At 61.1% G+C, this 56,774-nt stretch carries 52 protein-coding genes, 3 tRNA genes and 3 rRNA genes (1 of these 58 cut by a window edge); 30 read left to right on the forward strand and 28 right to left on the reverse strand.

Annotation, left to right across the window (positions count from 1 at the left end; genetic code table 11):
* Together METLI_RS02715 and nifB are read right to left on the reverse strand one after the other, a co-directional pair.
* Positions 1–672 carry the 5' portion of a DNA-3-methyladenine glycosylase family protein gene (locus METLI_RS02715; RefSeq protein ID WP_004037799.1) on the reverse strand. 177 nt of this gene lie to the left of the window's left edge, so 672 of the gene's 849 nt are visible here — the first part of the coding sequence; it begins with the start codon at positions 670–672; its stop codon lies off the left edge, out of view.
* Between the two features lie 17 nt (positions 673–689).
* On the reverse strand, positions 690–1,595 hold the full coding sequence (gene nifB / locus METLI_RS02720) for a nitrogenase cofactor biosynthesis protein NifB (RefSeq protein ID WP_004037800.1): 906 nt from the start codon (positions 1,593–1,595) through the stop codon (positions 690–692).
* A 102-nt stretch (positions 1,596–1,697) separates the two neighbouring features.
* Between nifB and METLI_RS02725 the strand changes: the two genes are divergently transcribed.
* The gene (locus tag METLI_RS02725) at positions 1,698–2,210 is read left to right on the forward strand and encodes a YajG family lipoprotein (protein ID WP_004037801.1); all 513 of its coding nucleotides are present in this window, start codon (positions 1,698–1,700) and stop codon (positions 2,208–2,210) included.
* Positions 2,211–2,217: 7 nt separating this feature from the next.
* Here the strand turns inward: METLI_RS02725 and METLI_RS02730 are convergent, their stop codons facing one another.
* On the reverse strand, positions 2,218–2,484 hold the full coding sequence (locus METLI_RS02730; protein ID WP_004037802.1) for a hypothetical protein: 267 nt from the start codon (positions 2,482–2,484) through the stop codon (positions 2,218–2,220).
* A 173-nt stretch (positions 2,485–2,657) separates the two neighbouring features.
* Between METLI_RS02730 and METLI_RS02735 the strand changes: the two genes are divergently transcribed.
* Genes METLI_RS02735 through METLI_RS02745 form a run of 3 tightly spaced genes read left to right on the forward strand, consistent with a single transcriptional unit; the run spans position 2,658 to position 5,425 of the window.
* Positions 2,658–3,593, forward strand: a complete 936-nt coding sequence (locus METLI_RS02735; RefSeq protein ID WP_245529393.1) for a substrate-binding domain-containing protein — start codon at positions 2,658–2,660, stop codon at positions 3,591–3,593.
* A 50-nt stretch (positions 3,594–3,643) separates the two neighbouring features.
* Positions 3,644–4,339 (forward strand): ABC transporter permease, encoded by a 696-nt coding sequence (locus tag METLI_RS02740; protein ID WP_004037804.1) that lies wholly within the window; start codon positions 3,644–3,646, stop codon positions 4,337–4,339.
* Between the two features lie 3 nt (positions 4,340–4,342).
* A complete protein-coding gene (locus METLI_RS02745) occupies positions 4,343–5,425 on the forward strand; it encodes an ABC transporter ATP-binding protein (RefSeq protein WP_004037805.1) in 1,083 nt (360 codons plus the stop codon).
* A gap of 20 nt (positions 5,426–5,445) precedes the next feature.
* Here METLI_RS02745 and METLI_RS02750 read toward each other — a convergent pair whose 3' ends face one another.
* Entirely contained in the window at positions 5,446–6,588 is a 1,143-nt protein-coding gene (locus METLI_RS02750; RefSeq protein ID WP_004037807.1) for a putative sulfate/molybdate transporter, read from the reverse strand.
* Positions 6,589–6,701: 113 nt separating this feature from the next.
* Between METLI_RS02750 and modA the strand changes: the two genes are divergently transcribed.
* From modA to wtpC, 4 genes are read left to right on the forward strand one after another with little or no spacing between them, the layout of a single operon-like run.
* Positions 6,702–7,505: a molybdate ABC transporter substrate-binding protein gene (gene modA, locus METLI_RS02755; protein ID WP_004037809.1), complete on the forward strand. Its 804-nt coding sequence runs from the start codon at positions 6,702–6,704 to the stop codon at positions 7,503–7,505.
* A gap of 45 nt (positions 7,506–7,550) precedes the next feature.
* Positions 7,551–8,087, forward strand: coding sequence for a tRNA (N6-threonylcarbamoyladenosine(37)-N6)-methyltransferase TrmO (gene tsaA / locus METLI_RS02760; RefSeq protein WP_004037811.1), 537 nt, complete (start codon positions 7,551–7,553; stop codon positions 8,085–8,087).
* Positions 8,036–8,872 carry an ABC transporter permease gene (locus tag METLI_RS02765; protein WP_004037813.1) on the forward strand — a complete coding sequence of 279 codons (837 nt, stop codon included), beginning with the start codon at positions 8,036–8,038 and terminating at the stop codon, positions 8,870–8,872. The genes tsaA and METLI_RS02765 overlap by 52 nt, the downstream gene beginning before the upstream one ends.
* Before the next feature lie 11 nt (positions 8,873–8,883).
* Complete coding sequence (wtpC, locus tag METLI_RS02770) at positions 8,884–9,930, forward strand: tungstate ABC transporter ATP-binding protein WtpC (protein ID WP_004037816.1); 1,047 nt, start codon at positions 8,884–8,886, stop codon at positions 9,928–9,930.
* On the opposite strand, the gene METLI_RS02775 is transcribed toward wtpC, so the two are convergent.
* Positions 9,910–10,275 carry a hypothetical protein gene (locus METLI_RS02775; RefSeq protein ID WP_004037817.1) on the reverse strand — a complete coding sequence of 122 codons (366 nt, stop codon included), beginning with the start codon at positions 10,273–10,275 and terminating at the stop codon, positions 9,910–9,912. The genes wtpC and METLI_RS02775 overlap by 21 nt on opposite strands.
* 40 nt (positions 10,276–10,315) lie before the next feature.
* Positions 10,316–10,546, reverse strand: a complete 231-nt coding sequence (locus METLI_RS02780) for a hypothetical protein (RefSeq protein ID WP_004037819.1) — start codon at positions 10,544–10,546, stop codon at positions 10,316–10,318.
* Positions 10,547–10,638: 92 nt separating this feature from the next.
* Between METLI_RS02780 and METLI_RS02785 the strand changes: the two genes are divergently transcribed.
* Positions 10,639–11,451 (forward strand): amino acid kinase family protein, encoded by an 813-nt coding sequence (locus METLI_RS02785; protein ID WP_004037821.1) that lies wholly within the window; start codon positions 10,639–10,641, stop codon positions 11,449–11,451.
* A 41-nt stretch (positions 11,452–11,492) separates the two neighbouring features.
* On the opposite strand, the gene METLI_RS02790 is transcribed toward METLI_RS02785, so the two are convergent.
* Positions 11,493–11,723 carry a hypothetical protein gene (locus tag METLI_RS02790; protein WP_004037823.1) on the reverse strand — a complete coding sequence of 77 codons (231 nt, stop codon included), beginning with the start codon at positions 11,721–11,723 and terminating at the stop codon, positions 11,493–11,495.
* Between the two features lie 78 nt (positions 11,724–11,801).
* Here METLI_RS02790 and METLI_RS02795 point away from each other — a divergent pair, with 78 nt between their 5' ends.
* Positions 11,802–12,614 (forward strand): amino acid kinase family protein, encoded by an 813-nt coding sequence (locus METLI_RS02795; RefSeq protein ID WP_004037824.1) that lies wholly within the window; start codon positions 11,802–11,804, stop codon positions 12,612–12,614.
* 95 nt (positions 12,615–12,709) lie between these two features.
* Here the strand turns inward: METLI_RS02795 and METLI_RS02800 are convergent, their stop codons facing one another.
* The gene (locus METLI_RS02800) at positions 12,710–14,146 is read right to left on the reverse strand and encodes a P-loop domain-containing protein (RefSeq protein ID WP_157203193.1); all 1,437 of its coding nucleotides are present in this window, start codon (positions 14,144–14,146) and stop codon (positions 12,710–12,712) included.
* Positions 14,147–14,176: 30 nt separating this feature from the next.
* Between METLI_RS02800 and METLI_RS02805 the strand changes: the two genes are divergently transcribed.
* Together METLI_RS02805 and METLI_RS02810 are read left to right on the forward strand one after the other, a co-directional pair.
* Positions 14,177–14,950 (forward strand): MBL fold metallo-hydrolase, encoded by a 774-nt coding sequence (locus METLI_RS02805; protein WP_004037826.1) that lies wholly within the window; start codon positions 14,177–14,179, stop codon positions 14,948–14,950.
* A 1-nt stretch (position 14,951) separates the two neighbouring features.
* The gene (locus METLI_RS02810) at positions 14,952–16,589 is read left to right on the forward strand and encodes an ATP-dependent DNA ligase (protein ID WP_004037827.1); all 1,638 of its coding nucleotides are present in this window, start codon (positions 14,952–14,954) and stop codon (positions 16,587–16,589) included.
* On the opposite strand, the gene METLI_RS02815 is transcribed toward METLI_RS02810, so the two are convergent.
* The 11 genes from METLI_RS02815 to serA all read right to left on the reverse strand — a co-directional run bounded on the left by METLI_RS02815 (position 16,576) and on the right by serA (position 28,178).
* The gene (locus METLI_RS02815) at positions 16,576–17,364 is read right to left on the reverse strand and encodes a hypothetical protein (RefSeq protein ID WP_004037828.1); all 789 of its coding nucleotides are present in this window, start codon (positions 17,362–17,364) and stop codon (positions 16,576–16,578) included. The genes METLI_RS02810 and METLI_RS02815 overlap by 14 nt on opposite strands.
* Before the next feature lie 53 nt (positions 17,365–17,417).
* Complete coding sequence (locus METLI_RS02820) at positions 17,418–18,566, reverse strand: Nre family DNA repair protein (RefSeq protein WP_004037829.1); 1,149 nt, start codon at positions 18,564–18,566, stop codon at positions 17,418–17,420.
* 6 nt (positions 18,567–18,572) lie between these two features.
* Entirely contained in the window at positions 18,573–19,601 is a 1,029-nt protein-coding gene (locus METLI_RS02825) for a DUF2117 domain-containing protein (protein WP_004037830.1), read from the reverse strand.
* Positions 19,588–20,469, reverse strand: a complete 882-nt coding sequence (locus tag METLI_RS02830; RefSeq protein ID WP_004037831.1) for a hypothetical protein — start codon at positions 20,467–20,469, stop codon at positions 19,588–19,590. The genes METLI_RS02825 and METLI_RS02830 overlap by 14 nt, the downstream gene beginning before the upstream one ends.
* Positions 20,470–20,521: 52 nt before the next feature.
* Positions 20,522–22,339 carry a YgiQ family radical SAM protein gene (locus METLI_RS02835; RefSeq protein WP_004037836.1) on the reverse strand — a complete coding sequence of 606 codons (1,818 nt, stop codon included), beginning with the start codon at positions 22,337–22,339 and terminating at the stop codon, positions 20,522–20,524.
* A 36-nt stretch (positions 22,340–22,375) separates the two neighbouring features.
* The gene (locus METLI_RS02840) at positions 22,376–22,876 is read right to left on the reverse strand and encodes a hypothetical protein (RefSeq protein ID WP_004037842.1); all 501 of its coding nucleotides are present in this window, start codon (positions 22,874–22,876) and stop codon (positions 22,376–22,378) included.
* A gap of 104 nt (positions 22,877–22,980) precedes the next feature.
* Positions 22,981–23,736, reverse strand: a complete 756-nt coding sequence (locus METLI_RS02845) for an energy-coupling factor transporter transmembrane component T family protein (protein ID WP_004037843.1) — start codon at positions 23,734–23,736, stop codon at positions 22,981–22,983.
* On the reverse strand, positions 23,685–25,100 hold the full coding sequence (locus METLI_RS13045) for an ABC transporter ATP-binding protein (RefSeq protein WP_004037844.1): 1,416 nt from the start codon (positions 25,098–25,100) through the stop codon (positions 23,685–23,687). Before METLI_RS13045 ends, METLI_RS02845 begins: the two co-directional genes overlap by 52 nt.
* Entirely contained in the window at positions 25,097–25,621 is a 525-nt protein-coding gene (locus tag METLI_RS13505) for a hypothetical protein (RefSeq protein ID WP_004037845.1), read from the reverse strand. The genes METLI_RS13045 and METLI_RS13505 overlap by 4 nt, the downstream gene beginning before the upstream one ends.
* Positions 25,622–26,387: 766 nt before the next feature.
* Positions 26,388–26,461, reverse strand: a tRNA-Val gene (locus METLI_RS02860).
* A gap of 121 nt (positions 26,462–26,582) precedes the next feature.
* Entirely contained in the window at positions 26,583–28,178 is a 1,596-nt protein-coding gene (gene serA / locus METLI_RS02865) for a phosphoglycerate dehydrogenase (protein ID WP_004037846.1), read from the reverse strand.
* A 225-nt stretch (positions 28,179–28,403) separates the two neighbouring features.
* Here serA and ppsA point away from each other — a divergent pair, with 225 nt between their 5' ends.
* Genes ppsA through METLI_RS02900 form a run of 7 tightly spaced genes read left to right on the forward strand, consistent with a single transcriptional unit; the run spans position 28,404 to position 35,544 of the window.
* On the forward strand, positions 28,404–30,695 hold the full coding sequence (ppsA, locus tag METLI_RS02870; RefSeq protein WP_004037847.1) for a phosphoenolpyruvate synthase: 2,292 nt from the start codon (positions 28,404–28,406) through the stop codon (positions 30,693–30,695).
* Positions 30,688–31,785 (forward strand): tyrosine decarboxylase MfnA, encoded by a 1,098-nt coding sequence (mfnA, locus tag METLI_RS02875; protein WP_004037849.1) that lies wholly within the window; start codon positions 30,688–30,690, stop codon positions 31,783–31,785. The genes ppsA and mfnA overlap by 8 nt, the downstream gene beginning before the upstream one ends.
* The gene (gene hpt, locus METLI_RS02880; RefSeq protein ID WP_004037850.1) at positions 31,778–32,329 is read left to right on the forward strand and encodes a hypoxanthine/guanine phosphoribosyltransferase; all 552 of its coding nucleotides are present in this window, start codon (positions 31,778–31,780) and stop codon (positions 32,327–32,329) included. Before mfnA ends, hpt begins: the two co-directional genes overlap by 8 nt.
* Positions 32,298–33,260 carry a diphthamide biosynthesis enzyme Dph2 gene (dph2, locus tag METLI_RS02885; protein ID WP_004037851.1) on the forward strand — a complete coding sequence of 321 codons (963 nt, stop codon included), beginning with the start codon at positions 32,298–32,300 and terminating at the stop codon, positions 33,258–33,260. The genes hpt and dph2 overlap by 32 nt, the downstream gene beginning before the upstream one ends.
* 39 nt (positions 33,261–33,299) lie before the next feature.
* Complete coding sequence (locus METLI_RS02890) at positions 33,300–33,707, forward strand: hypothetical protein (protein ID WP_004037852.1); 408 nt, start codon at positions 33,300–33,302, stop codon at positions 33,705–33,707.
* 47 nt (positions 33,708–33,754) lie between these two features.
* On the forward strand, positions 33,755–34,372 hold the full coding sequence (locus METLI_RS02895) for an METTL5 family protein (RefSeq protein ID WP_004037853.1): 618 nt from the start codon (positions 33,755–33,757) through the stop codon (positions 34,370–34,372).
* Complete coding sequence (locus METLI_RS02900; RefSeq protein ID WP_004037854.1) at positions 34,366–35,544, forward strand: MFS transporter; 1,179 nt, start codon at positions 34,366–34,368, stop codon at positions 35,542–35,544. Before METLI_RS02895 ends, METLI_RS02900 begins: the two co-directional genes overlap by 7 nt.
* 129 nt (positions 35,545–35,673) lie before the next feature.
* On the opposite strand, the gene METLI_RS02905 is transcribed toward METLI_RS02900, so the two are convergent.
* From METLI_RS02905 to cofG, 5 genes are read right to left on the reverse strand one after another with little or no spacing between them, the layout of a single operon-like run.
* Positions 35,674–35,979, reverse strand: a complete 306-nt coding sequence (locus METLI_RS02905) for a ferredoxin-thioredoxin reductase catalytic domain-containing protein (protein ID WP_004037855.1) — start codon at positions 35,977–35,979, stop codon at positions 35,674–35,676.
* Positions 35,980–36,011: 32 nt separating this feature from the next.
* Positions 36,012–36,722, reverse strand: coding sequence for a phosphoribosylformylglycinamidine synthase I (gene purQ / locus METLI_RS02910; RefSeq protein ID WP_004037856.1), 711 nt, complete (start codon positions 36,720–36,722; stop codon positions 36,012–36,014).
* Positions 36,719–36,964, reverse strand: coding sequence for a phosphoribosylformylglycinamidine synthase subunit PurS (purS, locus tag METLI_RS02915; RefSeq protein ID WP_004037860.1), 246 nt, complete (start codon positions 36,962–36,964; stop codon positions 36,719–36,721). The genes purQ and purS overlap by 4 nt, the downstream gene beginning before the upstream one ends.
* A 4-nt stretch (positions 36,965–36,968) precedes the next feature.
* Positions 36,969–37,676 carry a phosphoribosylaminoimidazolesuccinocarboxamide synthase gene (purC, locus tag METLI_RS02920; protein ID WP_004037861.1) on the reverse strand — a complete coding sequence of 236 codons (708 nt, stop codon included), beginning with the start codon at positions 37,674–37,676 and terminating at the stop codon, positions 36,969–36,971.
* Positions 37,673–38,656, reverse strand: coding sequence for a 7,8-didemethyl-8-hydroxy-5-deazariboflavin synthase subunit CofG (gene cofG, locus METLI_RS02925; protein ID WP_004037862.1), 984 nt, complete (start codon positions 38,654–38,656; stop codon positions 37,673–37,675). The genes purC and cofG overlap by 4 nt, the downstream gene beginning before the upstream one ends.
* A 148-nt stretch (positions 38,657–38,804) precedes the next feature.
* Here cofG and cofC point away from each other — a divergent pair, with 148 nt between their 5' ends.
* Positions 38,805–39,446, forward strand: coding sequence for a 2-phospho-L-lactate guanylyltransferase (gene cofC, locus METLI_RS02930; RefSeq protein ID WP_004037863.1), 642 nt, complete (start codon positions 38,805–38,807; stop codon positions 39,444–39,446).
* Here the strand turns inward: cofC and cofE are convergent.
* The 4 genes from cofE to glyA are packed head-to-tail and all read right to left on the reverse strand — an operon-like array spanning position 39,372 to position 43,049.
* Positions 39,372–40,175, reverse strand: a complete 804-nt coding sequence (gene cofE / locus METLI_RS02935; RefSeq protein WP_004037865.1) for a coenzyme F420-0:L-glutamate ligase — start codon at positions 40,173–40,175, stop codon at positions 39,372–39,374. The two genes, cofC and cofE, sit on opposite strands and share 75 nt — an antisense overlap.
* A complete protein-coding gene (gene folP / locus METLI_RS02940) occupies positions 40,172–40,981 on the reverse strand; it encodes a dihydropteroate synthase (protein ID WP_004037867.1) in 810 nt (269 codons plus the stop codon). The genes cofE and folP overlap by 4 nt, the downstream gene beginning before the upstream one ends.
* Entirely contained in the window at positions 40,963–41,808 is an 846-nt protein-coding gene (folD, locus tag METLI_RS02945) for a bifunctional methylenetetrahydrofolate dehydrogenase/methenyltetrahydrofolate cyclohydrolase FolD (protein ID WP_004037870.1), read from the reverse strand. Before folD ends, folP begins: the two co-directional genes overlap by 19 nt.
* Entirely contained in the window at positions 41,805–43,049 is a 1,245-nt protein-coding gene (glyA, locus tag METLI_RS02950) for a serine hydroxymethyltransferase (protein ID WP_004037872.1), read from the reverse strand. Before glyA ends, folD begins: the two co-directional genes overlap by 4 nt.
* A 545-nt stretch (positions 43,050–43,594) precedes the next feature.
* On the opposite strand from glyA, the gene METLI_RS02960 reads away from it, so the two are divergent.
* The 10 genes from METLI_RS02960 to ppcA all read left to right on the forward strand — a co-directional run bounded on the left by METLI_RS02960 (position 43,595) and on the right by ppcA (position 56,211).
* Complete coding sequence (locus METLI_RS02960) at positions 43,595–44,104, forward strand: hypothetical protein (RefSeq protein ID WP_157203194.1); 510 nt, start codon at positions 43,595–43,597, stop codon at positions 44,102–44,104.
* Between the two features lie 11 nt (positions 44,105–44,115).
* Positions 44,116–47,556, forward strand: coding sequence for a chromosome segregation protein SMC (gene smc / locus METLI_RS02965; RefSeq protein WP_004037874.1), 3,441 nt, complete (start codon positions 44,116–44,118; stop codon positions 47,554–47,556).
* Entirely contained in the window at positions 47,549–48,259 is a 711-nt protein-coding gene (locus METLI_RS02970; protein WP_004037876.1) for a segregation/condensation protein A, read from the forward strand. Before smc ends, METLI_RS02970 begins: the two co-directional genes overlap by 8 nt.
* Positions 48,234–48,719 carry an SMC-Scp complex subunit ScpB gene (gene scpB, locus METLI_RS02975; protein WP_004037878.1) on the forward strand — a complete coding sequence of 162 codons (486 nt, stop codon included), beginning with the start codon at positions 48,234–48,236 and terminating at the stop codon, positions 48,717–48,719. Before METLI_RS02970 ends, scpB begins: the two co-directional genes overlap by 26 nt.
* Before the next feature lie 945 nt (positions 48,720–49,664).
* Positions 49,665–51,132: ribosomal RNA gene (locus METLI_RS02980) — 16S ribosomal RNA — on the forward strand.
* A gap of 70 nt (positions 51,133–51,202) precedes the next feature.
* A tRNA-Ala gene (locus METLI_RS02985) sits at positions 51,203–51,274 on the forward strand.
* 109 nt (positions 51,275–51,383) lie between these two features.
* A 23S ribosomal RNA gene (locus tag METLI_RS02990) occupies positions 51,384–54,309 on the forward strand.
* A gap of 74 nt (positions 54,310–54,383) precedes the next feature.
* Positions 54,384–54,455: transfer RNA gene (locus METLI_RS02995), tRNA-Cys, on the forward strand.
* A gap of 6 nt (positions 54,456–54,461) precedes the next feature.
* A 5S ribosomal RNA gene (gene rrf / locus METLI_RS03000) occupies positions 54,462–54,583 on the forward strand.
* Together the 16S, 23S and 5S rRNA genes with 2 tRNA genes alongside form the textbook arrangement of a ribosomal RNA operon.
* Before the next feature lie 161 nt (positions 54,584–54,744).
* Positions 54,745–56,211: a phosphoenolpyruvate carboxylase gene (gene ppcA / locus METLI_RS03005; protein WP_004037880.1), complete on the forward strand. Its 1,467-nt coding sequence runs from the start codon at positions 54,745–54,747 to the stop codon at positions 56,209–56,211.
* Positions 56,212–56,774: the final 563 nt, after the last annotated feature.

Genomic DNA, 56,774 nt, shown 5'->3' on the forward strand with positions numbered 1-56,774 from the left:
CACCGGAAAGGCCTCGTATTTCTCGAAGGCGAAGAGGAGAATGCAGTCGGCGGCCTTCGGGCCGACGCCCGGGAACCTGAGGAGTTCACGCCTCGCCTCCCCGTAGGGAAGGGCAGCGACCCTCTCCGCCCATCCCGGATCCTCTGCGCAGAGCGCCGCCGTGGCGCAGGCGTATGGCGCCCGATAGCCGAGCACGCACCCCCGCATCTCGCCCTCGCTACAGGGGGCGAGGGCTGCAGCGTCGGGAAAGGCGCTGACACCGCCCGGCAGGCGCCTGCCGTAGCGTTCGGCAATCAGGGCGATGCGCTTTTTTATCGTCGGAATATTGGTGTTTGTGGCGCAGATATACGAGATCAGGGTCTCGAAGGGCTCTTGCCGCAGGATGCGCAGTCCCGGGCAGCGCCCGATCGCCGCGTGGATCCGGGGGTCGCGGTCGACCGAAGAGAGGATCGCCGGGAGATCGAGGTCGAGGGCGAAGTAGCGGCGGATGAATGGTTCGTCGGCACCGGAAAAGAGAAGTCTCTCCCCGTCCTGCCTGATCCCGATCGCATGATCGCCGGCGACGCCGTACCAGGTTCCGTCAACCTTCTCCCACCGGAACGCCTGCCCGCAGCCAAGGGTGGCGTCAAGGTTGAACGGATTGCCCGGGCCGAGCCTGAGTGCTTTTTCCATTAAAAAAGAGGATTGTTTTATTTCCTGCTGCAGCCTGAGTAGACGTTGGCCTGGACGTCCTGCCCCAGTTTGCCGATCGCGTCCGAACGGCAGCGGGCGCAGTGGCGCATCTGCTTGATATAAGGGGCGCACCGATCCTGCATCGCTTTTTTCTCCGCAGCAGTCGGCGGCACGACCTCGGCGAACTTGTACTGCGGGATCAGCGGGATGAGGTTGAAGGAGAACGCGCCCATTTCACCTACTTTCTTTGCGATATCGACGATATGGTCATCGTTGACCCCGGGAATATAGACGCAGTTCACCTTCACGAACATCTTTCTCTCGACGGCCATCCTGATCCCCTCGAGCTGATTTTTCAGGAGGATCTCGGCAGCTTCCCGGCCGGTGTAATGCTTGCCATGGTAGTTCACGAACGAGTAGATCTTCTCGCCGACGGCCGGATCGACGGCATTGAGCGTGACGGTCACGTTGCCGACGCCGTATTTCTGGAGTTCATCGATCTTCTCAGGGAGCAGGAGGCCGTTCGTTGAGATGCACATGATCAGGTGGGGGAACTCCTCGTGGACCAGCCTCAGGGTCTCGAAAGTTTCCGGGTTTGCGAGGGGTTCGCCGGGCCCGGCGATCCCGATCACCTTCACGTAGGGGTAGTCCTGGATCACCTTTCTGACCAGTTCTATCGTTTCCTGCGGGGAGAGGACCTTTGAGGTGACGCCCGGTCGGCTCTCGTTCACGCAGTCGAAGTCCCGCACGCAGTAGTTGCACTGGATGTTGCAGTGCGGGGCCACCGGCAGGTGGCAGCGCCCGAAGGTGTGGCAGGCTGTCTCCGAATAGCAGGGGTGCTCCTGGATCTTGCGCAGCTGTTCAGGGTCGTAGGGCACCTCCCGATCCCCGACCGTTGCCGTCCTGTACTCATTTTCCGCCATGGCAAACAACACACTATACTCTCCCCCGCTCTTATATTACAGTTCGGTTGGTGCACCGGCGGCGAAGGAACCCTAATAAGGCAGGGCGGTGCATTCGCGTTCATGTATCCATCCAGGACGGCATCTCTGGTGATCCTGATCTTCCTGACCGCCCTTGCTGCGGGCTGCGCATCCTCACCTGGCGGCGGGGAGACCGTGACTCCTGAGGCCACCATCCCGCCGTCGCCCACACCAGAGCCCGTGGACAGTCCGGTGATCGTCTCCGATCCCCGCCTCTCCCCTATGGCAATCACTCTGACGGCATCCGAAATGAGCGACGGCACCGGTGTCTATCTCACGCTCATCATCGATCCGAAGGGTGCGGCGATCGCCCGGAACGGCGTTCCTGTGATCGCCACCTTCTTCGCCTACAACACCGTCGAGGAGGCCGGGGGCTTCGTGCCTGAATCGGTTGACGAGGTCCGTTCGGTGGGTCTGCCGTACCGGAGCGTCTCCGATACCATCTATGATGCCCCGGTCAGTTTCAGGGCCTCGCTCCCGGCCGAATCCGAGCACAAAAATCTGGATATCGGAAAAGAATATGTATATGGAGTTTTCGTGAACATAAGAGATTGAGAGATTTTCAGGTGTCGCACCCGGGCATCTTCGTCTCCTGGAAGATCACTCTGCCCTTTGCCGTGAGGGCGACCGAAGTGAAGAGGTAGGGTTCTGACGAGGCGCGGATGTGGAGGTCCACCGCTCCCATTCTTTCCAGCTCCCTGACCGCCGTGTTCACCTCATTTGGTGGGAGGGCGGTCATGGCACTGAGTTCTTTTCCTGTGTACTGACGCATTATACCGCCGACAAGGGCGTACATGATTTTTTCAGCGTTTTTTCCCATTTTTTCCATGATTATCCTCGGGGGTGATCAGATGCACTCGATATTGCCCCGAAATTAATAAACCTTCGTATCATGGGTCGGGGAGACCATGTTAAATGGATCCATTGAACTTGCTCAAGGCGCCGAGCAAATTATTTAATAGTTGGTATTGTGACATTTACGATACCATGAAAAAAAGTATTTTGATACTGATCGCAGTTGTCATGGTCGCCGCGGCCATGGCTGCAGGCTGCACCGGTTCTCCGGGTGGAGAGGCGACGCCGACCCCGACGACCTCCGCTCCGGCCGAGACGCAGACGCTGCTGATTGCCACGACGACGAGCCTTTACGACACCGGACTCCTCGACGCCCTGAAGGCGCCGTTCGAGAAGGAGTATAATGCAAAGGTCGATATCATCTCTGCCGGCACGGGCACGGCGCTCGGCTACGGAGAGAACGGCGACGTCGACGTGATGATGGTCCACGACCGCGTGCGCGAGGACGCCTTCCTCGCGAACGGCCACGGCATCGACCGCCGCGTCATCGCCTACAACTACTTCGTGATCGTCGGCCCGGAGTCGGACCCGGCAGCTATCAAGGGTATGACCCCTGAAGAGGCGTTCACCACCATCCGCGAGAAGGGTCTTGCAGACCCTGAGAACGTGAAGTTCGTCTCCCGCGGCGACAACTCCGGCACCCATGCAAAGGAGAAGGTGATCTGGGCGAAGGACGGATTCAACTACACGACCGATATCACGAACTCGGGCGAGTGGTACATCGAGGCCGGCACCGGCATGGGTGCCACCCTGGTGATGGCAGACGAGAAGGCCGCCTACACCCTCTCCGACATCGGCACCTACCTCACCTACAAGGACAAGACCGCCCTTGTGCCGGCGGTCTCTGAGGGCGACATCCTGCTCAACGTCTACTCGGTGATGCGGATCAACCCCGAGAAGCACCCGGGCGTGAACTCGACCCTTGCAAAGGACTGGATCAACTATCTGACCTCTTCGTCGACCCAGAAGACGATCGAGGAGTTCGGCGTCGTTCAGTACGGTGAACCTCTCTTCTTCCCGGCCGCAGGCAACTGGGAAGTGATGGGTGTGAACCAGTCCGAGGTGGAAGACCCGGTGGTCTGAAGCCGCTGGTTTTTTCCCTTATCCCTTCTTTTTCTGTATCGATTACCGGGGTGGTGAAGTTGGGCTATATTATCGATGGGCTGATGGAGGCGATCCAGCTGATCGTCTCGATGGATCCGGACGTCATGGAAATTACAGTTCTTTCGCTCGTTGTATCCCTGACGGCGACATGCGCCGCCACCGCGGTTGCTCTCCCGGTGGGGTCGGCGATCAAGTTCACTGAGTTCCCCGGGAAAAAGGTGCTCATCAACCTGATCCAGACGCTCTACTCCCTCCCGACGGTCATCGTCGGTCTGCTCATCTTCCTGCTCATCACCCGCCACGGCCCGCTCGGGTTCACCGGCATTCTCTTCACGCCGCAGGCGATGATCCTGGCCCAGACCGTCCTGATCCTCCCCATCATGGTTGGACTGACGATCTCGGCCCTGTCCGGCGTGGAAGAGACGATCAGGGATACGATCATCTCCCTTGGCGCCACCCGCCTCCAGTTCCTCACCTCGATCGTCAGGGAGGCGCGGTTTGCGATCTTTGCGGCGGTCGTCGTCGGTTTCGGCCGGGCGATCTCCGAGGTCGGGGCCGCCATTCTCATCGGCGGGAACATCGCCCACCGCACCCGCGTGCTGACGACGGCGATCTCCCTGAATACCTCGCAGTGGGAGATCGGCACCTCCATCGCCCTCGGGATCATTCTCCTTGCGATCGCCCTCATCGTGAACACCGGCGTGACCCTCTTCCAGCAGCGGTGAACCATGATCGAAATAGAGCACGTATCAAAGAATTTCGGGGAGAAGGTCGTCCTGAGAGATGTAAGCGCAACGATCCAGGACGGCGAGATCTTCGCGATCATCGGCCCCTCGGGCTCGGGGAAGTCCACCCTCCTGCGTATGATCAACCTGCTCGAAATCCCTGACGGGGGGCGCATCATCGTCGACGGCACCGATATCCATGCCGATCGATGGCGTACCCTCGAAATCAGGCGTATGATGGCGATGGTCTTCCAGAAGCCCGCCGCCTTCAACGAGAGCGTCTACGACAACATCGCCATCGGTCTGCGGATGCGCCATGTGCCAGAACGCGAGATCCAGAAGAAGATCGCCGATGCGCTCGAGGTGATCGGGCTCTCCGGCTATGAAAAGCGGCGGGCGAAGACACTCTCGGGCGGGGAGATGCAGCGGGTCGCCCTTGCGCGGGCGCTGGTGACCGATCCTGCCGTACTCCTGATGGACGAACCGACGGCGAACCTCGACCCCCTGGCCACGGCGGTAATCGAGGACCTGGTGCTGCGGATCAACCGCGACTTCGGGCAGACCGTGGTGATCTCCACGCACGATATGCTCCAGGGCCAGCGCCTCGCCCACCGGATAGGCGTGTTGATGGACGGCGTCTTCTCGCAGGTCGGCACTCCGAGAGAGGTCTTCGCCCTGCCGAAGAACAAGCATGTCGCCAGGTTCGTCGGGATCGAGAACATCGTCTCCGGCAGGATCGCCAGGACGTCGGAGGGCGTCGCCGAGATCGAATCCGCCGGTGTGATCATCAGGGCCGTCACGCCCCTCTCTGCAGGGAGGAACGTCTGCGCCTGCATAAAGCCTGAGGACATCACCCTCCACCTCGTCGATGGGTCGCAGATCTCCGCGCGCAACGTCCTCGACGGCACGATCGCCAGAATGACCGCTTTTGGGCCGCTGACGCGCCTTACAGTAGAGTGTGGCATTCCCTTTTCAGTTCTCATCACCTGGAAGTCTGCCGGGGAGATGGGGATCGCCGAGGGGAGCCGGGTGCGGATCTCTTTCAAGGCGAGCGCCGTCCACGTCGTCGAGGACGCTGAGGCGTAACCCCTTCAAACACTCTCGCTCTATTTTTTCGGCCTATCGAGCTGCTCCTTCCGCCACCGGAGCGCGTAGGCCAGGGCGAGCCCGACCACAAACGCGACGGTGATGTTCGCCAGGATGGTGAGTGCGGCGATCGCGCCGGTGACAAGATAGGAATCGGTCTTTACGCTGTGTTTTGCGAGTTCTACGGCGGCAAAAATGAGCAGTCCGCCGAAGACGCCGAGTGGGATGAGGGCGAGGCTCTGCGGGGAGGCGAAGAAGAAGGCGAAACCCAGGAAGATGATCCCGGCGATCACGTTCGCCCCCCCGGTGCGGGCGCCGAAGCGGTGCTGTGCGGCAAGGCCGCCGGCGCCGTGGCACATCGGAAACCCACCGAAGGGCACCGAGACCAGGTTCATGATCCCGATCGTGCGCGAGAGGCGGTCTGGAGGGACATCTCTCTTGAAGAGATCGAGGGTGAGGAGCGAAGTCGCCAGGATGGCGTTGGTGAGGGTGAGGGGAAACTGCGGGGGGACGAGGTAGAGCCCTGCATAGACGAGGTCTTCGATCCCGGGTATGACGAGGGTGGGGATGGGGATCATCGCGAAATGGGGGAGGCCGGCCGTCAGGATTCCTGCGCCAATGCCGATGGCGAGGACGATGAGGGCGGAAACATCGTTGATCTTCCAGCGGATGGCGGCGATGAAGAACAGGATAACGATCGCAACGGATATCCCTGCGTAGAGCGGGTCGGATTGGAGAAAGCCAAACGATGTCCTGAGCAGGATGAGGGCGAGGCCGGCCTGCACGCCCCTGATCACGCTCACCGGGATCCGGTTCTGCAGCCAGGTCATGCTCCCGCAACAGCCGAGGGCGAGGAAGATCACGCCGATGAGCATGCCGGCGCCGGCGATCTCCCCTGCAGTCAGCCCTTCGGCGATGGCGATCGCTCCGACCGCTTTTAAGGGTTCGATCGGGATCGGGAGGCGGTAGACGATGCCTGCGATCGCGTACCAGAGGGCGAAGAAGAGGAAGATGTGCGCGAGGTTCACCTCGCAGACCAGGGCGACGCCGAGCACGATGGGAAGGATCGTCCCGAAGTCCCCGACCGATCCGGCGGCCTCACCAAGGGAGAATTTGAGCGGGAGTTGCCCCTTTTCTTCTTCTGCCTGCATTACATCTGCCATCTCTATGCATCCTGTGGCGCCACGATCGTTTCTGTTCTGATCCCGGAGAAAGGTTTCTCCCTACCGAGTTAAATCATATGTTTTTATTAACTATGTTAATTAATGATTTTATTATGAGAATACTCTCTCTTGTTCTGGCACTTATGTTTGTTGTTGGTGCTGCCTGCGCCATCTGCGGGTGTACCACCCAGACGTCGACGACACCGCAGGTTTCTGAACAATCGACGCTCATGGTCTACTGCGGCGCCGGTATCCGTGAACCGATGGAGGAGATCGCCGCCATGTATGAAAACGAAACCGGCACGATGATCGAGTTCACCTTCGGCGGTTCGGCCCAACTCCTCAGCCAGATGGAACTGGTGAAGCAGGGCGATCTCTACATGCCCGGCGCCACCGCCTATATCGAGTCGGCCGCGAAGAAGGGATTCATCAACACCTCGGAAAAACTCGTCTACCACATCCCGATCATCGCCGTCGCGAAGGGCAACCCGAAGAACGTGACCGGCATCGCCGACCTCGCCCGCCCTGACCTCCGCGTGGTCATTGGTGACCCGACCGGTCCCGCCATCGGCGCGACCACGAAGAAACTCCTGAACAAGAGCGGCCTCTGGGAGACAGTTTCGGCCAATGCAGTTGCGAAACGTGCGACTGTGAACGAACTGATAGTCGACGTCAGTATGGGAACGGCGGACGCAAGCGTCATCTGGTACGACCTCTATGTGCCCGATAAAATGGAACGCATCGAGATCCCGAAGGCAGAGAACGATATCAAGGTGATCCCCATCGGTACCCTGACCTTCTCTGAGAATCCGGCTCAAGCACAGGCTTTTGCCGACTTCGTCGCCTCGGATAAGGGTCTGGCGGTCTTTGAGAAATTCGGGTATGTCATCTACCCTGACCCGAAGTACGAGAGCTGACGTCTTCGCTCTCACATCCTTTTTCTTTTATGGAGATGTCTTACCATGCACCAGGAATCCACCGATCCGACACGACAACCGGTCACCTACCGGCCCATCGGCGTCATCAGGACGCCCTTTACCGAGCAGGAGAACACCCCCATCCAGGGGATATTCAACACAGCATGCGGCACCGTCGAGGTCTTCCCTGAGTATGAGGAGGGGCTGCTGGATCTCGAGTCGTTCTCGCACCTGATCCTCATCTACCACTTCGACCGGGCAAACGCCGCCATGCTCCGGCAGAAACCGTTCCTTGATGTCCAGAAGGAGCGCGGGATCTTCGCAATCCGCCATTTCAACCGCCCGAACCCGATCGGGATCTCGATCGTGGAACTGAAGGGCGTGCGCGGCAACCTCCTCGACATCTGCGGTGTGGACGTTCTGGACGGCACGCCGCTCCTCGACATCAAGCCCTATGTCCGCCAGTTCGACCACCGCGATGAGGTCAGGAGCGGGTGGGTGGACGAGCAGCATGTGGACGATATCAAGGAATGGAACAGCACCCCGGAGGCCCTCAGGCAGCGCGGCCGGGTGAACCTGTGAGGTTTTCTGAGCCTCTGAAGGCGGTGACGATCGGTGTTGCCGCCCTGCTCACCCTCTTCATCGTCGTCCTGATGCTCCTTGTCGTCACCCATCCTCCTCCCGCCGCCATCCTCGCCTCTCTTGCCTCACGGGAGATCCAGTTTGCCATCTACCTCTCGCTCGTCACCTCGCTGGTCTCCACCGCGATCTGTATCCTGATCGCCGTACCGTCGGCGTATGCCCTTGCGAGATACGATTTTTTCGGCAAACATGCGGTGAACACGGTCATCGACCTGCCGCTCGCCCTTCCGCCCCTTGTCGCCGGTGTCGCCCTTCTCCTCTTCTTCGGGACCACGCCGGTGGGAAAAGCGCTGGCTGAAGCCGGTCTCGTCTTCGTCTTCACCCCCCTCGGGATCATTGTGGCACAGGTGTTCGTGAACTTCCCGTTCATGCTCAGGATCATGCGCTCCACCTTCGAGGGGATCAGCCCCCGCTACGAGTACGTGGCAAAGACCCTCGGGTGCACCGATGTTCAGGCCCTCTGGCGCGTCACCCTGCCGATGGCGACGAGCGGTCTGATCGCCGGCGGCGTGATCACCTGGGCAAAGGGGATCGGCGAGTTCGGAGCGGCGCTCATGCTCGCCGGTGCGACGCGGATGAAGACCGAGACGCTGCCGATCTCCCTGTTCCTGAATATGTCCTGCGGAGAACTGGAGATGGCGATCTCGGCGGCGACGATCCTGATCGTCATCTCGATCGCATCGCTCTATGTTTTTGAACGGTATGGCGGGAGCGCCCGCCTGTAGGAGGGGGAAGAATGCTGGAGATTGAAAACGTATCCAAGGATATGGGGGAGTTTGTCCTGAAGGACGCCTCCCTCACGGTGAACGACGGCGAATACCTGGTGATCATCGGGCCGACCGGTGCCGGAAAGACGATCCTCCTCGAGACGCTGGCCGGGATCTATCCCCCTGACTCCGGCCGCGTGGTCCTGAACGGCCGGGACATCACCAATGCGCTGCCGCGGGAGCGGAACATCTGCATGGTCTATCAGGACTACATGCTCTTCCCCCACCTCACGGTGGCGGAGAACATCGGGTTCGGGCTGCGGAACCGGAAGATGGACCCGGCGGAGATCGAGCGGAAAGTGAACGATGCCGCCCGATTCCTCTGCATCGACCACCTCCTCCACCGCCACCCGGAGACGCTCTCCGGCGGCGAGCAGCAGCGGGCGGCGATCGCCCGTGCAGTCGTGATGGAGCCCGCACTCCTGCTCCTCGACGAACCGCTGAGCGCCCTGGACGGACAGACGCGCGAGAAACTCAGGAAGGAGTTGCGGCGCCTCCATGACCTCTACAGGATCACGGTGATCCATGTCACCCACAACTTCGAGGAGGTCTTCTCCCTCGCCGACCGCGTGGTCGTGATCAGGGGCGGCGAGATCGTGCAGGTCGGTGAACCGCATGAGGTCTTCAGGAAACCGAACTGCGAGTTTGTGGCAAATTTTGTGGGTGTGGAGAACCTCTTCCGCGGTGCATGCGTGTGCAGGGGAGGGCTATGTGAGATCGATGCCGAAGGCGTCAGGATCGTCTCTGCCACCTGTTCGGAGAACGGTACGGCCACGGCGACCGTCAGGCCCGAGGATATCCTGGTCTCACGCGCCCCCCTGGATTCGAGCGCTCAAAATTCACTGAAGGGGAGGATAGAGACGATCGCGGACAACGGCACGGTCGTCCGGATCACGGTGGATGCAGGCATCCCCTTTGTGGTGGTGCTCACCCGGCGCGGTGTGGTCGACCTGGGTCTCGCCGAGGGTGATGAGGTCTGGATCACCTTCAAGGCCTCATCGGTTCATGTCTTTTGACCTGACAGTGCTGAGCAGTTCGGAGAAGATCCTGCTCCCGAGCACCCTCTCTGCTTCGGCGGTATAGCGGGATGCCATCAGGGAGACGAGCACTGCGGTGCCTGCCGGCGTGGTCGAGATCCCGACCCGCTCCACCCGTCTGATAAGGCCGTTCTCTTCCATTTCTGCAAAATAGGGCAGCACATAATAGTGCGGAACCTTCAGGTGCTCGGCGAGGCGGCGCGTGGTCGGGAACTGAATGCTCACCCCCTCCTCACCCCTGAAGTGGACGGTGACGCAGCGGTCCTGCATGAGCATGACCCTGACGGCGGCGTCGAAAATCTCGTTTCTGCCAAGCGATGCCATAATAGAATGATATGTGTGTGAAAAGAGAGAAATGGCGCGGTCAGTCCTCGCGCCTCTTCCCGCTCCTCTCTTCTTCCGGAATCGGCTCAAGATATATGATCTCGGCGCCGACATCCTTCGCCACCTGTTCGAGTTCGGCCTTTCTGAAGTGGGTCGCCTCGATCTTCAGGTGATTGCCGTCCTCTTTCCCGCCGGTGACGGCGACCACCCTGAACTTGGGCTGCTTGACACCGCTGCCGACTTTCTGTCTTCCCCTGACGTAGATCTTCATCTGTATCACCTGGTTTTTCAGTTGATATACCAATTGGTACGATCCTCCTTATATGCAAGCCACTATATATATTTTGTCAGCCAGGTGATATCATCAAAGAGAAACGCTTTGAACTCCAGTCCGGTCTCCGGGGAGAAACATTGGTCCGAAAGGGCTTGATGCGTCGTATCGACGAGATCCCGCAGATCAGGATTATGCCTGACCTGAACGTGGTGAAGATCGGCGGCCACGGCACGATGGACTTCGGCCGCGAGGTGGTTTTTCCTCTTGTAGAGGAGATCGGCGCCCTGAAGAATGCCGGCGAGAAACTCCTCGTCGTGACCGGCGGCGGCGTGCGGGTCCGTCATATCATGGATATCGGGATCAACCTGGGCATGCCCACCGGTGTGCTTGCAGAACTCGCCGGCAAGATCAGCGAGCAGAACGCCCTGATGATGTCTCTTCTCCTCTCCCGGTATGGCGGCACGCAGGTGAAGTCCGGGGATCTCCTCGAGCTTCCCACCCTCACCTCCCTCGGCCTCCTCCCGGTGACCCATGGCACCCCGCCGTACGGGCTCTACGAGCAGCCCGCCGAGATCGGGTCGATCCCGCCGAACCGGACCGACACCGGCGCCGTCCTCATGGCCGAAGTGATGGGTGCGAAGAACTGCATCCTCGCAAAAAACGTCGACGGTCTCTTCACCGCAGACCCGTTCGCCAATCCTGATGCAGACTTCATCCCGGAGATCGCTGCGAAGGATCTCCTGGCGATGGATATGGAGGACATGGTGCTGGAGAAGAAGGCCGTCGAACTCCTCATCCACACCAAGCATATCACCGAGATCAGGGTGGTCAACGGGCATGTGCCCGGAAATATCACAAAGGCCGTCCGCGGCGATGCGGTCGGCACCCTGATCCACCGGTAACAAGGAAAAAGCAGGGGATGTGTTTCATCCCTTTTTTTTGTTCAGTCTTCTTCTTTCATCTTCCCGCGCTCTTCTTCAGGCATCGGCTCGAGCCAGACAATCTGCGCCCCGACATCGGCGGCGATCTGCTCGATCTCGGTCTTCCTGAAGTGCGTCGCCTCGACCTTCAGGTGGGCCTCGTCTCCCTTGCCGCCGGTGACGGCCACCACCCTGAACTTGGGCTGTTTGACGCCGGCCCCGACCTTCTGCCTCTCCCGTACGTATATTTTCATACTTCCCCCCCTACCGGGCCGCTCCCGGCAGATGCACACTACTATATATCTTCATATATATTGGTTGTCTGTGGACTCATGACGAAGGAACGCTTTGAACTGGACTCAGGTCTGCGGGGTGAGACCCTGGTTCGCAAGGGGCTGATGCGGCGGATCGACGATATTCCGCAGATCAGGATCATGCCCTACCTGAACGTGATCAAGTTCGGCGGTCACGGCACCATTGACTATGGAAAGGATGTGGTCTTTCCCATAGTCGAGGAGATCGGCGCCCTGAAAGGGGCGGGAGAGAAGATCCTTGTGGTGACCGGCGGCGGGGGGCGGGTGCGGCATATCATGGACATCGGGATCAACCTGGGCATGCCCACCGGCGTCCTCGCTGAACTCGCCGGCAAGATCAGCGAACAGAATGCGATCATGATGGCCGTCCTCCTCTCGAAGTACAACGGGGTCCGGATCAAGACCGATGATCTGCTCGAACTCCCCACCCTGACGGCGCTGGGGCTTCTGCCGGTGACCCATGGCACCCCCCCGTACGGGCTCTACGAGCAGCCCGCTGAGATCGGGTCGATCCCCCCGAACCGGACCGACACCGGCGCCGTCCTCATCGCCGAAGTGATGGGAGCGAAGAACTGCATCCTCGCAAAGAATGTCGACGGCCAGTTCACCGCAGACCCGAGGACGAATCCCGAGGCCGACCTGATCCCGGAGATCACGGCAAAAGAACTCCTTCAAATGGACATGGAGGATATGGTGCTTGAGAGAAAGGCGGTCGAACTCCTCCTCCATACCCGGCATATCAAAGAGATAAAGGTGGTCAACGGGCATGTGCCCGGCAATATCACGCGGGCCGTCCGCGGGGAGGCGGTCGGAACCGTGATCCGGGCATAATCTTTCCTGTATCTTTTTGCCGGGTGTGAATGTCCGGCAGAATCCGCCCCTCTGGCTGTCCCGTATTCGGCTGCGTGGCGATGCGATCCCGGGCTTCACCACTCCTGATCTTTTTTCGCCATCCGTGCGCACTGTTCGAGATACTCCAGGTATGCCGCCCTGAAGGCCGCAGGAGTGATCGCCCCGGCGCCGTGCCCCCGCAGCACCATGATCCGGTCGGCGCGGGCGATCAGGGGGTCCAGCGAGGAGGTGGCGACGATGCAGGCGGTGCTTCCAAGCGCTTCCGGCCGTTCGGCCAGGATCTCCGCCAGAGGTGTTACATCCTCCTCCTGGAGGGTGCTCCTGACCAGCAGGTTTGCCGCCGCCCGGTCCTCGTCGATGAGCAGGAGCGGCGCCTCCTCCCGCACGGCCGTCCCCACCTGCACGGCCATCGTCATCGAACCGCTCCCCTGCCCGAAGGCCGCCTTCGGCGTCCCGGTCATGCCCGGCGGGAGGCTTCCAAAAAAGAGGCTCACGTCCGCGCCGTTGAGGTGCTGCCCGCCCGCCTCGGCCGTGCGTGCGCCCCTGACCGTGACGATCAGCTCGCGGCCGTCGCCTGCGGCATGGTCGTCCTCGCCGGCGCGGATGGCGTTGAGGAGGGTGGTCTTTCCCTGCGCGTTCGAGCCCGCGACGGCGAACACCTCGCGCCGCCTGATCCCGAGGCCCGTGACCGCCCTGTCGCTTGCCGGGAGCTCGACCTCGGTCGGCCCGATCTCTTCAGGGCAGTGAAAGGGGATGTGCACGCCCTCTTTCGGCCCGGCCACGCGGTGGTGCTGGCGGAAGCGGGTGTACGATCGTGCCGGGAGCGTGCCGTCGCCGATAAAGCAGACGAGCCCCATCGAGGGCAGGCGTGCTCTGAGGAGTTTCTGGTCGAGGGAGAGTGTTGCGGCGGCGGCAAGGTCGCGTGCGGGAAGGCGGCGCATCACCTCCTCGATCCCTTCGGCGAGGGCCGCCACCTTTTCCCCGACAGTTCGAGGCGCCCCGCCCCCGGGCGGGCCAGGATAGGGGACGGCGCCCCTGACGGTGCAGTGCAGGCCGTCGGACAGGAAGATGTTCTCCTCGTCCGGCTTCCAGAGGTCAGACCCGACGGCGGCGTCCGAGTGTACCAGGGTGACCGGCTCGATCCCGGCCGCATAGCGCGCCGGCCGTTCGGTGTCGAGGCCGCCGAGGGGGCGCAGGCGCGTATCGGCCCCGGCCGCCCGCTTCACCGCCTCGATGATCGCCCAGACTGCACCGTCCGCGCCCCCGGGTTCGATCCCGCCGGGCAGGGGGCGCGGGACGAGGAGGGGCATGGCGAACTGGAGGGAGGTGCCGTCAGGGGAGCGGACACAGTAGGCGTTTGTGCCCTCCCTGATGCGCCGGCGGTCCACGGCCTCGCCCGCGCCTTCCACGACCAGCCCGGTCGCCCCCATCCAGCCCTCGCCGCCCATCAATGATCTCTTCCTGCCCTGCCGACTAATTTCTATCGATCTCGCCGGTGCGACACGAACCATGAATACCGGGTAACCCCAAACCTCTCTGCAATGAAGATCACCAGCCTTGCGAGCGGGAGCAAGGGCAACTGCATCTATGTCGAAGGGGATGAGGGGGCGCTCCTCATCGACGCCGGACTCACGGCAAAGGAGATAAAAAAACGCCTCTCGGACGCCGGTTGCGACGAAGGCCGCATCAGGGGGATCCTGGTCACCCACGAGCACATCGACCACATCAGGGGCGTCGACGTCCTGGCCCGCCGTCTCGGCGTCCCGGTCGTCGGGACCGCCGGGACACTGGGGGCGTTTTCTTCGGCCCGCACCTCTTCAAAGCCGGTGGACCTGATCCGCGCCTTTCCCGGGGATGCGCTGGACCTCGGCGGCTTCTCGATCACGCCCTTCCTGACCGCCCACGACGCCGCCGAGCCCTGCGGCTACCGGCTCGCGGACGGAGACGTCAGCCTCGGGTGCTGCCTGGACACCGGCATCGTCACCCCGGGAATCGAGCGGGTGCTCGCCCGCTGCGACGCCGTCGTCCTCGAGAGCAACCACTGCCCGCAGATGCTGGAGGAGGGGCCCTATCCGGAGTTTCTCAAAAAACGGATCCGCTCGAAGCACGGCCACCTCTCCAACGCCGCCGCCGCCACCTGCCTGAAGGACATCGGCGGGGGCCTCACGGCCGTCATCCTCGCCCACCTCTCCGAGGTGAACAACACCCGGGATAAGGCGCTTCACTCTGCAGAGGACGGCCTCGGCCTCTTCCTCGACGGCATCGACCTCGTCGTCGGCGTCCAGGACCGGATCTCGGCAACGGTGAGGATCTGATATGGATTTTGCTGAGTTTTCCCTGATCTGCGAGCGTATCGAGGGGATCAGCGGGCGGCTCGAGATGATCGAGATCGTCGCCTCCGTCCTTCCCCACCTCTTAGAAGACGAGCTTCCGGTCTTCGTCAGGTTCGTGATGGGTAGGGTCTTCCCTGACTGGAGCCCGTTGAAACTCGGGATCGGGCCGAACCTGCTGTACGAGGCGGTCGGGTATGTTGCCGGCAGGAAGAAGGCGGCGGTGGTCGCCGCCGTCAACGAGACCGGGGACGTAGGCCTCGCCGTCGAGCGTCTGCTGGCGACGAAATCCCAGACCTCTTTCTTCTCTGAAGCGCTGACGCTCACCGGCGTCTACGCGGACTGTACGCGGATCGCCACGACCGACGGCAGCCGTTCGCAGCGGGAGAAACTCAGGGTCATCGAGGGGCTGCTCGGGAACGCCGGGGCGCTCGAAGGGCGCTACCTCTCCCGTCTCCTCCTTGAAGAGCTGCGCATCGGCGTCGGAGAAGGGAATGTCAGGGACGCCGTCGCCCGCGCCTTTGCCGTGGACGCATCCCTGGTCGCCCACGCCCACCAGGCCTTGAACGACCTCGGCGAGGTCGCCCTCCTTGCCCGGCAGGGAGAAGAGGCGTTGCGTGCGGTGCGGATCGAGCCCTTCCGCCCGGTGAAGATGATGCTCGCCCAGCAGGGGACGATCGGCGAGATGGTGGCCGATCACGGGGCCGTGGCCGTCGAGTACAAGTACGACGGCACCCGCTTCCAGTTCCACAAGGTCGGAAAGGAGTGCAGGATGTACTCCAGAAAACTCGAGGACGTGACCGGGGCGGTCCCCGACGTCATCGAGGCCCTGGACCGGGCGATCCCGCACGACGTGATCGTTGACGGCGAGGTGATCGCCGTGAAAGACGGCCGCCCGCGCCCGTTCCAGTTCGTTCTCCAGCGTTTTCGGCGGAAACACGAGGTCGAAGAGGCGATCGGAAGGGTCGACCTCGTCCCGCATCTCTTCGACATCCTGTACCTCGACGGCGATACCATCATCGACCGGCCCTTCTTCGAGCGCCGGAAGATCCTTGAAGGCACGGCATCGGCATACCTCGCCCCGCAGTGGGTGAGCGACGACGTCTCCCGCCTGGAGGAGATCTATGCCGACGCCCTGGACGCCGGGCATGAGGGCGTGATGCTCAAGACGCTCGACGCCGCCTATACGCCTGGCGTGCGGGGAAAGAACTGGATCAAGATCAAGCCGGCCGTCGACACCCTTGACCTGGCCGTCATCGGGGCCGAGTGGGGTGAGGGCCGCCGCGCCCGCCTCTTCGGCTCGTTCCTGCTCGCATGCCAGCAGGAGGGAGAACTCCTCCCGGTCGGCAAGGTGGCGACCGGCCTTTCAGACGAAGACCTGGCGGCGATATACGACCTCCTCAAAGACCTTGTCATCGCCGAGAAGGGCAAGGAGGTTGTCCTCGAACCAGTGGTCGTCTTTGAGGTCGGGTATGCCGAGGTCCAGAAGAGCCCGACCTATGCGAGCGGCTATGCCCTCAGGTTCCCGCGGTTTGTCAGGGTCAGGGAGGACAAGGGTGTGGACGAAGTGGAGACGGTGGACGGGATGCTGGAGCGCTACGAGCGCCAGCTCAAATTCGTATGACCCGGTAGTGCTGTCTGCTGATGTCCCCGTCCACGTATGCGTAATATTCCGAGCCGAAGCCCTCCACGTTGGTGAAGGTGACCTCGCCGTTGAAATTGGTGTATTTTGTGTGGAACCGCACGCCGTCCCTGTGCTTGAGGACCACCTTTACATCGGCTGATGGTTCCCTGCTCTGCCTGTCCTCTACCCTGAATGAGAGGACCGGGTTTAATGGTTCGTCCGGTCTGTCGGCGGCGTTCTTCTTGACAGAGCCGCTCCCGGTCGGCATCGCCACCTCGGACTGTCTGACGTAGCCCCCGAAATTCACCAGGAGAATGGACCCGAGAAGGAAAAATGCAGTCCCTGCCGCCCCGAAAAGAAGGATCCCGGTGGTCATCGAGAGGCGCAGCGCCGGAAGGTACAGCGGGATCGTATCGGTGATGAGGTACAGGAAAAAGCCCTCTGTCCATGCAAAGAGCGTCAGACCCATAAATTGGGTGAGGAGCACCATGACGATGAAGATCAGGCACAGGCTTCCCAGCGCGACCGATCCGATGCCGGCGAGCATGCCGGCGATCCGTACGATCGGCGACCTTCCGATGAATTTTTTCTCCCTTTTGACGACATGGTACAGGACGACGGCGAAGATGTTGAAGTAGAGGATCCCGCCGATAAAGAGGAGGAAGAGGTCGATGGTGGAGACGCTCTGCCCTGTCGGCATGGCCGTGGAATTTGCTGCGGAGACCGCGGGCATGAGCAGGCTGAATATGAGGAGTGCAATCCCCGCAATGCGCATATTTTTTCTTCACCCTGAAAACTGATATTTTTTATCTTTTCGACTCCAGCCGGTTAAAAATCAAAAAGCGTTTTCTGGGTGATCATTTCTGGAATCAGTCTGCTCTTCTGCCGCCATCCGCGCTGCCCGATGGCGGCGTCGGTCAGGGCCATTGCTGCATCCAGGTTTTCGCACCGCACCGGTCCGTTCTGCATTGCCGTCCTGGTGGCCTCCCTGATCACCCATGAACCGAGCGGAGCCCAGTAGTCGCTGCCCGCGTACCGAACGACCACAGCGCGCCCCGACCTCCCGGTCCTTGAAAGGTATTCGGCGACGGCCAGACGCGCCGCATAATACGCCCCTGCGATCGGGGAGTAGCCCTGCTTTTTGAGCCCCTCCCCGTCGGCGACGATGCTCTCCTCCTCCCCTGCCCAGAGGGACCGGCGCCCCCAGATCTCGATCATCTCGAACCGCCAGTCGCCCGGCACCAGGATCACCGCCATCGTGTTCCCGTAGAGCGTGGCGGTGAAGAACTCCACCTCGCCGAGGGGAGAAAAGCGGCGGATCTGGTCTTTCAGCCCATTGCCGACGGTATCGTCCACTGCCGTGATCGCCCACCTGGTCGGGACGATCCGCCGTTTTTTTCCGAGGAGCCCGGCGCTCATCAGCTGCGAGATCTGGTAGACGTCGACCCCCTCGGTGCCGAGGGCCGTGCAGGCGGCGGTCGCGGGAAGGTCGGTGTCAGAGGTGATCCGGTCGACGCTCCGACTGACGCGGGCGTTGTCGATCAGGTCGAGTTTCTTGATGCTGCCGGAGAGCCCGACCGGCGTGATGGTGCCGTCGAACCTGAGGTCGAAACTTACCGGACGCTCGAAGGCCGCTTCGACGTCGAGGGGCGTGGACGAGAGGGCGATCTCCTGGATCTCTCCTCTGACCACCTCGACACCGGCCGAACCCCTGATCGTCTGCGCCCTGATCCCGACGATATCCTCGATTGAGAGCCCCTGTGCCACCCAGACCCGTGGGGCGTCCGGGTCGGCGGTCATCAGGGGGCCGGCCGAGACGGCAGGGTAACCGTAACTCCCCACGAAGACGGAGGGGGCCCTGCCCATGTAACTGGCGCCCCGGGCGGCGGTGCGCACCTGGGCGTGGAACCTGTTCATGATCGGGCATTTCGGGAGCCCGCAGAGGAGTTTTCCCTTGCATTCGGCACACTGCATCATGGTTCTTCACCTGAGATCGAGGGCAGGACGGACCGAATTTCCCATCGTCTCCAGTACGTTATCGACCCAGCAGGACCAATCCGTCTCCCGGTCTGGAATCATCCCCGCGATCGTGAGGCCGATCTCGTCGTCTCGCCCGGCGATCGCCTCCAGGACGAGTGATCCCGGGGGAAAGGTCCCGCCAACCACACCGTCGGGGTCTCCGTCGGTGACGCCCAGGACCGGGATGCCGAGGTGGCCGGCGATATGCCCGGCGACGGTGGTGGTGTCGTCGCCGATCGCCAGGACGCCGCAGGTGGCCGGTGTCACCAGGTCATAGAAGCGGTGGGCGCAGTGGTCGAGGAGGACGACCCTGCCGCTCTTTCCCGGGACGGTCACCTGCGCCGGGGCCTTCTGCCTGATATGGCCGCTCTTGCACCATGCGGCGGCGAGATCGATCCGGCCGGTCCGGTGGAGTTTTTCGAGGCCGTGGGGCTTGACGTCGAGCCCTGATACTGCCTCGACCTCTCCTCCGGCATCGCGGAGGAGGACCTCTGCCGCCGTCGCCCTGCCGATCACGATCCCGTTCACGCAGACCGGTTCGCCGGGCAGGCACCCGCGGATCGTCCGGACAGCCTCGCGGGGCCGGGCTGCCGCCGTGGCCGTGACCCTGTCGTAGCCGAGCGCCCGGGCCAGGTCTCCGGCAAGCGCCCGATCGCCGCCGTTCCAGCAGAAAACCGTTTCAGAGGAGCATTCGACATGGACCGGGCCACCCTTTAGCCTCCCGGCCACGATCTCGCCGAAGACCATTCCCGACTCGGGCGTCTTCCCCCGGTTGAGGAGGAAGGCGGGCCCGGTGAGGTGGGCGAAGACCATGCTCGGGGGGACGCCGCAATATTCGCAGGCGACCCCCGACTCTTCGGCTGCGGTCCGTCCCATCACTCCCGAGACAAGGACCCGGCACGGTCCGAGAGCATCCAGCAGGCGACCTACGTCTCCCCTGTCGAAGGGTTCGGGGCCGTGGACGACCATGACGGGCCTGTCACCTGATATCATTCTGATCCTTTCCGCTCTGAAGGGAGAAAAAGCGTGGCGATGGGGATGGGTCCCCGTGGAAATACCTCCCTTCGCCGGTGGAGAGCGTCCCCCTGACCCTTCGCCATCCATTTTCCCCCTGGATCTCCGCCAGGATCAGGTCGGTGTAGGCATTCGAGGACCACCCGAGCAGCCACCACTCGTTCGACCCCGAGAACCTGATGGATAGGGTGAGGTTTGCCGTTGCGGGGGCGTCGCAGGAGAGATACAGCGGACAGTCATAGGTGTACCTCCTCCCGTCCGCCGCCGGCGTGAGGTTCCCCTTCGGGGCGAGCACCGGTTCGGTATCGAGGGGGTGCTTCGTGTCGATCGGCCCTGCGTCCAGGTCGGCTGTATAATACGTGCTGCCTCCATCCACCGTCGCCCCGAACGAATAGGGGAGGAGGATAGGTGTGGCGTCTGAATATGCGGACGAATACGTGACCTTCACCGCCCCGGCGGGCTCCTCCCCGGCGGTGACGGCGATCGGGAGGGGTGCATAGATGGGGGTAATATTAGCTGCGGCGACCACCAGCATCGGCGTGCCGTTCTGGCGGCGCACCGAGAGGTTCCAGTCGTCAGGGACGCCATAGCCCCCGCTCTCGCTCAGGATCTCGCCGATGGCCGAGGTGTCGTTATGCACCGGCAGGGGAATGATCAGGGTGACGTTTCTGAGGACGGCGTCGGTGGTGAGGGAGACATCGTAGCGATAGGTGCCGGCGATCTCGGTGTTTCCCTCCTGCGGCGTCGCCGCCTGATAGAAGAGCACCGCACCGGCGAGGAGCAGTACGAGGACGATAGCCGCAAGCCCTCCGAGGGCATATGCGATGATCTTCGTCCACCTCTTCATCGGCCTGCTCCTGGTCTATGCACCATTCCCGGGAACGCCGCTGGCGTCCTCCTCACCTCTTTCTTCCGGTCAGTTCTCCCCGGACGCCGCCTGCTCTCTGCACCAGGCAATGCCATGTTGTCCCGATCAGGTCCTCGCGCCCGGCCGCCTTCAGCCCCTCGATGACGAGGCTGCGGTTTTTCGGATCGCGATACTGGAGGAGCGCCCGCTGTATCTGCTTTTCCCTCCCCTTCGGGACATGGACCGGTTCCATGGTGGCGGGGTCGATGCCGGTGGCGTACATGCAGGTGGACCGCGTCATCGGCGTCGGGGTGAAGTCCTGCACCTGCTCGGTGTACAGGCGGTTGTCCCTGATGTATTCGGCGAGTTCGACGGCGTCGGCAAGGGTGCAGCCCGGGTGGCCGGAGATGAAGTACGGGAGGATGTACTGCTCTTTTCCGGCGGTGCGGGTCGTTTCTGCATACCGCTCCCTGAACCGGTCGAATATCTCCCTGCCGGGCTTGTTCATCAGCCTGGTCACCCCGGCGGCGACGTGCTCAGGGGCGACCTTGAGGTGGCCTGAGACATGATGGGCGCAGACCTCCTCGAGGTAGCCGGCGTCGTCGACCAGCGCCAGGTCGAAACGGATCCCGGAGGCGATGAAGACCCGCTTTACCCGCGGGATCTCCCTGAGCTCCCTGAGCAGCCTGACCTGACGGGCGTGCGAGGTCTGCAGGTTCGGACAGTCAGGGCTGCAGCGGCGGTCCGGACAGGCGCCTTTCGTCTCCCACTGCGGACAGGAGAGGCCGTACATGTCCGCGGTCGGGCCGCCGACGTCTTGGATCACCCCGTTAAAGCCGCGCATCCGTGCGAGGCGCCGGGCTTCGGCAATGATTGAGGCCTCGCTCCGGCTCTGGATGATCCGCCCCTGGTGGTGGGTGAGGGCGCAGAACGAGCAGGCGCCGAAACAGCCGCGGTGGGTGGTGATCGAGAAGCGCACCGGTTCGAGGGCTGGAATAGGCTCGCGGTACGAAGGGTGGGCGGCGCGGGCGTACGGGAGTTCGTAGACCCGGTCAAGTTCGGCAGGGGAGAGCGGCAGGGCCGGGGGGTACTGGACGATCACCGTCTTGGGGTGGGGCTGGACGACGGTCTTCCCCCGCACCGGGTCCTGCTCTGCCGCATGGAGGGCGAAGGCCCGCGCATACGCCTTCGGGCTCTCTCTGACCCCGGGAAAGCCTGGGATGACGGTGTAGCCGCTCTGGTCGATCTCGCGCCATTCGGCAGGAGGGATCCCGACCGCCGTCCCTCTGATCCCCCTGAGGCTCTGCCCGGCCGCGCACCGTGCCGCAATCTCCTCCATCTGCCGCTCGCCCATACCGTAGACCAGGACGTCAGCAGGGGCGTCGGCCAGGATCGATCCCCGCACGGTCTCTGACCAGTAATCGTAGTGGGCGAACCGGCGGAGGCTTGCCTCAATACCGCCGATCACGATCGGCGTGCCGGGAAAGAGGGACCTGACCTTATTGGCGTAGACGATCACCGCCCTCTCCGGCCGTTTCTGTTTTCCTCCAGGAGAATAGGCGTCGGTGCTTCGCCGTTTCTTGTTCGGGGTGAAGGCGTTGACCATGGAGTCGACGTTCCCCGACGAGATCCCGAAGAAGAGACGCGGCCGGCCGAGGCGCAGGAAGTCGTCAGGGTGCGTCCAGTCGGGCTGGGCGATGATCCCGACGGTGTAACCCGCCTCCCAGAGCATTCTTCCAATGACGGCCGTCCCGAAGGAAGGGTGGTCGACATAGGCGTCGCCCGAGATGAGAATCACGTCGAACTCTGAGATGCCGAGGGCTTTCGCCTCTTCAGGCGTCATGGGGAGGAAGGCGGGCTGCGGGATCATCTAAGTTATCTCCCCTCCGGGCGGGAAAAATATGTGTTATGGTGCACGGGCATAGGTGAGAACGACGCCCTGACCGTTCATGGTCAGGGTGCCTGCCTCCTCGTCGAGGTAGAGGACATAATCCCCTTCAGCCGGGACGGTAAGGCGGTAGGCGCGCAAGTGCCCGACCCTGACCTCCGGGTCGTACGCCCAGGCGACCACTCTGGCAGACTCCGCCTCGTCGATGATCGTCGTCATCTCGCCGGTTCCCCCGGCGGTCAGCAGGAGACGCCCGGCGGACGAGCCCTGTACTATCCAGATGCCCTCGACCGGGTCGGCAGATGCCGGTTCTGGTGCCGGGGTCAGAATAACGGTCTGTTCTGGCGATGGCTCCGGGATCGGCGTTGTCTTTACCGTCGGTATGAAAGCCGGCGTCTCCGCGGTCGGAGCGTGCATCGTTTCCACACCGCCGCCGACCCCTCCTGCGGCGATCATGAAGACGAGTATGAAGACAAAGGCTGTTACTGTAATGATCCTGAGCGCCGTCTCACCGTTCATGGTTTGATATCATTTGATTGAAAATATAAATATTCCGCTTCTCTATTTGTCGATTTATGCTTGAATTTTGTCAAAAAATGATTTTATCTCCGGTGTTGTCCGTATCACCCGATCAGGGTGAGGGCGCAGAAGCACACGGCGAGGCCAGAGATGCCGGCGACGAGCAGGAGGTCGGGCCGGCCGAAGGTGCGGGTGCCTGATGCGGAGAGCCGCGTGCGCAGCCCCCGCAGATCGATGGTCAGGCCGATCACCTCGGCTTTTCCGAGCGCATTTGCGATGAGCGGGACGAGCACCGGGACCAGGCCGCGCACCTTCCCGCCGATGCCCCCGCCCGGGGAGAAGCCCCGCGCCGCCTGGGCCTCCTGGATCTTCTTTCCCTCGATCTGGAGGTGCGGGATGAACCGCAGGGCGATCAGGGCCATCAGTGCATAGTCGGCCGGGAATTTCAGCGTCCTGAGGGCGCCCACGAGTGCGGTCGGCATGGTCGTCGCCACCAGCACCTGGAATGCGAAGATCATGGCGCAGAACCGCAGGGCAAGGGCAAGGCCGAACGAGACGGCGCCTGCGGTGACGACGACCGGCCCGTCCAGGATCACGTCCCCGATCTGGAGGGTGAGGACGGTGATCAGGATGAGGAAACCCCCCAGGAAGGCGAGAAGGGGGACCTGCCGCAGCAGATCCCGCCCGACGCTGCCGGCGATGCCGAGGACGAGTATGGCCGCGGTCATGGCCGCGAGGAAGACCGGGTCTGCAGAGAGTACTGCGAGCACGACGACCGCCGTTACACCTGCGATCTTGGTGATCGGGTTCATCCGGTGGAGGATGCCGTTGCCGTTCCTGTACTGGAAGATCTCCTGCATGTCGCCTCACCTCCTGCCGCTCTGTCCGTCATGATTGCTCCTCCTTCCATCGTGATGATCCGGTCGGCGTAGCGCCGCGCGAGGGCATGGTCGTGGGTGACCATGATCACGGTCACCCCCGTCTTCTGCAGGCGCCGCAGGTGGTCCATGACGATCCCGGCCTCGTCCGGCGAGAGCCCGGTGGTCGGTTCGTCCAGCACGATCACCTCCGGACCCATGGCGAGCACGCAGGCGACGGCAAGGCGCTGCCGTTCCCCCCGCGAGAGGTGGCGGGGGTAGGTGTCTTTCCGGTCGAGGAGATCGACGGCCATGAGGGCCGACCTGACCGAGCCTTCCGGGTCTGACACGCCGGCGTTGCGCGCCCCGAAGGCGACCTCGCGCTCTGCCGTCTCCTCGAAGAGCATGGTGTCCGGGTTCTGGAAGACGAGCCCCACCTTTCGGGCGAGGGCGTGGACCGGGTGGCGCCGGGTGTCCATGCCGCAGACCTCGACCGAACCGCCGTCAGGTTTCAACAGCCCGTTGAGGTGGCGGATCAGGGTGGTCTTGCCCGAACCGTTCTCGCCGGTGACGGCGACGAACTCGCCCGCCCTGATGGTGAGGTCGATCCCCCTGAGGGCGAAGCCCGCGCCGTAGCGGTGGACGAGCCCCGAGATCCTGACGACCGGATCGCCGGTGGCCGGGGCGATGGCCGCCCTCGCTTCCTCCGGCGCCCGGGAGGCCGGTGCGGCGATGCGCCCGGCCTCGAGCCTGATTACCCGATCGGCGATCTCGCAGAAGGCGTCGGGCGTGTTCTCGACCAGGAGGATCGCCCGGCCCTCGCCTTTCAGGTCTGCAAGGATCGCCGCGATGCGCCCGGCGCTGGCCGGGTCGAGTTCGGCTGCGGGTTCGTCGAGGATCAGGGTCGGGCGGCCCCCTGCGACCGCCGCCGCAAGGACGGTCCGCTGCTTTTCGCCGCCCGAGAGGGTGTGGGGCGCCTGTTCGCTGTGTCGGCTGAGGCAGAAGCGCTCCAGGATCTCCTTGATGTCGGCCCCCTCTGCGCAGGCCGACCTGATCTCCTCCCCCACCGTGGAGAAGATGAGCTGGGCGTCGGCGTCGTCGAAGACCATGCCGATCGCCCTGGCAACCTCCTCCATGCCGCGGTAGTCTCCTGCAGCCCTGCCGGCGATCCTGATCGAGCCCTCGATCCGGCCGCCGTACTCGTGGGTGAGGATGCCGGCCACCGCCCGGCAGAGGGTGGTCTTGCCGGCACCGGTCGGTCCGGTGACGAGCACCAGTTCGCCCGGTCTGACGGTGAGGTCGATCCCCTTCAGGGCAGGGGCCGGCGCTCCCGGATAGGTGAAGGTGAGGTCTCTGACCTCGATCATTCCTGCCCCCGGGTGAGCGCCCGCGAGGCCGGGATGTAGAGGGCCTGGGCGATGACGGCGTTCACGACGGCGGTGCCGATGACGATCGGGATGGTGACTGCGGCGAATGCTCCGATGGAGGCATACTTCGTCAGGATCACCGGTGCGACGCCGAGGATGGCGATGATCACGAACATCGATCCCGAGGCGGCGGTGGCGATGAAGGTGGCGAGACCTGGTGCAATGGCGATCCGCCCTCTGAGCGCGAGGAAGGCGCCGAGGCAGACGAGTGCGCCTACCGGTTCGCTGATCAGGTTTGCGGGCGGGAAGACCGAATGGCTGATCAGGGCGCAGATGATCCCGGCGACGATGCCGATGCCGAGGGCCTCGCCCAGGGCCGGGACGATAAGGATGATCGCAAGGCAGTAGAAGGCGATCACCAGGTTCGAGACGATCGGACCCGGGATCACCAGGGAGAGGTAGCGCACGATGGCGCCTGATGCGAGCAGGATTCCTGCAATGGCAATGTGCTGTGACTTCATGATATCATTCTTGTATGGGGGGTATTCATCGGGCGGTGCGGACAGGGATGGGCGGCGGTCACCAGCGCCAGTGAGCGGGGGTGGATGTGGTGATGCCCTGCCAGCGGCGCCGAGGGTCGGATTTATTTTGCTGCATATTCTGCATGATTGTATATTGTTATACATCGATGTATATTAAATGTGCGGGTTCCTTGCGTGCACCTCATCTGTCGAAAAAAGAGCGAACGCTCTATGGGGCGTGCCGGGTACGGCTGGATGAAATCGGCGTTTGGATATCGCGCACGCGGCCCCGGCGACCGGGGGCGCGCAAAAAAAGATCAGAGGGATCCGGTTCGGGGACCGGGAAGGGCAGGTGCCTTTTTCTTTGTGGATGTTCCGGACTCACCGCTTTCTGCGTCTTTTATCCATGAAGTCGTCGAAATCGATTTCATCATCGAAATCGTTATAAGATGACTGCTTTCGTCCGCTGCCCGATTCCCAGTCTTTCATCTGGTTTTTGATATTTTTTGTCCCAGATCTGGACATATTTTGAGGTTATGTGTACGGATTTATAAATTTGATCGTTGGGTGGTATGGATGGGATATCTGGATCCGGGGGTGGTGTGGATAGGGATTGTGGTGGTCATCTGGTCCGGGTGGGGTGGCGATGGTTTCGGGGGGTGAGGTCGGCATCGATCGAAGATTCGCGGCCGCGATGAATTATAATAACACTTGTTCTGGGTGTGATGTTTCCGATTGGTTCCGTTTTGGAACAGAAAAAGAAGTATGGGCCCGCTGAGATTCGAACTCAGGACCTCCGCCATGTCAAGGCGACGTCATAGCCAGCTAGACCACGAGCCCTTGCTGTCTGATACTCAGACTCTCTATATGTTGAACGTTGTTTGATATAAATGTTGTTGGTGGCGGTGTTTTCTGAATAAAAAGGGTACGTGGGTGCAATCCCCACGCGCACGCGATCAGATCAGAGTTTTGCGAACTTTGCGGAGAAGATCCCGACCTTCGTCCTGATCTCTTCCATGACCGCCTGGGGAACCTCGGCGTCCACGTTCAGGACCATGATCGCCTCCTCGCCGCGTTTGACCCGGCCGACCTGCATGCCGGCGATGTTGATCTGGGCCTCGCCCAGGATCGTGGACGCCCTGCCGATCACGCCGGGCTTGTCGAGGTGACGGGAGATGATCACGCACCCCTCCGGGACCATGTCCATCGTGTAGCCGCCGATGGAGGTGATCCTGATCCGGTCCTTCGAGAAGACGGTGCCGGACACGGTCTCTTCCATCGTGTCGGTCTTCACCCTGAGGGTGATCAGGTTCTTAAAGCCCTGCGCCGCCTCGGTGACGGTCTCGGCCACCCTGATCCCCCGCTCCCTGGTGACGTACTCCGCGTTCACGAAGTTCACCGGCTCGCGCAGGATCGGGTCGAGCAGCCCTTTCAGGGCGCTGCGGGTGATGTAGCGGGTGAAGCGGTTCTTCGAGAGATCTCCGCCATAGATGACTTCGACCGCCTCCATCCTGCCCTCGACGAGCTGGACAAGCAGCCTGCCCATCTTCTCGCCGAGGACGGCGTAGGGCTCCATCAGTTCCTGCTGGTCTGGCGGAACCATCGGGACGTTCACCGCATATTTCGCGGGCTCTCCGGCAAAGACGGCAAGGCACTGCTTTGCGACCGAGACAGCGACGTTCTTCTGCGCCTCCACCGTGCTCGCCCCGAGATGCGGGGTCACGATCACGTTATCGAGCGTCAGCAGCGGCGATTCGAAGGGCGGTTCGTTCTCGAAGACGTCGAGGGCAGCGCCCGCGATCTTCCCGGAGACCAGGCCGTCGTACATCGCCTTCTCGTCGATGATCCCGCCGCGAGCGCAGTTGATCAGCCTGACGCCGTCCTTCATCGTGGCGATCCGCGCTGCGTTGATCAGGTGCTTTGTCTCAGGCGTCAGCGGGGTGTGCACCGTGATGAAATCGGCGACCTTCACCAGCTCGTCCGCATCCATCAACTCGACCCCCATCTGGGCGGCGTTCTCCTTGGTGATGAAGGGGTCGTAGCCCACCACCTTCATGTCCATGGCGATCACCCGCTTTGCAATCTCCCGGCCGATCCGCCCGAGGCCCATGATACCCAGGGTCTTCTCGTTCAGTTCGACCCCCATGAACTTCGAGCGCTTCCACTCCTTCTTCTTCAGGGACGCCGTCGCCTGCGGGATGTTCCTGGCCATCGAAAGCATCATGGCGATCGTGTGCTCGGTCGCCGCCATCGTGTTTCCTGAGGGAGCGTTCGCCACCGGGATGCCGCGGCGGGTTGCGGCCTCGGTATCGATATTGTCGACGCCGGCCCCTGCGCGCCCGATAAACTTCAGGTTCGCTCCTGCCTCGATCACCGCCGCAGTGACCTCCGTCCCGCTCCTGACCAGGATTGCGTCATAATCCTTGATGACATCGATCAACTGCTCTTCGGTGAGATCCGTGCGGACATCGACGTCGCACGTCTCCCTGAGGATCTCTATGCCTTCTTCAGCCAGCGGATCGCTGACAAGGACTTTGAATTTCAATCTAAACCCCATAGTGTATGGAACCCTGCAGGTATTCATGTTTTTTTATGTTCGGCCTGCTCTGTTCGAAAGGGCAGCGAATGGTTGGATCAATTATAAAATACTTTCGGTATCGCCTGCCCTGAACCGGTCCGTTCGCCTATTCTTTTACCACCTGCATCCCCCCGGCGGCGGGGGAGAAACCATAAAAGGGGAATCTATAATATTCGTCAGGCGTATCATATAGGTGGTGCGATAATGACCGAAATGCCCAACATTTTGTGGCTCGAAGCGATTTCAAAGGATGATATCCCTCTTGTCGGGGGAAAAGGTGCCTCCCTCGGTGAAATGGCGTCTGTCGGGCTGCCTGTGCCGAAAGCATTTGTGGTGACCGCCCAGGCCTTCAGAAAGTTTCTTGTCCAGACCGGACTCGAAGACTCCCTCTTTGACCTGCTCACCGACGTCGACGTCGAAAACAGCGAGGAACTCGAAGACGTCTCCAGGAATGTCAAAAACCTGGTCCTCGACGCGAAGATGCCCGACGATATTAAGGAGGAGATCATCCAGGCATACGGGACGATGGGGCCGGACAACATGGTCGTCGCCGTCCGTTCCAGTGCCACGGCAGAAGACCTTCCTGATGCGAGTTTCGCCGGACAGCAGGAGACTTATCTGAACATCAGAGGCGATGCGGCGGTCGTTGAGGCGGTGCAGATGTGCTGGGCCTCTCTATACGGCGCCCGCGCCATCTATTACCGGGCAAAACAGGGATTCGACGACCGGACCGTCAATATCGCGGTCGTTGTCCAGCAGTTGATCCGCTCTGAAAAGTCCGGCGTCATGTTCTCGTCGCACCCCGTGACCGGCGAGCCCCTCACGATCATCGAGGGCTCCTGGGGGCTTGGTGAGGCGGTGGTATCTGGCAGCGTCTCCCCGGACAAATACGTCTACGACCGCCGCTTGAAGAAGGTCTTCGACCGGATGATCTCGAAGAAGGAATATATGATCGTCCCGGTCGGCGACCACGGCACTGAACTTGTGGAGATCCCGAACGACCGCCAGGAAGAACCGATCCTCTCGGACGCCGAGGTCGAGGCGCTCGCCGCCTTCGCCGAGATCTCTGAGGAGCACTACAATGTTCCGCAGGATATTGAGTGGGCGATCGTCGGCAGCACGATCTACATCCTCCAGTCCAGGCCGATCACCACCATCGGTATGAGCACAAAGGCGAAAGGAACCGGAGGCCAGAGCACGGGTGCGGTCCTTCTCGAAGGCAACGGTGCATCGCCGGGCGTCGCAAGCGGTCCGGTGATCATCGTTCACGACATCAAAGACCTAGGGAAGGTGAAGGAGGGCGACATCCTGGTGACAAAGATGACCAACCCCGACATGGTCCCGGCCATGCGGAAGGTTGCGGGCATCGTCACCGACGAGGGCGGCATGACCTGCCACGCGGCGATCGTCTCCCGCGAGCTCGGCACCCCTGCGGTTGTCGGCACGAAGAAGGCGACAAAGACCTTAAAAGACGGGGATATCATCACCCTTGACGGCGAGAAAGGCATCGTCTACGAGGGCGCCGCATCAGTGGCCGCGGCTCCTGCCGCTGTCATGGCGGCCGCCGTACCGGGCGCAGCCATTGCGGCAGCGCCGATCATCACGGCGACGAGCATCAAGGTGAATGTCTCCCTTGCAGAGGCTGCGGCCAGGGCCGCCGCCACCGGGGCGGACGGTGTCGGTCTCCTGCGGATCGAACACATGATCCTGGGCATGAACAAGACGCCGGGCTGGTATATCTCCCAGAACAAAGAAGAGGAGTTTATCACCGAGCTCTACAACGGCATCAAGGTCGTCCTCGACGCTTTCCCGGGCAAACCGGTCTGGGTCAGGACGCTCGACGCCCCGACCGACGAGTTCCGCAACATGCTCGGCGGCGAGTCGGAACCCATCGAGCACAACCCGATGCTCGGCTGGCGCGGCATCCGCCGCGACCTCCAGAGCCCGGACCAGTTCAGGATGCAGATCGAGGTCTTCAAGCGTCTCTGGGACAGAGGATATGATAACCTCGGGCTGATGTTCCCGCTGGTCGGCCACCCCGACGAGTTCCTGAAGGCAAAGGCACTCATCGCCGGGTGGGGCGTGGACGTGGACGCCGTCGAACTCGGCATCATGGTCGAGATCCCCTCTTCGGCGATCCTGATCGAAGACTTCTGCAAGGCAGGCATCTCCTTTGCCTCCTTCGGGACAAACGACCTGATTCAGTACACCCTTGCGATCGACCGGAACAACGAACTCGTCTCCTCGATGTACAGGCCGAAACACCCGGCCGTACTCAAACTGATCAGGGACGCCATCGCCGTCTGCCGCCAGTATGGGGTCGAGTGCTCCATCTGCGGCCAGGCGGGTTCGGACCCGAAGATGGTGGAATGGCTCATTGAAAACGGTATCACGAGTGTTTCGGCAAACATCGACGCCATCCCGAAGATCAGGGAGACGGCGGCGCGGACCGAAAAGAGGATGATCCTCGACGCTGTGAGACTTAAAAATGCGTGAATCCGGTATCTCTGAAGAGGAACTTTTTTCCTTCCTCTCCCTTAAAAAAGGGGAGGACTCCCGCTACCATCATGTGCTCAGCTCGATGTGCACGCTCCCTCACCCCGTTGCGGTGCGGGCGCACCAGATGTTCATCGAAGCGAATCTCGGCGATCCCGGGCTTTTCAGGGGTGCCGCTTCGGTTGAGAACCTGCTGGTGGAGCGGGTCGGTTCCCTCCTTCACCACCCGGGAGCCGGCGGCTACGCCACCTCGGGCGGGACCGAATCGAATCTGCAGGCCCTCAGGATCTTCCGAAAGATGAAGGGCTCGCGCCGCCCCAACGTCGTCGTTCCCGAGTCTGCGCACTTCTCCTTCGAGAAGGCCTGCGACATCCTCTGTATCGAGATGCGGACGGTGCCCTGCGATCAGACCTTCCGGATGGACCCCGACGCCCTGCAGGAGCGTCTCGACGCCGATACCTGTTGCATCGTCGGGATCGCCGGGACGACCGAGTACGGCGTCGTCGATCCCATCGAGACGATCGCCGGAATCGCCCATGATCACGGGATCCCGCTCCACGTGGACGCCGCCTTCGGCGGTTTTGTCATACCGTTCCTGAAACGGCCGATCCCCTTCGACTTCTCCCTGCCCGGTGTTGCGAGCGTCGCCGTGGACCCGCACAAGATGGGGATGAGCACCATACCCTGCGGGTGCCTGCTGGTGCGCGAGCCCTCGTGGTTCAACCTCCTCAACGTGGACACGCCCTACCTGACCGTGAAGCAGGAGTGCACCCTTGCGGGCACGCGCTCGGGCGGCGCGGTCGTCGGCGCCTTTGCGGTGCTCGAGTTTCTCGGCAGGGAAGGGATGCGCGCCGTCGTCGAGGGGTGCATGAAGAACACCGCGCGGCTCATCGATGGGATGGAGACCTTCGGCTACCGGCGTGCGGTCACGCCCGACCTGAACGTGGCGACCTTCGAAGGGGGTGCAGTCCCTCCTGGATGGCAGGTCTCCTGGACCAGACGGGGGCATATGCGCATGGTCATGATGCCCCATGTCCACCGTAGCGTCATCGAAGAATATCTCAAAGAAACAGGTGAAATACATGCTTAACAGGCTGATCGCATCGCTGGAGTCCTGCCCGATGGTCAGGCGGGGAGAATATAACTATTTCATTCACCCGATCACCGACGGCGTTCCTCTCCTTGAGCCCTCCCTCCTGCGCGAGGTGGCGTGCGCCATGGTCTGCGTGATGGACCTCCAGGGCGTCGACAAGATCGTGACCGCCGAGGCGATGGGGATCCATATCGGCACCGCCCTCTCGATGATCACCGACATCCCGCTCAACATCATGCGGAAACGGCAGTACTCCCTCCCCGGCGAGGTCGCCGTGGACCAGTCGACCGGCTACTCGAACGGGCACCTCTACCTGAACGGGATCGAGAAGGGCGACCGGGTCGTGGTGATCGACGACGTGATCTCCACCGGCGGCACGCTGAAGGCGGTCATTGCCGCCCTTGAGCGGGCAGGCGCCGAGGTCGTCGATATCTGCGTCGTGATCAGGCGCGGTGACCCTGATGTCGGGCGCCCGGTCAGGACGCTGGTCGGTATCGAGGTCGATGAAAATGGGGTCCATGTCGTCGATACCTTCAGGTGAACTTGCGGAGCGAATCAGGCAGGCCGGTGCCCGGAAGATCGTCCTCCAGGTCCCGGACGGGCTGAAACGGCAGGCTGTCCCCCTTGTCCGGGCGCTCAGAGCCGAAGGCATCGAGGTGTCGGCGGTCTCCGGAGACCCCTGTTACGGCTCCTGCGACCTCGCCCTCGACGCCGTCGCCCTCACCGGCGCTGACCTCCTCGTCCATATCGGCCACGCCCCGGTCGACGAGCGGGAGGGGGTGCTCTTCGAGCACCTTCCCTTTGACTTCGACCCGGCGGTGGTGGCGGCGGCAATCCCGCTGCTGACCGGACCGACCGTCGGCCTGGTCACCACGGTCCAGCACGCCCACCTCCTCGAAGGGGTCGCCGCCGTCCTTGGGGCGCACGGGATCGCCACCGAAGTGGCGCACGAGGGCGGGCGCACCCCTCTCGCCGGGCAGGTGCTCGGGTGCACCTATGCAAATGCCCGGGCCCTCGCCGCTCCCGAGATACTCTACGTCGGCACCGGCGTCTTCCACCCGCTCGGCGTCCAGATGGCCACGGGCCGGCGGGTCGTCGCCCTCGATCCCTATACCGGCGAAGTGCAGGAGGTCTCTGCCGACCGTCTTCTCCGCCGGCGCTTCGCCCTGATCGAGCGCGCACGCGGGGCCGAATCGTTCGGGATTCTTCTCTCCACCAAGAGCGGGCAGGCGCGCCCTGCCCTTGCAGAGCGTCTTTTAGCCCTCTCGGAACGGGCGGTGGTGATCACGATGCGGGAGGTGACCGCCGCCGAGATGACCAACTTCGGCTGCGGGGCCTATGTGAACACCGCCTGCCCCCGCCTCGCCTACGACGACCAGGTCCGCTTCCCTGCGCCCCTCCTCACCCCGCAGGAGTTCGAGATCCTCTGCGGCGTGCGGGCGTGGGAGGACTACACTATCGACGAGATCTAAAAGGGGAAGGTATTTCGATCCCGGGGCTGAGGTCCTTTTATGGACAAAAAACTCAGGTACGCCCTCATATTTCTCGTTGCCGTCGCCGGGTTCTCCATTTTCTTTTTCTTCCCGGCAATCGAGGGGTCTTCGGGATATATCGGTGCGATACCCGGCGCTTCTGTGTCCGGGGGCCCATGGGTCATCGTCCACCTCTCTGCAGAGGACTTTGCCGCACATCCTGCCCTCTTCGACCTTGTCGTGGAGGAAAAGAAGGTGCGCCGCCCCACTTCTCTCTTCTTCCTCCCGCCTCCAGGAGACGACTGGAGTGCAATCGTCCTCAATGGGGAAGAGGAACAGGCACTGTGGTGGACGTACATGTTTGTGCGGCAGGCGAACGGCACCACTATTCCGGTGGTCCTCGAATATAACGGAGTGAACTACAGGCTGACGTGTTCTCAGGGCTGATCTCTCCGGCACGTTCATCCCTTTCTTTTTCCAAGTATTCTGCAGACATGCGCCTGCGGCACCTTGAGATGACCCTCCAGAAACTTTCCGGCTTCCCCTCCCCAAAACCGGCCCTTGAACAGTATGCAACGCCGGCCGAGGTCGCCGCCCGCCTGCTCTTTCATGCGGCGGGTGAAGGGGCGATCGAGGGGCAGCGGGTGCTCGACCTCGGGTGCGGCACCGGCATCCTCGCCTGTGGTGCGAGGCTTCTGGACGCCGCCATGGTCGCCGGGATCGACTGCGACCGCGGGGCCCTCAGGGTGGCGCGGGAGAACGCGCGCTCCCTCGATATCGAGGTGGCCCTGATCCGCGGCGAGGTCGGCCCGGCTTTTCCCGTGCGGACCGACTCGTTCGACACGGTCGTCATGAACCCCCCCTTCGGCGCGCAGCAGCGTCATGCCGACCGTCCTTTCATCGATTGCGCCATCGCTGCCGCCCCGGTGGTCTACGGCATCTTTAATGCCGGTTCGCGCCCCTTTGTCGAGCGCTACATCGAGGGCCGGGCCGGAATCACCGCCGCCATCGGCGGCACCTTCACCATACCAAGAACATTCGCCTTCCATCGCCGGGAGAGAATGGACATACCTGTTGAGATCCTGAAGATCGAGCGGGAGAGCCCATGCTGAAAGAACTCAGGTCAGTCCTCGGCCTTTCCCTTGGCCACTTCGTCATCGACATCTATTCGCCGGTCATCCCCGCCGTCCTGCCCGTTCTCATCGCAACGCACGGCTACTCGTATTTTCTTGCCGGTCTTCTCGTCGCCGCATTCAATATCACCTCCTCCCTCCTCCAGCCCACGGTCGGCTGGCTATCAGACCGGAAGGATGTCACCGTCCCCTTCGCTGTCCCCTTCGTGCTCACCTCCGTCTGCATCGGGGTATTCGGATTCATCGGCGACTACCCGGTCCTCCTCCTCTGCTCGGCCTGCGCCGCTTTCGGGGCCGCAATCTTCCACCCCGGCGCCCTCTCTGCCGTGAACAGGCTGACAAAGGCCGAGAACCGCGGCAGACTCACGTCGATCTTCGTCATCGGCGGCAACTTCGGTTTTGCCGTCGGCCCGGTATTCGCCGCCGTTGCCGTCGGGGCGTTCGGCCTGCCCGGTCTGATCTTCCTCGTCATCCCGGGCCTCCTGACCGCCGCCTTCTCCAGGCTGATCTTCCCGGCCCCTGACGGCATGGAGAGAAAGGCCGTTGTGTCGGCTGAAGTGCGCGGTCCCATCCCGATCCGCCCGATCGCCATGGTGATCGGGGTCGGGGCCCTGCGGTCGTGGGCGATCTTCGCCTCCATCGCCTTCCTTCCCGCCTACTTCCACGACCATCTCGGGGTCGACATTCTCATGGCAAACACTCTCGTCTCCCTGACCCTCCTCGCCGGCGTGGTCGGGCAGTACGTCGGCGGCGCCCTTTCCGACATCTTCGGCCGCAAGGAAGTGACCGTCCTCGGCCTTGCCGCCTCGCTCCCGCCATTCGCGCTCTTCCTGCTCACCTCAGGGCCGGTCTCCTATGCCGCCCTTCTCGTTTTCGGTTTCTTCCTCTGGTCCACCTTCTCGGTCACGGTGGCAATGGCGCATGAGGTGATGCCGGGCAACGTCGGTTTCGCCTCGGGACTCATGCTCGGCCTTGCCGTCGGGGCCGGTGGCATCGGGGTCGCGGTAAGCGGCGTTCTCGCTGACGCCTTCTCCCTTGAAGCCGCTCTCTCCACCCTTGCCCTTCCGTTGATTGCGGCGGTGGCGCTGGCGGCGGCGGTGCCCTATCCCTGGAAACGGTTCGGACGCCTGATAGCCGGGGAAACCCGGTGAAAAAAAAGTGGGTTCTTCGCTCTTGTGTGTCGGGTCGCGATGGCAATGGGGCCCACCCTGGGGATGGGATCGGGTGGGAAACAACCCGGTGAAAGGGGGAAGAACAGAAAAATGTGAGCGCTTCAGGCGCTACTTTTCCTGAGTTTTCTCTCTGAAATAGAGGTGGCAGTGGCACTGCCCGTCCTTTTCCACCTCGTCGCGGTGGTAGATGCAGGGGCATACAATCTTTCTGTCCTCTTCGGGGTCGCCGCTCCTGATGCGGCAGGGGCAGTACTGCTCGCCGAAACGGACGGTGTTCCGTGCAAGCCCCCGGATGACGGTCTTGAGTTGTTTATCGTCGGGGTTGAGGGTCCATCCGTTCTGTCGGGCGTACTCCTCCGCCCACTTCAGGATCTCCTCTTCGAGTTCCTCCTGCGTGATCTCTGCCATGTGCATCACTTGTCCCCTTCTGACTTGACCTTTCCCCTTTACGCCCCGGGGTCCGCCTCTTCGATGCTCCTGATCATGCCGAGGAAGATCCGTTTCCCGTCGGCCGAACCGAGCACCTCTTCTGAGGCGCGCTCTGGGTGGGGCATCAGACAGAGGACGTTCTTTGCCGGGCCGCCGAGCACGCCGGTGATGTTCTCGGCGGCGCCGTTCGGGTTGGTCGCCGGGGTGACATTCCCGTCGGCGTCGCAGAAGCGGAAGGCGACCCGCCCCTCTGCATTCAGGCGGGCGAGTTCCTCGGGAGATGCGACGTACCTGCCCTCCTTGTGCGCGATCGGGATCCTGATCACCTCACCCTCCCGGTACAGGCGGGTGAACGGGGACGCCGTCGTCTCGACCCGCAGGCAGACCGGCCGGCAGATGAACTTCGGGGTGGCGTTCGTCGTGAAGGTGCCGGGCACAAGCCCGCTCTCGGCCCCGATCTGGGCGCCGTTGCAGATGCCCAGCACAAGCCCGCCGGCTGCGGCGTGCCGCCTTATGCCCTCCATCACCGGCGTCCGGGCAGCGATCGCTCCCGCCCTGAGATAGTCGCCGTAGGAAAAGCCGCCGGGTATCACAATGGCGTCGTACTCCTTTGTGATCCCGTCCTTATACCAGACGAGATCGCAGTCGACGCCGCAGACGTCGGAGACGGCATGCACCACATCGCGGTCGCAGTTGCTCCCTCCAAACTGGACCACCGCAAACCTCATGCGCCGACCTCGACCTCGTACCGGTGGATCACCGGGTTTGCAAGCAGCCGTTCGCACATCTGCTCTGCCACGGCCTGCGCCGCCTCTTTGTTCTCCGCATCGAGGGTGATGTAAAACACCCTCGCGGTGCTCAGGGACCCGGTCGAAAAACCGAGGTTTGCAAGGGCGTGCTGGATTGCCCGCGCTTCAGGGTCGAGCATGCCTTCTTTCAGTGCAATGGTGATCTTTGCCGTGTACTTCATCTTTTCACGCTCCGGTCAGCCGTTCTGCAACGGCGGCATAGGTGGCCATTACGTCTCCTTTGTCAAAGCGGTAGACGTCCTTGTCCATAGAGGTGCGGGTCTTCTTGTCCCACAGGCGCATCGAGTCCATGGAGATCTCGTCGCCGAGCAGGATCTCGTCGCCGTGCCGCCCGAACTCCAGCTTGAAGTCGACGAGGTCGAGGCCGATCTCGTCGATACGCTCTCTGAGGAGATCGTTGATCCGCAGGGCGGTTTTCTTCACGCTTGCGATCTCGTCGGCGGTCATCAGCCCGAGGGCGACGATGATCTCCTCGTTGATCATCGGGTCATGGCGGGCGTCGTCTTTGTAATCGAGGACGATCACCGGGGGATCGAGGGGTGCACCCTCCTCGAAGGGGTAGTTCCGGACAAGGGAACCCGCGGCGATGTTTCTGACGATCACTTCGACCGGAATCATCTTCAGGGGGCGGACGATCATCGTCCGCTCGTCCTCCATCCGTACGAAGTGCGAAGGAACCCCGTTTGCCCTGAGATACTCGAAGAGATATGCCGAGACGCGGGCGTTATAGATCCCTTTTTCGGCGAGTTCGTCCTTCTTTGCGCCGTCGAAGGCGGTGATGTCGTCCCTGAACTTCACGATCAGTTCGTCGGGGTTGTCCGAGCGGAAGACGGACTTTGCCTTTCCGCGGTAAATGGGTTCCTGTTCAGTCACAAAGACCTCTCCTCAATCTGTTTCTGGAGGCGGCGGATCAGCGCCGCCAGCCCTTTCGGGTACCATCCTTTCCTGATGAACTCCGGGTAAATGCAGAGGCGCTCGCGCAACCATGCGTCCCCGACCAGCCCTTTCAACTCCTCGATCTGCGGCCAGGGATGCTCGGGGTTCACATAGTCGATGGTGAGCGGGGAGACCCCGCCGAGATCGTCGACCCCGCACCTGATCAGCGCGGCGGCGTCGGCCAGGTTCGGCGGGATCTGGACGGCGACATCCGATGGGAGGATCTCCCGTGCAAGCGTGATCGTCTCTGCAAATTCGGCCGTCGGCACGGTTGCCGCCCCCCCCATCTCGGTGCCCTCCTTCGGGCAGAAGTTCTGGATGATGACCTCCTGGATATGGCCGTAGCGGCGGTGCAGCCCTGCGATCACCTGGAGGGACTCCTCCCGGTCTGCGGGCGTTTCGCCGATCCCGATCAGGAGCCCGGTCGTGAAGGGGATCCGGAGTTTGCCGGCGTCCTCCATCATGGCGATCCGTACGGCCGGGTCCTTTCCTGGAGAGTTCCGGTGTGCCGGGACGTCTGCGGTGGTCTCGAGCATCAGCCCCATGCTGGCGTTCACCTCCTTAAGGCGATCGAGTTCCCCGTAGGTGAGCACACCGGCGTTGGTGTGCGGGAGGATCCCCGCCGATATGGCGTACTCGCAGAGGTCATAGCAGTAGTCGAGAATGTCGCCGTAGCCGAGCGCTGCAAGGTGATCTGAAAAACCGGAAACCTCGCCGGGACGCTCCCCGAAGGTAAAGAGCGCCTCGGTGCATCCGGCCTTCACACCTGCCTCAATGGTCAGGCGCGCTGTGGCCGGCGTCATCACGCACCCCTCTCTCACCGGAGTCTTAAAGCAGCAGTAGCTGCAGGCGTTTGTGCAGACGGTGGTGAGCGGGAGGAAGACGTTCCGTGAAAAGGTGATCACCCTGCGGTGCATGCAGGTACCATTCCCCCTCAACCTTCATGTAACCTTCGCGGCTGAGCGGCGCGGGAATTTTCTGGTGACCCGGGGACCGGTCAGGTCACCGGTACAGGCGATACCAGAACCCATGGCTTTTTTGGGTATCCCGCCAACCTCTGGTGGAATGGCCATTGACGCAGTGATCCCCTTCAAACCGAAAAATCCCAAGACTCGCCTCTCCTGCGTGATGGAGCAGGAGGAGCGCGAGGCCTTCGCGCAGGCCATGCTCTCTGACGTCATCGCCGCCGCGCAGGCCGGGGGGTGCTCTCCCCTGCTCCTCTGCACCTCCCCCTATGAGCGCCCGGGCGCACGGACCCTGCTCGACCCGGACGGCCTGAACGAATCCTTAAACCGCCTCCTTGCGACGTCGAAGAGCCCGATCCTCATCATCATGGCCGACCTCCCGCTCGCAGACGGCGCCGCCGTCTCCAGACTGGTGTCGACCGCCGCCGATATGGCGGTGGTGCCCGGACGGGGCGGCGGGACGAACGCAATCTTTCTGCGGGAGCCCTCGCGGTTTCGGGTCAACTACTATGGTGCAAGTTTCTTGAAGCACATGCAGATCGCAATGGACGCCGGTCTCTCCGTGGACGTTGTGGACTCTTTCAGGCTCCATACCGACGTGGACGAAAAAGAGGATCTGGTCGAGGTGCTCATCCACGGGAAGGGGGAGGCCCGCCGCTGCCTCGAATCACTCGGTTTTACCCTGTCTATCGAAGGCGGCAGGGTCGGCGTGAAGCGCGGCGCCCATAAAGAGACACGCTGAAGCCTCGATGGTTGGGATGCCCGTTTCCTCTCCTATCTCGATCCCGGTACCGCGCACCAGCACGGCCGGGACGCACTCGTCAGCCTCGCCCATCAGCAGTTCCGCGGCCGACGCCAGGCAGTCTCCGACGGCGCGCTTGGTCACTTCCAGCTTCCTGCCGAAGAGATCCAGGCGCCCGGCCTCGTCGACGACCGCCCTGAGGCCGGCGCACCCGATAGCGACCCCGCTGCAGCCGAGGCGCATTGCATGCGTCCGTGAATCGATGATGAGCACCCCGGCATTCACGCCCCGCCGCTCTCTGATCGCCGTCCTGAGGCGCGCAGCACTCCCGTCCGGGTCTGCGGGGAGGGGAACGACCGTTCCCTCAGGGGCGTTGGAGTGGTCCACGCCGGCGTTCGGGAGGAGGGTTCCGTTTTTCAGGGTGAGGAGATAGCCCGGAATCCCGCCGACGACGCGGTCTGACTCCCTGAGCACCACTTCGGCGATCCTGGGCTCGATCGCATGGCGGTCGGCGAGGAGGAGCGCCTCTTCCGAGGGGACGACGTCGTCCAGACGGACGGCGCGGCCCTCGGCGGTCGCCAGCGCCGACTCAGCGACAAGGACGATGTCGCCGTCGGCCACCCCGGCACACGGCGCCGCATCGGCGGCCGCAAGCACTGCCGCCGCAACGTCGTCTCCCTCATTGATCAGGCCGGTATGCAGGGCGTAGACACAGAACCACTCACTCATGATCTATCCTCCAGCTTCCCGACTACAAAAAGAGCGTCGTGCGTCTCGGCCACATCATGGGCCCGCACTATATCGGCTGACGGGAGGAGGCGTGCCGTCAGGGCGAGCGTTCCTGCAAGCCGCTCTTCAGACGACCTTCCCAGGAGGTCGCCGATGAACGATTTTCTCGATATGGCGAGGAGCACCGGAAAACCCGGTTCCTTAAACCTTCTGAAATTTCTGCAGAGGTCCCAGTCGTCCTCGAAGGTCCGCTCGGGCGTCCACCTGCCGACGCCCGGGTCAAGGATCAGGTCTTCGATCCCGGCAGCGGCGGCCCGTCCGACCACTTCATGCAGGGCGGCGAGTGTGGCGGCCGTGCCGCGAGGATCTCCGGGGATGCGCCGCGCCGCCATTGCGATCACCGGGAGGCCGGAATCTGCGGCGATGGCGGCATATTCGGGGTTTGCAAGCCCGCCTATATCGTTGATCGCATGGATCTCGTGGCGAAGGCATGCCTCCAGCACCGCAGGGTGCATCGTGTCCACCGAGACGGTGACGCCGCTTCCGTCCATGCAGACAAGGGCCGCCGTGATCCGCTCGATCTCCTCCTGCACGCTGATGGGCCGCGACCCCGGCGCCGTAGAGCGGGCCCCGACGTCCACGAGGTCGGCCCCCGCGCCTGTCATCGAGAGCGCCCGCTCCAGCACATCGCTCCTCGGGACATACGAACCTGGAAAAAAGGATTCAGGGCTGCAGTTGATCACGCCCATCAGGCGGACCGGGGCTCCGCCCCCGACCGCCATCCCGTTTACAGTACACGGGTGCATGAGTTCGCCCGGGCCGCTCTGAAGGTGTTTTCCATCAGGGTTGCGATCGTCATCGGCCCGACACCGCCGGGGACCGGGGTGATTGCGGAGGCCTTCTCTTTCACCGCTTCGAAATCGACGTCGCCGCAGAGTTTTCCGTTTTCATCGTGGTTGATCCCGACGTCGACGACCACCGCGCCTTCCTTCACCATATCTGCCCTCACGAAGTTTGCCCTTCCGATAGCGGAGACCAGGATGTCGGCCTGCCGCATGATCGCGGGGAGGTTCTGCGTTTTCGAGTGGCAGATCGTCACCGTTGCGTTGGCGTTTAAGAGCAGGGCGGCCATCGGCCTTCCCACGTCCACGCTGCGCCCGACGACGACGGCATTTTTTCCCTCAGTCTCGATCCCGTATTCGGCCAGGATCGTCATGATCCCCTGCGGCGTGCAGGGAACAAATGCCGGGTGGCCTGAGAAGAGTTTCCCGAGGTTTGTCGGGTGGAAGCCGTCGACATCCTTTGCCGGGAGGACGGCCTCGATCACCCGTTCGGTGTCCACCCGGGCGGGGAGCGGCAGCTGCACCAGGATACCGGCAATGTCGCAGTCATTGTTCAGGCGGTTCACCGCCGCCAGCACCTCCTGCGTCGTCGCTTCGGCCGGGAGTTCGATCCCGACCGATCCGATCCCGACACGTTCGCAGGCCCGGTGTTTCATCCTGACATACATCTGCGAGGCCGGGTCCTGCCCCACCAGCACCGTGGCGAGGTGGGGGTAGAGGCCTGCGTCTTCGATCTGCTCCTTCAGGATTTCGAGCCTCTTTTCAGAGAGCGCCTTGCCGTCGAGTATCATTCTGTTACCGCGTAGATGGGGAATTTGCTCGCGAGCGCCTCGACCTCCTTCCTGACCGCTGCAATCTTCTGCTTGTTCTCGATGTCGTTGAGGACGGTGGCGATGAAGGTGCCGATCTGCTTCATCTCCTCTTCTTTCATGCCGCGAGAGGTGATGGCCGGGGTGCCGATCCGCAGGCCGCTGGTCACGAACGGCGAGAGGGTCTCGCGCGGGATCGTGTTCTTGTTCACCGTGATCCCGGCGTCGTGAAGCGTGTTCTCTGCCTGAAGGCCGGTGAGCCCCTTGTCAGAGAGGTCGAGAAGCATCAGGTGGTTGTCGGTGCCGCCCGAGACCAGGCGCAGCCCTTCTGCATCGAGGGTGGCGGCGAGGGTCTGTGCGTTTTTGATGATCTGTTTACAGTATTCCTTATAGGACGGCTTGAGCGCCTCCCCGAAGCAGACCGCCTTTGCGGCGATGATGTGCATGAGCGGACCACCCTGCAGGCCAGGGAAGATCGCCTTGTCGATCGCCTGGGCGTACTCCTGTTTGCACATGATGGCGCCGCCGCGCGGCCCGCGGAGGGTCTTGTGCGTCGTCGTGGTGGTGAAGGGGAGGACATCGATCGGTGAGTTGTGCAGGCCTGCGGCGACAAGGCCGGCGATATGGGCGATGTCGGCGACACAGTACGCACCTACTTCTTCGGCGATCTCGCCGAAGGCCTTGAAGTCGATCTCGCGGGGATAGGCTGAGGCGCCGCAGACGATCATCTGCGGCTTCTCTTTCCGGGCCATTGCGGCGATGTCGGCATAGTCGAGCCGCTCGGTCTCATGGTCGACGCCGTACTGGACGACTTTGTACATCTTGCCCGAGAAACTCACCGGTGAACCGTGGGAGAGGTGACCGCCCTCGGAGAGTTTCATCGACATGATCTTGTCGCCGTAGTTGATGGTGGAGAAGTAGACCGCCATGTTGGCGCCTGAACCCGAGTGGGCCTGGACGTTGGCGTGTTCGGCCCCGAAGAGCTGGCAGAGACGGTCGCGTGCAAGGTTCTCGGCGATATCGTAATATTCGCACCCGCCGTAGTAGCGCTTGCCAGGATACCCTTCTGCATACTTGTTGGTGAGGATCGAACCGGTGGTCTCGAGGACAGCCTTTGAAACGATGTTCTCCGATGCGATCAGTTCAAGGCCGTTGGTCTGCCGGAGGCGCTCCATTTCAATAATATCTGCGACTTCTGGATCTGTGTTGGCAAGACTGGACATGTACAGAAACATCTCTTTGATCGGTATTATGTCTTCGTTCGGTGCCGGGAGATAAACGGAGTCATCTCGCGGGGATACCGATCTGCCAGGGCGATCAGGGCGATATTGCGCTCGGAATGGTTCGCCGGTGTTCGGGCTATATCCAGCCATGATGGGGTGGAAAGACTTTTTTTTATCCCGCGCGGGTCAGGTTTTTTTGTCCTTCCTGCCAGAGAAGCGCGAATGAACTGGTCTCCGTATCGGCTCGTTCGTCCGGTCTCTCCTGAATGTGCCAGCGCAGGTGCGGCATGCTCTCCTGTCGCCCATTCTTAAGGTTCAGGCCCTGCCCCGGGGTCGTTTGGGGGAGGCTGGAGAGACAGAGCGTGGTGAGGGGGGTTGTAATCAGTGTCCATGCCGTGCGCTTCCGGGAAACCCCGGCGAAAAGAGCACAATCCTTATAGGGCAATAGAAACATCTTTATTTTGAGGGAGAATATGCTCAAAAAGGATGCCAAAGTGAAATTTCTTGAGCATCAACTTGAAGAGAGGGAGAGGGAGATAGTGTCAATGCGGGACTCTGAAAAGACCTTTGTGACGCCGGAGGACGAGCGCATCTATCGGATGGAGCAGCGCATGAAAGATATGGATGCGCTGGTGAAAGGGCTCACCGAGGAGGTGCTCGACCTCAAGACGATCACCATGAAGCTCTATCGGGCATTTGAGGCGCGTGCCGAGGCAGAGAAGGCGGCGAGAGCAAAAGTTGTCGTCGTTGAACCGCCGGCGACGCCGGCCCCCGAACCGGTACAGCGCCCGGCGCCCCAGAGGCAGAAGGTTGCCCCTGCCCCCGTTCCTGCCCCTGTCGAGGAGGACGATGCCGATATGGACCTGATCATGCAGTCCGACGGCACGCTCAAGCGTGAGCGGCGGGAGAAGTCGTCATATATCATTGCACCCACAAAGTACCAGGCCCCGGCCGGTCTGATGAGCGAGGGACGGAAGGGTACCCGGCGGAGTTCGGAGAAGAAGTCCGGCGGTATCATCTATGCAGAGGACGATGACGATACCATCACTAAATAAGGGGCTGCCGGGTGTATATCACCGGAATTGAGATTGATAATTTCAAGTCTTTTGCAAAAAAGACTTCAATTCCATTTTTAGATGGTTTTACCGTCATATCGGGTCCAAATGGGTCGGGAAAAAGCAATATCATAGACAGCCTGCTTTTTGCCCTCGCCCTCTCGAGCTCGCGCGGCCTGCGCGCCGAGAAGCTCACCGACCTGATCAATCTCAATTCAGGCAGGAACACTGCCGAGGTGGCGATCACCTTCTCGGACGGCACCGAGATCAGGCGGCGGATCAAGCGAACCGCATCGAGTTACTATTCGTATAACTATCTCAACGGTCGCCTCGTCAAGCAGAACGATATCGTAGAACTCCTCGCAAAATACGGGATCAAACCCGAGGGGTATAATGTGGTGATGCAGGGCGACATCACCAGGATCATGGAGATGAGCGACTTCGAGCGGCGGAAGATCATCGACGAGATCGCAGGAGTCGCCGAGTTCGAGGGCAAGAAGGTCAGGGCTCTTGAAGAGCTGGAGGTGGTCAGGGAGCGGATCGAGCGCGAGGAGGTGGTGCTCTTCGAACTGAATGCCCGTCAGGAAGAACTGAAGCACGAGCGGGAGCAGGCGCTCGCCTACCAGCACTGGAAAGAGCAGCTCGATCACTTCCAGAACTGCCGGGCCGCGGCGCACCTGCGCGAGATGGAGCGGGAGCACGCCCGCCTCCTGGGGACGATCGGAGAGGAGAGAATCTCCCTCGATCGCACCCTCTCCGATCTCGGGATCGAGGAGAACGATCTGGCGTACCTGCGGGACGACCTCAGGGACGCCGATGCAGAGATCAACGAGAAGAGCGGCTCAGAGTATCTGCGGATGATCTCGGCGCTCGAAGAGGCGAAAGGAAAGATAAAGGTCGCCGAAGGCACGATCGCGCGGCTGAAGAAGGATAAGGAAGGAAATCTTGAGGGGATAAACCGGGCATACCTCGACGAGAAAAGGGCTGCGGAGCGGGTGGTGCAGTGCACGGGCCAGGTCCGCACTCTCTCGATCGACCGGGCAAACCTCTCGATGGAACTCGCCGCTGCCAGAGCGGTGATTGAAAATCTCGATAAAGAGATTTCTCGGGGGGGAAAAGCGGCTGAAGACCTCAAAGATCGTCTGTTTGCCCTGATGCAGGAGGCCGAGGAGAAGAAGGGCCGGCGCTCGGCGCTGCTCCGCGAGCAGGATCTCCTCATCGAAAAGAGCCGGATGCGAACCTCGGAGATGGAGAGGCTTGAGTCACGCCTGGCCGCGATCAGGAAAGGGGATGACGACCTCCTGAAGGAGATCGCAGGGGCGAAGAAAGGATCCGCTGATCTTGCGGTTGAAAAAACCTCCCTCGACCGGAAACTTTCCGAGGCTGAAAGTACCCTCTTCGCGCGGCGCTCCTCTCTTGAACGGATAAAAAAGGAGATCCAGAACGACGAACGGGACCTGATGCGCCTCGAAGCCCAGCAGCAGTCCCGCGGCGGGGCCGGGGGGGCCGCCCTCGAGGCAGTGCTCGCTATGGAGGGCGTTCGGGGCACGATCGCGCAGCTGGGCAGGGCGCCGCCCGAGTACGCTACGGCGCTGGACGTGGCCGCAGGGGGCAAACTCCGCTACGTGGTGGCCGACGACGATGCTGTCGCCGCCGACGCGATCCGCTATCTCAAGGAGGAACGGCTTGGCCGTCTCACCTTCCTCCCCATGAACAAGCTGCGGCCGCGGGAGTTCCCGACCGTCCGGGAGCGGGGGGTGATCGGGTATGCAAAGGATCTCCTCTCGTTCGGACCTGAGTACGATCTTGCGTTCCAGCAGGTGTTCGGGACGACACTGGTCGTCGACACGATGGAAAACGCCCGCAGACTCATCGGTCAGCACCGGATGGTCACGCTTGAGGGTGATCTCCTCGAAAAGTCCGGTGCGATGACCGGCGGCTATCTGAAGAAGAAACAGGAAGGGGGCTTCGGGGCGGCGGTCGAGGACGGGATCGCCCGCCTTTCGAGCGCGCTTGCCGGGAAGCGGGAGGAAGCCGCCGGCTTCGAACGCTCGATCGCGCGTCTTTCCGGGGAGGTCGATGAGGCTAGACGGCGGCGTGCCGAGATCGAGCAGGGGATCGCCCGGTACGGGCTCATCATCGAGGACTACGAGGGGCGCATCACTGTGCAGAAGGGTGAGGAGGGGTCCCTTTCCTCTTCGCTTGCTGCATTGAAGGCCGAGGTGCAGCAGAGCGCTGGCGATCTTGCCGCCATCGAAACCGGGCTTGACGGAGTGGCTGACGCCCTCTCCATCCTGAATGCTGATATCGGGGATCTGAAGAAAAAACTTGAGGACACCGAGATCCCGCGTCTCACCGAGGAACTCGAACGGAAACGGCGGGAGCATGAGGGCGTTGAGCGGCGCCTGCGAAATAAGGAGGCAGATATCGCCGACGCACAGCGGGAGCGGCAGTACTTCGAAAAGCGCGTCGAAGAACTCTCAGGGGAGCGCGAGCGTCTTGTCGGCAAGAACGCAGAGATCGATGCCGAGATCGCCTCCTCTGCCGAAGAAATTGAAGGCGCCCGTGCCGAGATTGCCGTACTGGAAGAGCGTCAGAAGTCGTTCTCGGCAGAGCTCGACGAACTCCGGAAGAAGCGGGAGGTGATCGCCGGGGCGATCGGTGCGGCCGAAAAACAGGTGGCCGGACTGAACGCGCAGGCCGATCGCCTCCGCCTCCAGATCGCCTCCCTCTCGGAGAAGGCCGATGCGCTTCTGGCCGAGATCGAGGGCCTGCGAGGACATGCCGGTGAGGAGACCGATCTCTCTCTGGCCGAGATCGAGGAAGGGATCGCCGCGGCCGATCGCGAACTCCGGGCGATCGGGGCGGTGAACATGCTTGCGATCGAGGAGTATGGGCGGGTCTGCGACCGGATCAGCGATCGGACCGCCAAAAAGGAGGTGCTTTCGGTCGAGCGGACCTCGATCCTGGAGCGGATCGAGCGTTTTGACCAGATGAAGTTTGAATCCTTTACCACGGCATTCAGGGAGATCGATACCCATTTCAGGGAAACGTTCGCGCGGCTGACGGCAGGGAGCGGGCACCTTGTGCTGGAAAACCCTGAAGATCCGTTTTCAGGCGGACTCACCTTTGCCGTGCAGCCGCGCGACAAGAAGGTGCAACTGCTCTCGGCGCTTTCCGGCGGAGAGAAATCCCTGACGACTCTTGCATTCCTCTTTTCGATCCAGAAATATCTGCCCGCTCCGTTTTACGCCTTTGACGAGGTGGATATGTTCCTGGACGGTTCGAATGTGGAGCAGGTCGCGGCCATGATCAAGGAGCTTTCCCGCACTGCGCAGTTCATCTCGGTTTCTTTGCGCAAACCGATGATCGACCGGGCCGATCGGATCATGGGCGTGACCATCAGGCCGGACAAGAGCACCCTTGTGACCGGTGTCGAAAATCATGCATGAAGAGCCTGTCGAGATCCTGGTCCAGCTCGCCGAGCGCGGCGAGATCGATCCATGGAACATCGATATCGTCGAGGTGACCGACCGGTTCTTCGCCGAGCTTGAACGGTGCCGGGAACTGGATCTGCGGATCTCAGGAAGGACCCTTTTTTTTGCGGCAACCCTGTTGAGGATGAAGTCCGCGTATCTTGCTGCCGAGATCCCTGACGAGCTCCCTGAGGAGGAGGCCGTCCCTGACGAAGAGGATGCGAACTTTGGGTCTTTTGATCTTGCCGAGCCGATCGAGCAGCTTGAGCGCGAGATCCAGCGTCGGATCGGGCGGAAAAAGGTTCGCCGCCGCCCGGTTACCCTGTACGAGTTGATCACCGAGCTGAAGTCCGCGGAGAAGGAGGAGCGCAGACGTCAGCGCCAGCGTTCGGAGAGCGTGGATGAGCGGATGATCCGCGCTGCCGATGTGGTCTCGGTGGCCCATGATGAAGACTATCAGGCTGCTGCTTCGGCGGTGCTCGGTTGCTGCGACGCCATCGCCTCCGGCGGCGAGGTGAAGTTGTGCGATATCTGCTCCTCTCTCCAGAAGGCGACGATGGAGGTTTATATCCCCCTGCTCTTTCTTATGCTTGAGGGAAAGGTTGATCTCCGACAGGAGGAGTATTTTGGCGACCTTTATGTGAGGAGGGTTGATGGTGGACAGAACGGCGATGCTTGAAGCGGCCCTTTTCGTTGCCGATGCGCCGGTGAGTTATGGGGACCTGGCAAAGATATTCGGCATAAAACCGGGCGAGGTCCCGGCGCTCGCTCAAGAGCTTTCAGGCAGGCTTTCGGCGCGCTCGTCCCCGCTTGAAGTGATCGACTCAGGCGAGAGCGTGTTCATGGTCTTGAAGGAAGAGTATGCCGTTCTGGTCTATCCGGTCATGCGCCCCGAGATATCGCGTGCAGTCCTGCGCACCCTCTCGGTGATCGCATACCGCCAGCCGATTCTCCAGAGCGACCTGATCGAGATCAGGGGGGGCGGGGCATATGCCCATGTGGAGGAGCTGGTCAAGCGCGATCTGGTGGCGCGCTACCGGAGCGGGCGAAGTTATCTCCTCCAGACGACGCCTGAATTTTCCCGCTATTTCAAGACCTCGGACCTTGTCGGGGGCCAGGGGCGCCTGGATATCGATTAAATCTGTGATACGGGGGTGGAGTGTGAAGATCCCCGCGGCTGGTACGGCGATGAAAACGGCGTTTCTTTGTTCTCTCTGGGGTGGTGTTATGTGGGGGTCTTTTTCTCTTCCCGGCGATGACCGAAGAAGGGTATATATGTGTCAATGCCAGATTCTATTGGCACGCAACGGCGGCAGGACCGGTCCTGAAGCGATCGGTCTTGAGATGGTTCCTCGGGATCTGTCTCTTCCTTTAACGTCCCCTCCGGGGGTCGACTGCGAAGATATATATCGTGAAAAGAACAACATTGTTGCCTTGCACTATGCGGGTCCGACGACACCGGCGAGACCGGAATCGGACCTGAGATTTCAGAGGGAACATACGGGTGATGCCTTTCTTTAACGTCCCCTTCGGGGGTCGACTGCGAAGGTATATATCCCGCACCGTCCAAGATAGTTACCTCACACGGTCAGCAACGGTCCTGACGGATATTCTTCTGCGCCTTCCGGGGTGCGAAGGTATATATCCTGACGTGTCCTATGTTGTTGGCACACGAGTGACTGACTGCCGAGCACGCCGGTGAGACCGGCATCGGCAGGGGGCGGAGTGTATCGGGGCGAAATCCCCGCAGCCGACCGAGGCTGCAAGGGTTTATATGCTCGGAGCACAAATATCGTTCCCTCACGGGATGTCTGCACCCGACGCCAAATCGTCGGATGCAGGGCGCTGCGAAGGGTTAATAACCTCGGGCGTTCAATACTGTAATCCCACGAAATCACTCGGAAGCGACGCATGCGTTCGCTTCCACACAAGGGACGCAGAGGTTGTTCTGCGTTTTGATGGAGAATCAAAATCACCGAAAGTGTCGGTGTTGATTCTGACGTTGGCATTGGCAATGCGGAAATCTGTTTAGTAACCGCTAATTCCTTTAGTTAAAACACAACTGATAGTGTGCCTACTTCAAAATTCTGGTTGATCCTGCCAGAGGTCACTGCTATCGGGGTTCGATTAAGCCATGCGAGTCGAGAGGGGTCAAGCCCTCGGCATACTGCTCAGTAACACGTGGACAACCTGCCCTAAGGTGAGGGATAACTCCGGGAAACTGGAGATAATACCTCATAGTTTACCATCGCTGGAATGCCTGGTAAGCCAAAGGTCCGCCGCCACAGGATGGGTCTGCGGCCGATTAGGTAGTTGTTGGGGTAACGGCCCAACAAGCCTGTAATCGGTACGGGTTGTGGGAGCAAGAGCCCGGAGATGGATTCTGAGACACGAATCCAGGCCCTACGGGGCGCAGCAGGCGCGAAAACTTTACAATGCAGGCAACTGTGATAAGGGAACCCCGAGTGCCCGTATGGACGGGCTGTTCAGGTGCTTAAAAACCACCTGGAGAAAGGGCCGGGCAAGACCGGTGCCAGCCGCCGCGGTAATACCGGCGGCTCGAGTGGTGGCCACTATTACTGGGCTTAAAGCGTCCGTAGCTTGGTCGTTAAGCCTCTGGGGAAATCTTCCGGCTTAACCGGAAGGCGTCTCAGGGGAACTGGCGACCTAGGGATCGGGAGAGGTGAGAGGTACTCTGGGGGTAGGAGTGAAATCCTGTAATCCTCAGGGGACCACCTGTGGCGAAGGCGTCTCACCAGAACGACTCCGACAGTGAGGGACGAAAGCTGGGGGAGCAAACCGGATTAGATACCCGGGTAGTCCCAGCCGTAAACGATGCGCGTTAGGTGTATCGGTGACCACGAGTTACCGAGGTGCCGAAGGGAAACCGTGAAACGCGCCGCCTGGGAAGTACGGTCGCAAGGCTGAAACTTAAAGGAATTGGCGGGGGAGCACCACAACGGGTGGAGCCTGCGGTTTAATTGGACTCAACGCCGGACAGCTCACCGGGTAGGACAGCGATATGATAGTCGGGCTGAAGACTCTACTTGATCAGCTGAGAGGAGGTGCATGGCCGTCGTCAGTTCGTACTGTGAAGCATCCTGTTAAGTCAGGCAACGAGCGAGACCCACGCCAACAGTTGCCAGCACAGTCTCCGGACTGGTGGGGACACTGTTGGGACCGCCTCTGCTAAAGAGGAGGAAGAAATGGGCAACGGTAGGTCAGCATGCCCCGAATTACCCGGGCTACACGCGGGCTACAATGGACAGGACAATGGGTATCGACACCGAAAGGTGAAGGCAATCTCCTAAACCTGCCCTTAGTTCGGATTGCGGGCTGCAACTCGCCCGCATGAAGCTGGAATCCGTAGTAATCGCGTTTCAAAATAGCGCGGTGAATCTGTCCCTGCTCCTTGCACACACCGCCCGTCAAACCACCCGAGTGAGGTTTGGATGAGGCTGCGGTTGTTGCCGTAGTCGAATCTAGGTTTCGCAAGGGGGGTTAAGTCGTAACAAGGTAGCCGTAGGGGAATCTGCGGCTGGATCACCTCCTAATGAACTCTAGGGGATTGATGCGGTTACTGAACAGACCGTAAAGTTGCCAATGCCAGCCAAGGGAAATCGGGCTCATAGATCAGTGGGAGATCGCCGCCTTTGCGAGGCGGAGGCCGGGGGTTCAAATCCCCCTGAGTCCATTTCAATGCACCTGGAGATGCGAATCTGCAGGGAAGGGCTGAAGGTCAGATACCCTGACCTGAGGAGGCCGTGTAAAGGTATGCACAACGGGCGTCAAATGGGTTCAGCGGAAAGCTGGACAGAAGCCTGTCAGTGAATGGCTCGGTTCGAGTGCTGATGAAGGGCGTGCCAAGCTGCGATAAGCTCCGGGGAGAGGCATGGAATCTACGATCCGGAGATACCCTAATAGGACATCCTAACACTTCGGTGTTGATCCGTCAGGATCGGGAACCCCCCGAATTGAAACATCTTAGTAGGGGGAGGAAAAGAAATCAATCGAGATGTCGTAAGTAAAGGCGATCGAAAGCGACAGAGTTCAAACTGAATCCCTCCGGGGAGATGTGGTGTGGTAGGCCTGCCGTGTGGTTGTTGCGACGAAGTGGAAGTCCTCTGGAACGAGGTACCATAGGGGGTGATAGTCCCGTACACGTATGTCAATGCAACCTGGCAGAGTCCTGAGTACCGTGGGTTGGAATTCTCGCGGGAATCTGGGGGTCATCAACCTCCAAAACTAAATACACCTCGAAACCGATAGCGTATTAGTAGCGTGAGCGAAAGCTGAAAAGTAACCCTGAAAAGGTGGTTAAAAGCGCCTGAAATTGACAGGTTATAGTGTGTTACGGCGCCAAAGGATCTTCCATGCGAAGGAACCCGTCGCGAGGCGGTAGTACGGGTATGGTTGCCAGTGTCGTAACTTACGTTTTGAAGAACGGGCCAGAGAGTTTATCTCATTGGCGAAGGTTAACCGTAGAGGGGAGCCGGAGCGAAAGCAACAAGTCCGTAGCCTTCGGGCATGGGACGGCGTATTAAAAGTGCGCGAAGTCAGTGGGATAAGACCCGAAGCCGGGTGATCTATGCGTGGGCAGGTTGAAGCGTGACGAAAGTTGCGTGGAGGACCGCCTGAGGTTTTGATATGCAAATCATTCTCGTGACCTGCGTATAGGAGTGAAAGATTCATCGAACCCGGCATCCGCTGGTTCCTTCCGAAACATGCCGTAGCATGACCTGGCCTGAGATCGTCGGTGAGGTAGAGCACTGATTGGGGGTAGCGGGGGAGAAATTCCTCGTCCTCCTGTCAAACTCCAAATTCCCCGACATCTAAGACGGCTGGAAGTCCGCATTACGGGGTAAGCTTGTAATGCGTAAGGGAGACAACCCAGACCGTGGTTAATGTCCCTCAATGTAGGCTCAGTGTCAACACTGAAAGGCGTCCTAGGCCAAAAACAACTGGAAGGTGAGCTCAGAAGCAGCTATCCTTCAAAAAGTGCGTAACAGCTTACCAGTCTAGGTTTAGGGCACTGAAAATGGACGGGGCTAAAGCCTACTACAGAGACCACGGAGCACCGTAAGGTGATCTAGTAGGAAGGCGTCCCGCATGGGTAGAAGCAGGGTCGTAAGTTCCTGTGGACCGTGCGGGAATGAGAATTCTGGCAGTAGTAGAAGCATAGATGGGTGAGAATCCCATCCGCCGAAGGGGCTAGGTTTCCTCAGCAATGTTCGTCAGCTGAGGGTTAGTCGGTCCTAAGATACACCGTAATGCGAGTGTGTCAACAGGGAAACAGGTTAATATTCCTGTACCATTCAATCTTTGCTTAGCAATAAGCGCTGACGCTTCGGGATATACCGGGCGGGTCCGTCGCCCCGTCTAAGCATGTAAGTCCGGGGAGTACCGTAATGGTGAGAACCGGGTGAAAGTGTGATAGGGAAACTTGGTAAATTCCTGGAGCCCATGAAAAGGCGATTGAATGTCCGTACCGAGAACTGACACAGGTGCCCCTAGCTGAATAGGCTAAGGCGTGTCGGATCAATCGTGTTAAGGGAACTCGGCAAAATGGCCCCGTAACTTTGGAAGAAGGGGTGCCTGCTTGGTGATCAAGCAGGTCGCAGTGACCAGGGGACTCTAACTGTCTAATAACAACATAGCTGACTGCAACTCCGTAAGGACTAGTATAGTCGGTGATTCCTGCCCAGTGCGAGTATCTGAACACCGGTTCCAACCGGACGAAGGACTCGTAAACGGCGGGGGTAACTATGACCCTCTTAAGGTAGCGTAGTACCTTGTCGCTTAATTGGCGACTTGCATGAATGGATTAATGAGAGTCCTACTGTCCCTAACACGAATCCGTTGAACCTTTTATCCTGGTGCAGAGGCCAGGGACCCCAAATGGGAAGTGAAGACCCCGTGGAGCTTTACTGCAGCCTGTCGCTGTAGTACGATATTCCTTGCGCAGTGTAGATGGGAGGCGTTATATCCGTTCCTTCTGGGGAACGGGGAGCCGTCGATGAGACACCATCCTTGGTTTGTTGTACTACTCACTCTTACGAGGACACCGATAGGTAGGCAGTTTGGGTGGGGCGCCACACCCTCGAAAAAATATCAAGGGTGCCCTAAGGTCAACTCATGTGAGTCAGAAACTCACAGAAGAGTGTCAAGAGCAAAAGTTGGCCTGACGCGATTATGAATAGCAAATAATCGCGAGAGGAAACTCGGGTCTAACGAACCAATACGCCCTTTTGATGAGGGCTATTGACGACAGAAAAGCTACCCCGGGGATAACAGAGTCGTCGCCGGCAAGAGCACATATCGACCCGGCGGCTTGCTACCTCGATGTCGGTTCTTTCCATCCTGGCTGTGCAGCAGCAGCCAAGGGTGAGGTTGTTCGCCTATTAAAGGGGATCGTGAGCTGGGTTTAGACCGTCGTGAGACAGGTCGGTTACTATCTATTTGGGGTGTCAGGAGTCTGAGGGTAAGAAAGAAATAGTACGAGAGGAACTTTCTTTCGTCGCCACTGGTCGATCGGTTGTCCGACAGGGCAATGCCGAGCAGCTACGCGATAAGGGGTAAAAGCTGAAAGCATCTAAGCTTGAAACCCGGCCCAAAAAGAGACTCCGTTACAGGACATGGGTAAAAGACCCGCTTAATAGGCTTGGGATGTACGCACGAAGGCAACGACGTGTTCAGTCCGCAAGTACTAACGTCCAAATCCAGTTTTCCGTTGAACCCAGACGAAACCCGCTGTGCATACCTTTAAAATCTATAATCGCTAACATTATAGAGCACACACGGTCGCCAAGGTGGCGGAGTGGCTACGCGGTTGACTGCAGATCAACTACATCCCGGTTCGATTCCGGGCCTTGGCTTTGGGTGATAGCGGCCATAGCAGTGGGGAAACACCTGGACTCATTCCGAACCCAGCAGTTAAGCCCACTCACGTAACGCTCGGTACTGAGTTGCGGGAGCACTCGGGAACAGCGATACGCTGCTATCCCCTCTCTTATTAGAACGCATTGAACATCCGTTCGTTTCTTCTCTCTTGATTCATCTGGTCTATGGAAAAGGCGGATTCGCCTGACCTAAAGTATATCCTGAATAACGTTCTATTATTCTGTTCGGGGTTGTTATCTGACGATCCGCTAGTGGAGCAGTTTCATGGATGATATTCCGAAGATAGCAAAATGCATGAGCACCCAGCACCCTGATAACGTCCACCTCCCGTTCTTTGCAGAAAGTTCTGAACTCGGTGGGGAGGACGAGGTGCAGGAGGCCTATTACAGTTACTCCCATCTGGGATGCAGGGAACAGATGTGGGATTGCGAGGGAAAAGAAGTCGACAACTTCGTCGTCAAGAAACTTCTCTCCAGATATGAGCCGTTTTTCAGAGAGCACCAGCTTGGCTCTGACGTGTTTCTTACCCTGCGGGTGCCCAATCCTGATATCGAGCGGGCTGAGGCAAAGATCCTCCTCGAGACCCTTGACAGCATACCGCGCTCGTTCGACATCGCGCACCTCTTCTACGGCAATGCGGTCCCGCCGATCTTTCAGGTCATCCTCCCGATGACCTCGTCGCATATCGGGATCGACAATATCTATCAGTATTACTGCGACTTCGTGGTCGGGCAGCAGTACAAGCGGCTCGGGGGGAGGGACCTGACCATCGCCGACTGGATCGGCAGTTTTGCGCCGCAGAAGATCGATGTCATCCCCCTCTTTGAGGACCAGGCAAGCATGCTCAATGCGGCCGGGATCGTCGGCCGGTATATGCAGGACAAGGACCTCGCCTACCAGCGGGTATTTCTTGCCCGCTCTGACCCGGCGATGAACTACGGGATGATCCCGGCAATCCTCCTCAACAAGATCGCCCTCTTCCGCCTTCACCTCCTTGCCGAGGAGACGGGTGTTCCGATCTATCCGATCATCGGTGTGGGTTCGGCCCCATTCCGGGGCAACCTGAGGCCAGACACCGTGGAGAGGTGCGCGGCCGAGTACCCCAGCGTGCATACCTTCACGATCCAGTCCGCCTTCAAGTACGACTACCCCCTCGACGATGTCAGGCAGGCCGTCGCCGGTCTTGAGGGCAGGACGGTCGAGAGGCCGTCTGAGATTGACGAAAAAGAGGCCCTGAAAGTCGTGCAGACCTGCACGGCGGCCTATATGCGCGAGGTTGCCGGGCTCTCGGACGTGATCAACAGGGTGGCGGCATTCATTCCGAGCCGGAGAAAACGTAAACTCCATATCGGACTCTTCGGGTATTCACGGAGCATGGGCGGCGTCACCCTTCCCCGCGCGATCACCTTCACGTCCGCGCTCTATTCGATTGGTCTCCCTCCCGAACTACTTGGCCTCGATGCCCTGGCATCAGACGATATCGCATTTCTCAGGAGGGCCTATGTCAACTTCGATGCCGATATCGCCGATGCCGTCCGCTATTTCAACCCCGACTCCTCCTTTGTCCCTCCCGCGCTGAAAAAAGCCGTATCCGACCTCACCGATGCGCAGCCTGATCCCGACCATCTGGAGATCACCGCCGGGACCTGCCAGGCCCTTGAGGAGAACAGGACAGCAGATATCAGACAGGGTGTTCTGAGGGCTGCGAATATCAGGCATTTCCTTGGATAATCGGCTTTGTAGAAATCATCACTTTTCCGGATGCGAGCGTGATCCATGCTCTTTCCCCCATCTTCGCGCCGGGGTCTCTCACCCCCGGACCCCGCGCGCATGATTGTCCTGGATGTGCGGGTGACGGGCCGGGCGGTATGGCTCTCGATGAAAATTCTGGGTGCTCGTGCCGGTATGGTTTCCCTGCCTCCCCCCCCACTCACCCTTCGGGGGGACGGGGGGGGGCGGGGCGCCCCCCCCCCAGAGGTGGCCTCATCTCGATTTTCAGGAACCCTCACGCTCTCAGCGCGAAGATTTGGAACTCGTTCTGTGAGTGGAGCGGACACTGCCTGGGGGTTGCACCCCGGACCCCTGCATGCGATTGCCCTGGATATGCAGGGAACGGGCAGGGCGGTGTGGTTCTCGATGAAAATTCTTGATGGACGTGCCGGAGTGTTTTGTGGGTTCCTACCCCAATCGCAGTTTCGAGGGGCAGCAGGCCCTCGGCAGAGGCGTAAAGGCTCCCATCTGCTCCTGGAAACGGTCGGGCGAATGGCTTCGCCCAGACCATCTCGTAGCCCGGT

This window comes from Methanofollis liminatans DSM 4140, from assembly GCF_000275865.1.
GTDB classification, from domain to species: domain Archaea; phylum Halobacteriota; class Methanomicrobia; order Methanomicrobiales; family Methanofollaceae; genus Methanofollis; species Methanofollis liminatans.

Coding starts and splice junctions, on each gene's coding strand:
- ppcA (WP_004037880.1), top strand. CDS start 54,745: ATGGATGATATTCCGAAGATAGCAAAATGCATGAGCACCCAGCACCCT.
- METLI_RS13045 (WP_004037844.1), bottom strand. CDS start 25,100: ATGATCGAGGTCAGAGACCTCACCTTCACCTATCCGGGAGCGCCGGCC.
- dph2 (WP_004037851.1), top strand. CDS start 32,298: ATGGGGTCCATGTCGTCGATACCTTCAGGTGAACTTGCGGAGCGAATC.
- glyA (WP_004037872.1), bottom strand. CDS start 43,049: ATGTCCAGTCTTGCCAACACAGATCCAGAAGTCGCAGATATTATTGAA.
- METLI_RS13505 (WP_004037845.1), bottom strand. CDS start 25,621: ATGAAGTCACAGCACATTGCCATTGCAGGAATCCTGCTCGCATCAGGC.
- METLI_RS02815 (WP_004037828.1), bottom strand. CDS start 17,364: ATGCGCATTGCGGGGATTGCACTCCTCATATTCAGCCTGCTCATGCCC.
- purS (WP_004037860.1), bottom strand. CDS start 36,964: ATGAAGTACACGGCAAAGATCACCATTGCACTGAAAGAAGGCATGCTC.
- nifB (WP_004037800.1), bottom strand. CDS start 1,595: ATGGCGGAAAATGAGTACAGGACGGCAACGGTCGGGGATCGGGAGGTG.
- METLI_RS02780 (WP_004037819.1), bottom strand. CDS start 10,546: ATGAAGATCTACGTCAGGGGAAGACAGAAAGTCGGCAGCGGTGTCAAG.
- scpB (WP_004037878.1), top strand. CDS start 48,234: ATGGTGGACAGAACGGCGATGCTTGAAGCGGCCCTTTTCGTTGCCGAT.
- METLI_RS02845 (WP_004037843.1), bottom strand. CDS start 23,736: ATGCAGGAGATCTTCCAGTACAGGAACGGCAACGGCATCCTCCACCGG.
- modA (WP_004037809.1), top strand. CDS start 6,702: ATGAGAATACTCTCTCTTGTTCTGGCACTTATGTTTGTTGTTGGTGCT.
- METLI_RS02775 (WP_004037817.1), bottom strand. CDS start 10,275: ATGGCATCGCTTGGCAGAAACGAGATTTTCGACGCCGCCGTCAGGGTC.
- METLI_RS02900 (WP_004037854.1), top strand. CDS start 34,366: ATGCTGAAAGAACTCAGGTCAGTCCTCGGCCTTTCCCTTGGCCACTTC.
- METLI_RS02765 (WP_004037813.1), top strand. CDS start 8,036: ATGGAACAGCACCCCGGAGGCCCTCAGGCAGCGCGGCCGGGTGAACCT.
- cofG (WP_004037862.1), bottom strand. CDS start 38,656: ATGCACCGCAGGGTGATCACCTTTTCACGGAACGTCTTCCTCCCGCTC.
- folD (WP_004037870.1), bottom strand. CDS start 41,808: ATGATACTCGACGGCAAGGCGCTCTCTGAAAAGAGGCTCGAAATCCTG.
- METLI_RS02830 (WP_004037831.1), bottom strand. CDS start 20,469: ATGAAGAGGTGGACGAAGATCATCGCATATGCCCTCGGAGGGCTTGCG.
- tsaA (WP_004037811.1), top strand. CDS start 7,551: ATGCACCAGGAATCCACCGATCCGACACGACAACCGGTCACCTACCGG.
- cofE (WP_004037865.1), bottom strand. CDS start 40,175: ATGAGTGAGTGGTTCTGTGTCTACGCCCTGCATACCGGCCTGATCAAT.
- hpt (WP_004037850.1), top strand. CDS start 31,778: ATGCTTAACAGGCTGATCGCATCGCTGGAGTCCTGCCCGATGGTCAGG.
- METLI_RS02745 (WP_004037805.1), top strand. CDS start 4,343: ATGATCGAAATAGAGCACGTATCAAAGAATTTCGGGGAGAAGGTCGTC.
- METLI_RS02825 (WP_004037830.1), bottom strand. CDS start 19,601: ATGATATCAGGTGACAGGCCCGTCATGGTCGTCCACGGCCCCGAACCC.
- folP (WP_004037867.1), bottom strand. CDS start 40,981: ATGCACCCGTGTACTGTAAACGGGATGGCGGTCGGGGGCGGAGCCCCG.
- wtpC (WP_004037816.1), top strand. CDS start 8,884: ATGCTGGAGATTGAAAACGTATCCAAGGATATGGGGGAGTTTGTCCTG.
- METLI_RS02970 (WP_004037876.1), top strand. CDS start 47,549: ATGCATGAAGAGCCTGTCGAGATCCTGGTCCAGCTCGCCGAGCGCGGC.
- METLI_RS02905 (WP_004037855.1), bottom strand. CDS start 35,979: ATGCACATGGCAGAGATCACGCAGGAGGAACTCGAAGAGGAGATCCTG.
- METLI_RS02820 (WP_004037829.1), bottom strand. CDS start 18,566: ATGATGCAGTGTGCCGAATGCAAGGGAAAACTCCTCTGCGGGCTCCCG.
- METLI_RS02750 (WP_004037807.1), bottom strand. CDS start 6,588: ATGGCAGATGTAATGCAGGCAGAAGAAGAAAAGGGGCAACTCCCGCTC.
- METLI_RS02960 (WP_157203194.1), top strand. CDS start 43,595: ATGCGGGACTCTGAAAAGACCTTTGTGACGCCGGAGGACGAGCGCATC.
- METLI_RS02795 (WP_004037824.1), top strand. CDS start 11,802: ATGACGAAGGAACGCTTTGAACTGGACTCAGGTCTGCGGGGTGAGACC.
- cofC (WP_004037863.1), top strand. CDS start 38,805: ATGGCCATTGACGCAGTGATCCCCTTCAAACCGAAAAATCCCAAGACT.
- METLI_RS02835 (WP_004037836.1), bottom strand. CDS start 22,339: ATGATCCCGCAGCCCGCCTTCCTCCCCATGACGCCTGAAGAGGCGAAA.
- METLI_RS02810 (WP_004037827.1), top strand. CDS start 14,952: ATGGATTTTGCTGAGTTTTCCCTGATCTGCGAGCGTATCGAGGGGATC.
- METLI_RS02790 (WP_004037823.1), bottom strand. CDS start 11,723: ATGAAAATATACGTACGGGAGAGGCAGAAGGTCGGGGCCGGCGTCAAA.
- METLI_RS02730 (WP_004037802.1), bottom strand. CDS start 2,484: ATGGAAAAAATGGGAAAAAACGCTGAAAAAATCATGTACGCCCTTGTC.
- METLI_RS02840 (WP_004037842.1), bottom strand. CDS start 22,876: ATGAACGGTGAGACGGCGCTCAGGATCATTACAGTAACAGCCTTTGTC.
- ppsA (WP_004037847.1), top strand. CDS start 28,404: ATGACCGAAATGCCCAACATTTTGTGGCTCGAAGCGATTTCAAAGGAT.
- METLI_RS02805 (WP_004037826.1), top strand. CDS start 14,177: ATGAAGATCACCAGCCTTGCGAGCGGGAGCAAGGGCAACTGCATCTAT.
- METLI_RS02890 (WP_004037852.1), top strand. CDS start 33,300: ATGGACAAAAAACTCAGGTACGCCCTCATATTTCTCGTTGCCGTCGCC.
- METLI_RS02725 (WP_004037801.1), top strand. CDS start 1,698: ATGTATCCATCCAGGACGGCATCTCTGGTGATCCTGATCTTCCTGACC.
- purQ (WP_004037856.1), bottom strand. CDS start 36,722: ATGAGGTTTGCGGTGGTCCAGTTTGGAGGGAGCAACTGCGACCGCGAT.
- METLI_RS02895 (WP_004037853.1), top strand. CDS start 33,755: ATGCGCCTGCGGCACCTTGAGATGACCCTCCAGAAACTTTCCGGCTTC.
- serA (WP_004037846.1), bottom strand. CDS start 28,178: ATGGGGTTTAGATTGAAATTCAAAGTCCTTGTCAGCGATCCGCTGGCT.
- mfnA (WP_004037849.1), top strand. CDS start 30,688: ATGCGTGAATCCGGTATCTCTGAAGAGGAACTTTTTTCCTTCCTCTCC.
- METLI_RS02800 (WP_157203193.1), bottom strand. CDS start 14,146: ATGGTTCGTGTCGCACCGGCGAGATCGATAGAAATTAGTCGGCAGGGC.